This window comes from Salmonella sp. 32120201201600049SM, from assembly GCF_017572835.1.
Classification (GTDB): Bacteria; Pseudomonadota; Gammaproteobacteria; order Enterobacterales; family Enterobacteriaceae; genus Salmonella; species Salmonella enterica.
On the sequence record NZ_JAGESA010000003.1, the window covers coordinates 115,343 to 173,013 of the forward strand.

Genomic DNA, 57,671 nt, shown 5'->3' on the forward strand with positions numbered 1-57,671 from the left:
CTACCCTGGATATTACAGGCGGCAACATTACCTCTGCCGGTACGGGCGTGTATATTCTGGCGTCGGACGCCAGGATCGACGGCGCCACCATCAACGCCGACGGCGACGGTATCTTTATAACCAGCAAAAGAAAACTCGACGGGTATGAGGATCTCAACGCGCTGACGGTCAGCGACGCAAACGTCACCTCAAAAACTGTCGCACTGAACATTGATGGCAGCACGACCATTAACGACCCCATTGAGCTCACCAACAGCACCTTTACGGCGCCGACCGCGATCAAATTAGGCAGCAAAGCGACTATTCAGGCCGAAAAAACGATGCTGACCGGCAACATTGTCCAGACTGACGCGTCATCGTCATCGCTCTCTTTAAGCCAGGGGTCCACGTTAACCGGTAGTGTAGATGCGATGTTTACTACGCTGTCGCTCGACGACACCAGCCAGTGGAACATGACCGACCCGTCAACCGTCGGCAATCTGACCAACGACGGCGATATTACGCTGGGCAACGCGAGCGGTTCGACAGGTACGCTGCTGACGGTGGACAATACCCTGACCTTGCAGGACGGCAGCCAGATAAACGCGACGCTGGATACCGCCAACAGCTCGCCAATTATCAAAGCCGCCAACGTCACGCTGGACGGGACGCTGAACCTTAGCTCAACGGCCACCTTTGTCGCGCCCGAAACCGACGAACACTTTGGATCGATCACGCTGATTGATTCGCAAACTGCGATCACTACCGATTTTGACAGCGTAACGCTGGATGCCGACACCTCCGCTATGCCGGATTATCTGACGATCAACGCGGGCGTTGATGCGAATGATAATACCAACTACGAGCTGTCTACGGGCTTGAGTTGGTACGCGGGCGCAAAATCTGCGCGCGCTGCGCATGGCACTTTTACCGTTGATGCAGGCAGTACCTTTACCGTCACCAGCGAACTGGACGAAACCACGGCGACCTCCGACTGGAACGGCAGCAAGCTAACCAAACAAGGCGACGGCACGCTGATCCTCAGCAACACCGGCAACGACTACGGCGATACTGAAATTGACGGCGGCATTCTGGCCGCCAAAGACGCCGCCGCGCTCGGCACTGGCGATGTGACGATTGCAGAAAGCGCAACGCTTGCGCTGAGCCAGGGAACGCTGGATAACAACGTCACCGGCGGGGGCCAAATTGTCAAAAGCGGTAACGATGAGCTGATCGTGACCGGCGCTAACAACTACAGTGGCGGCACCACTATTTCCGGCGGTACGCTGACGGCTGACCATGCGGATTCGCTGGGCAGCGGCGATATCGACAACAGCGGCGTGCTTCAGGTCGGCGAAGGCGAGCTGGAAAATACGCTTTTCGGCAGCGGCTCGCTGGTGAAAACCGGCACAGGCGAACTGACGCTAAGCGGCGATAACACTTACTCCGGCGGCACCACTATTTCCGACGGTACGCTGACGGCTGACCATGCAGATTCGCTGGGCACTGGCGCTGTTGCTAACAGCGGCGTGCTTCAGGTCGGCGAGGGCGAGCTGGAAAATACGCTTTCCGGCAGCGGCTCGCTGGTGAAAACCGGTACGGGCAAGCTGACGTTAGGCGGCGATAACAGCTATTCCGGCGGCACCACCATTACTGGCGGCACGCTGACGGCTGACCATGCAGATTCGCTGGGGACCGGGGCTATTGCCAACAGCGGCGTGTTTAAGGTCGGCGAGGGCGAGCTGAAAAATACGCTTTCCGGCAGCGGCTCGCTGGTCAAAACCGGCACAGGCGAGCTGACGCTAAGCGGCGATAACAGTTACTCCGGCGGCACCACCATTATCGGCGGTACGCTGACGGCTGACCATGCGGATTCGCTGGGTACCGGAGCTGTTGCCAACAGCGGTGTGCTTCAGGTCGGCGAGGGCGAGCTGGAAAATACGCTTTCCGGCAGCGGTTCGCTGGTGAAAACCGGCACAGGCGAGCTGACGCTAAGCGGCGACAACACTTACTCCGGCGGCACCACCATTACTGGCGGCACGCTGATGGCTGACCATGCGGATTCGCTGGGCACTGGCGCTATCGCCAACAGCGGCGTGCTTCAGGTCGGCGAGGGCGAGCTGGAAAATATGCTTTCCGGTAGCGGTTCGCTGGTGAAAACCGGTACGGGCGAGCTGACGTTAAGCGGCGACAACAGCTATTCCGGCGCCACCACTATCACTGACGGCACGCTGATTGCCGCCAACGTCAACGCGCTGGGCAGCGGCAATATCGACAACAGCGGTACGCTGATGCTGGACGCGGAGGGCGAATTCAACCTTGCGAATGTCGCGACCCAGTCTGGAGCAACGACTGAGCTGGCCAGAGGTACGACGCTCAACGTCGACTCGCTGACTCAGCAAGCCGATAGTACGCTGAATATTGACCTCAGTAAGGCCAACGGTGAAAGCGCCATTACCGCCGACAGCGTCACGCTGGGCGGCACGCTGAATGTTACCGGCATCGGCAGCGTTACGGACAGCTGGACGCCTGAGGCATACACCTACACGCTGATTGGCAGCGACAGCGCCATTACGACCGATTTCGACAATCTGACCGTCGCGGGAATGAATAGAGAAGATGTTGACTTCCTGACTATCGACGGAAAAGTCGATGAAGCAGACAACACCCACTATGATCTGACGGCCTCCCTCTCCTGGTATGCGAACAGAGACAACGCCACTACCGACGCCCACGGCACCTTTACCCTGAGCGACCCTGACGGCAGCTTTAACGTTGCGGCTACACTGACAGACGTTGATGATACGCTGGATCCGGGTAGCAGATGGGACGGTAAATCGCTGACCAAAGAAGGCGCAGGCACGCTGATCCTCTCCGGCGACAACGACTACAGCGGCGGCACCACCATCAATGAAGGTACGCTGGTCGCCGCCAGTACGACGGCGCTGGGCACCGGTCTGGTAGACAATAACGCCACGCTGGTGCTGGACGCAGACGGTGAAGTCAGCGCGGTGGGCGGCATCACCACTCATAGCGGCGCGACGACCCAACTGGCGCTCGGCACCTCGTTGGATCTCGGCGACAGCGCGTTAATTCAGGAAGATGGCAGTACGCTGAACGTTGAGCTGAATAGTGACTCAGTGCAACCGCTGATTACCGGCAGCAGCGCCACGCTTGGCGGCGATTTGGTCGTCAGCGACGCCAGCCTGCAAGCGCGCGCCTCCGACGCGGAGTTCCAGTCCTTTAAACTGATGGATATGGACAGCGATATCAGCGGCGACTTTACCAGCCTGACGATGAACCTCACTGACCAGCCGGACTATCTGACCGTAACCGGGACAATCAATCCTGAAGATGCGTCAGAATATCTGCTTACCGAAGGGCTGAGCTGGAATGCGACCGCCACGTCAGCGACGCCAGCACACGGCACGTTTACTCTGGGCGCAGGCGACAGTTTTGAAGTCACCAGCGTACTGGGCGATAAAACCGGCAACGGCGACTGGGACGGTAAATCGCTGACCAAACTGGGCGCGGGTAAATTGACGCTGAGCGGCGCGAACACCTACACCGGCGATACTAACGTACAGGAAGGCACGCTGTGGCTGGCCGGAGACGGTACGATTGGCGAAGTGGGCAGCCAGCAGGCGGTGAACGTCGCTTCCGACGCGACCTTTGGCGGCAGCAATGGTACGACCGTTAACGGTAAGGTGACCAATGAAGGGACGCTGGTCTTTGGCGACAGCGAGGAGACAGGCGCTATCTTCACCCTCAATGGCGATCTGATCAATATGGGGACAATGACCAGCGGTAGCAGCTCCAGCACGCCTGGCAATACGCTTTATGTTGATGGCAATTACACCGGCAACGGCGGCTCGCTTTACCTGAATACCGTCCTGGGCGACGATGATTCGGCAACCGATAAGTTGGTCATTACCGGCGATGCCTCCGGCACCACCGATCTGTACATCAACGGCATCGGCGATGGAGCACAGACCACTAACGGTATCGAAGTGGTGGATGTTGGCGGCGTATCGACCAGCGATGCGTTTGTGTTAAAAAATGAAGTTAACGCCAGTCTGTATACCTACCGTCTGTACTGGAATGAAAGTGACAACGACTGGTATCTGGCGTCAAAAGCACAGTCTGATGATGACGACAGCGGCGGTGATGACACGCCTTCGGATGGCGGTGACGATGGCGGTAATGTCACGCCTCCGGACGACGGCGGCGATGGCGGTAATGTCACGCCTCCGGACGACGGCGGCGACGGCGGCGATGTCACGCCTCCGGACCACGGCGGCGATGTCGCACCGCAGTACCGTGCGGATATCGGCGCGTACATGGGCAACCAGTGGATGGCGCGCAACCTGCAAATGCAGACCCTCTATGACCGCGAGGGCAGCCAGTATCGTAATGCCGATGGCAGCGTATGGGCGCGCTTCAAAGCGGGTAAAGCGGAATCCGAGGCTGTCAGCGGCAATATCGATATGGACAGCAACTACTCCCAGTTCCAGTTAGGCGGCGACATTCTGGCCTGGGGTAACGGCCAACAGAGCGTTACCGTTGGTGTCATGGCGAGCTACATCAACGCCGATACCGACAGCACCGGTAACCGTGGCGCGGACGGTAGCCAGTTCACCAGTAGCGGCAACGTAGACGGCTATAACCTTGGCGTCTATGCCACCTGGTTTGCCGATGCCCAAACGCATAGCGGCGCGTATGTCGACAGCTGGTACCAATATGGTTTCTACAACAACAGCGTAGAGAGCGGTGATGCGGGATCTGAATCTTATGATTCAACCGCTAACGCCGTCTCGCTGGAAACCGGTTATCGCTACGATATTGCGCTTAGCAACGGCAATACTGTCAGTCTGACGCCGCAGGCGCAGGTTGTCTGGCAGAATTACTCAGCGGATAGCGTGAAAGATAACTACGGCACCCGGATCGATGGTCAGGATGGCGACAGTTGGACAACGCGTCTGGGCCTGCGTGTTGACGGCAAGCTGTACAAAGGCAGCCGTACGGTTATCCAGCCGTTTGCTGAAGCTAACTGGCTGCACACCAGCGATGATGTGTCGGTATCGTTTGATGATGCCACGGTGAAACAGGATCTTCCGGCTAACCGTGCGGAGCTGAAAGTAGGTCTGCAGGCAGATATTGATAAGCAGTGGAGCGTTCGCGCTCAGGTTGCCGGGCAGACTGGCAGCAATGACTTTGGCGATCTGAACGGTAGCCTCAATCTGCGCTATAACTGGTAAGTTAGACAAAACCGGGCGGGTGTTCCCTGCCCGGTTTTGAGGCGAATGACAAACCGGTTGATCGTCAGATTATGGCTACACCTTATCCGACGTGGCGCGTAGGTTGGCTGAGGCGAAGTCGAAACCCAACATCGCGCTGCAAAGGGTGGGGGAATGTTGGATTACGTGCCCGGCGTGACGGATTTGACTTCACTTTCAAGCCAGCCGTCCTCCAGTCGCGTGGTCATAATATCGCCTGCTTTGACCTGTTTGATCTTTTTCAGCACCTTGCCGTTCGTTGTCGTCGAAACCGTATAGCCGCGCGCCAGCGTGGCTAACGGGCTGACCGCTTCCAGATGCGTGACCGCGTTGCCAAAGCGTTCGCGCTGTTCGCTTAACCGTGAGCGGATATTCTCCGTCAGACGATATTCCAGCTGTTGGATGCGCGACTGCGCGCGGTGAATGCGCGGCTGCGGATTTTGCTGGCTCAGACGTTGACTTACGCGCTGTTGGCGCTGAATGGCCTGCTTAATCCTGGCCTCAAGCGCAAATCCCATCCGTTGGCGTAGACGTTCCAGCGCGGTTTGCTGACGGGCCAGACGCAGTTGCGGATGTTGCTGTTGCAGACGGTGAAAAATCTGCGTGAAACGACGGCTACGGTTGGCGAGGTAGTAGTCCATCGCCATGCCCAGACGCTGTTGGGCGGACTGAATCTGACGCAACAACTCCTGCTGGTTGCGGCTGACAATTTCTGCCGCTGCTGATGGCGTAGGCGCGCGCAGGTCGGCGACAAAATCAGCTATCGTGACGTCCGTTTCGTGACCGACGGCGCTGACCACCGGAATGCGGCTGGCAAAAATCGCCCGCGCCACGCGTTCGTCGTTAAAACTCCACAAATCTTCCAGCGAACCGCCGCCGCGTCCGACGATCAGTACATCACACTCGCCCCGCGCGTTCGCCAGTTCGATAGCACGAACGATCTGCCCCGGCGCGTCGTCGCCCTGGACCGCCGTCGGGTAGATAATTACGGGCAGGGATGGGTCACGACGCTTTAGCACGTGGAGAATATCGTGCAGCGCCGCGCCGGTTTTCGAGGTGATCACCCCCACGCAGTGGGCCGGGGAGGGCAACGGCTGTTTATGCTGCTGATCGAACAAGCCTTCGGCCTGGAGTGTGGCTTTTAGCTGCTCATATTTCTGCTGCAACAAGCCTTCGCCCGCGGGCTGCATACTTTCGGCGATGATTTGATAATCGCCGCGCGGCTCGTACAGCGTAATGTTGGCGCGTACCAGCACCTGCTGCCCGTGCTGCGGGCGGAACGTCACCCGGCGGTTGCTGTTACGGAACATCGCACAGCGCACCTGAGCGGTATCGTCTTTGAGCGTAAAGTACCAGTGGCCCGACGCAGGCTGCGTGAAATTAGAAATCTCGCCGCTGATCCATACCTGTCCCATCTCCTGTTCTAACAGCAGACGAACCGTCTGGTTAAGGCGGCTTACGGTAAAAATTGAGGAAGTTTGAGAGGATAACATGTGAGCGGGATCAAATTCTAAATCAGCAGGTTATTCAATCGATAGTAACCTGCTCACGGGGGATCGCAAGCACTATTTGCAAAAAAATGTAGATGCAACCGATTACGTTCTGTATAATGCCGCGGCAATATTTATTAACCTCCCAGGTGAGATATTGCCCATGCTACGTATCGCTAAAGAAGCCCTGACGTTTGACGACGTCCTCCTTGTTCCCGCTCATTCCACCGTTTTGCCGAATACTGCCGATCTCAGCACGCAGTTGACGAAAACTATTCGTCTGAATATTCCTATGCTTTCTGCGGCGATGGACACCGTGACGGAAGCGCGCCTGGCAATTGCCCTGGCCCAGGAAGGCGGCATTGGTTTTATCCACAAAAACATGTCCATTGAGCGCCAGGCGGAAGAAGTTCGCCGCGTGAAGAAACACGAGTCCGGCGTAGTGACCGACCCGCAGACCGTCCTGCCAACCACCACGTTGCATGAAGTGAAAGCCCTGACCGAGCGTAACGGTTTTGCGGGCTATCCGGTGGTGACTGAAGATAACGAGCTGGTGGGTATCATCACCGGTCGTGACGTGCGTTTTGTGACTGACCTGAACCAGCCGGTTAGCGTTTACATGACGCCGAAAGAGCGTCTGGTGACCGTTCGTGAAGGCGAAGCCCGTGAAGTCGTGCTGGCAAAAATGCACGAAAAACGCGTAGAAAAAGCGCTGGTCGTTGATGATAACTTCCATCTGCTTGGCATGATTACCGTAAAAGATTTCCAGAAAGCGGAACGTAAACCAAACTCCTGTAAAGATGAGCAGGGCCGTTTACGTGTCGGCGCGGCGGTCGGCGCAGGCGCGGGCAACGAAGAGCGCGTTGACGCGCTGGTGGCGGCAGGCGTTGACGTCCTGCTGATCGACTCCTCTCACGGTCATTCGGAAGGTGTTCTGCAACGTATCCGTGAAACCCGTGCTAAATATCCTGACCTGCAAATCATCGGCGGCAACGTCGCCACTGGCGCAGGCGCTCGCGCACTGGCGGAAGCCGGTTGCAGCGCGGTGAAAGTGGGTATCGGCCCTGGCTCTATCTGTACGACTCGTATCGTGACTGGCGTGGGCGTTCCGCAGATCACCGCTGTTTCCGACGCGGTAGAAGCGCTGGAAGGCACCGGAATTCCGGTTATCGCTGACGGCGGTATCCGTTTCTCCGGCGATATCGCCAAAGCCATCGCCGCAGGCGCGAGCGCGGTAATGGTGGGCTCGATGCTGGCCGGTACCGAAGAATCCCCGGGCGAAATCGAACTCTACCAGGGCCGTTCGTACAAATCTTACCGCGGGATGGGCTCGCTGGGCGCGATGTCCAAAGGTTCCTCCGACCGTTACTTCCAGAGCGACAACGCCGCCGACAAACTGGTGCCGGAAGGTATCGAAGGCCGCGTAGCCTATAAAGGTCGCCTGAAAGAGATCATTCACCAGCAGATGGGCGGCCTGCGCTCCTGTATGGGGCTGACCGGTTGTGCTACCATCGACGAACTGCGTACTAAAGCGGAGTTTGTGCGTATCAGCGGTGCGGGCATTCAGGAAAGCCACGTTCACGACGTGACCATCACCAAAGAGTCCCCGAACTACCGTCTGGGCTCCTGATTTTCTTCGCCCGACCTTCGCGTCGGGCGATTTATTTAATCTGTTTCACTTGCCTCGGAATAAGCGTCAATGACGGAAAACATTCATAAGCATCGCATCCTCATTCTGGACTTCGGTTCTCAGTACACTCAACTGGTTGCGCGCCGCGTGCGTGAGCTGGGTGTTTACTGCGAACTGTGGGCGTGGGATGTGACAGAAGCACAAATTCGTGACTTCAACCCAAGCGGCATTATTCTTTCCGGCGGCCCGGAAAGCACCACCGAAGAAAACAGCCCGCGCGCGCCGCAGTATGTCTTTGAAGCAGGCGTGCCGGTATTTGGCGTCTGCTACGGGATGCAGACCATGGCGATGCAGCTTGGCGGTCATGTAGAAGGTTCTAATGAGCGTGAATTTGGTTACGCGCAGGTCGAAGTATTGACCGACAGCGCGCTGGTTCGCGGTATTGAAGATTCCCTGACCGCAGACGGCAAACCGCTGCTGGACGTGTGGATGAGCCACGGCGATAAAGTGACGGCGATTCCGTCCGACTTCGTGACAGTCGCCAGCACCGAGAGCTGTCCGTTCGCCATTATGGCCAACGAAGAAAAACGCTTCTACGGCGTACAGTTCCACCCGGAAGTGACTCACACCCGCCAGGGTATGCGCATGCTGGAGCGTTTTGTACGCGATATCTGCCAGTGTGAAGCCCTGTGGACGCCGGCGAAAATTATCGACGACGCCGTGGCGCGCATTCGCGAGCAGGTTGGCGACGATAAAGTGATCCTCGGTCTCTCCGGCGGTGTGGATTCTTCCGTCACCGCAATGCTGCTGCACCGCGCGATCGGTAAAAATCTGACCTGTGTTTTCGTCGACAACGGCCTGCTGCGCCTGAACGAAGCCGAGCAGGTGATGGACATGTTTGGCGACCATTTTGGCCTGAATATCGTTCACGTACCGGCGGAAGAGCGCTTCCTGTCCGCGCTGGCTGGCGAGAACGATCCGGAAGCCAAGCGTAAGATCATCGGTCGCGTTTTTGTGGAAGTGTTCGACGAAGAAGCGCTGAAACTGGAAGACGTGAAATGGCTGGCGCAGGGCACCATCTACCCTGACGTTATCGAATCTGCGGCGTCTGCAACCGGTAAAGCGCACGTCATCAAATCTCACCACAATGTCGGCGGCCTGCCGAAAGAGATGAAGATGGGGCTGGTTGAACCGCTGAAAGAGCTGTTCAAAGACGAAGTGCGTAAGATTGGTCTGGAGCTGGGCCTGCCGTACGACATGCTGTACCGTCATCCGTTCCCGGGGCCGGGCCTCGGCGTTCGCGTATTGGGCGAAGTGAAGAAAGAGTACTGCGACCTGCTGCGTCGCGCGGACGCTATCTTCATTGAAGAGCTGCGCAAAGCGGATCTGTACGACAAAGTCAGTCAGGCGTTTACCGTCTTCCTGCCAGTACGCTCCGTAGGCGTCATGGGTGATGGTCGTAAGTACGACTGGGTTGTCTCTCTGCGTGCTGTCGAAACCATCGACTTTATGACCGCACACTGGGCACATCTGCCGTATGATTTCCTGGGTCGTGTTTCCAACCGCATCATCAATGAAGTCAACGGGATTTCCCGTGTGGTGTATGACATCAGCGGTAAACCACCAGCTACCATTGAGTGGGAATAAGCCGATAACCCTTCCTGTGTTTTCATGAACAGGTAAACGTGAATTTAACCCTCTGTTTTTACAGAGGGTTTTTATTTATGTGCATAGATGAGTTTTCTGTGTAGTGCACAGCTTCTGGCGGCAAATTTGACGTAATTACGAACCCACGAAGGTTGGCTGTATCTTGCCGTGGTCGTTGATTTGTTCTCGCGCAAAGTTATCGGCTGGTCAATGCAACCACGAATGACAAAAGATATTGTCCTGAATGCGCTTCTGATGGCCGTGTGGCGACGTCATCCCAAAAACAGGTGCTGGTTCATTCTGATCAGGATAGTCAGTACACCCGCTATGAATGGCTGAAATCGCACGGACTGGAGGGCAGTATGAGCCGTCGTGGCAACTGTCATGACAATGCGGTTGCAGAAAGCTTTTTCCAGCTACTGAAGCGTGAACGGATAAAGAAAAAGATCTACCAACGACTCAGAAGTGCCCAGGTTATCCGTGGCGATTCAGCCCAAATAAGGGGTATTTAAAATATAATAACTTTATTCTTCAACTATATAACCAACGTCCAGCTTTAGCACTTTCAACGAGCATACCAACCGTTAGTGGCTTACGCGGATCAGGCTCTTTACTTCCAAAGTACTCTGGATTCAGATAGTTGAGTATGTCAAATCCTTCTGGATCTACATTCCAACGCTTGAAGTACTCTTGTAGAAGTTCTTCACTATCTTCAAAAACGAGTTTAAGATCATCCCTAATACTGGTATCAAGCGTGATGGTTCGCTTTGGCCCACAGAGAAAGTACTTTTTAGTGTTATATTCCTGATCGATAAAATCGATAATTTCTTTCTTAATATCTCTCATTAGAAGTACGTCCACTGAATGCGATCTTTAGGAACCGCCACACGATTAAATGTATCTTTAATATCACGCTGGATATCATAAATCGTAGTGAATGTCATAACCCAACCGAGCCAGGGTACATTACGACCAACGAAACGACCTAAATTATTCGTTGAGCTTAGCTGTAATGAGTTGATGGTTTTGCCTGTCAACGTTGGTAATCTGATCCCAGGTGGCAGTTTATAGTTCAACCAATTACTGATGTACTTAGAAGCAATTGATGTTCCTGGAGTTGTCCCACGAGGTTTACCCCTCGTAGGTAGAACTGGTTGCCCTGAGATAACCAGTGCAGCATCGACCGCTGAGATCCCCAGATGATCGCTCACAACGGCGATGGTGATAGCCCACCATAGTTGTTGTGGTGTCAGGTTGGATAACCCGCCGTAGAAGTACGTACCATTCAATGTTTCAGTAGTGTCCATTTACTCACCCCTTCTAACCATGACCAAAAATTATACAACACCTAATCTCTTTGTTCTAACTAATAATTACGGGGTAGTAAGCGATTCACCTCTTTGAAAAAAAAGATCATCGGGGTTGTTTTGCAGTACATGATAGGGGCACGCTGAAGGCTATCGGGTTTTGTATTCGGTCGAGGGAATCTTAGTAACCGCGCATGTGATCTTATCACCCAGGCAGGATATCCCGCGGTTGCTCTTTAAGCGTCTGATCATGGCCTGAACCCATTGAGTGGGTTGTCTTTTTGCGTTAACGCTAAAGCTTCTTTTTCTTGCGCGGGCTTTTTAACGGATAACAGCTTAACGTTGTCCCGGCGTGGTGACAGAAAGCGATGATTGTTGCGCTTCTTTTTTATCCTGATGGTGCTGCCAGGCGCCGATAGAAGAGTAGACGAAACGTCCAAAGAAGAAGATAAAACTGATAAGCAGTACGATACGGGTCATGCGAGTGTTAAATCGATGTCGTTTTCGCATACTGTTGGCCTGACTCACGAAGGGTTCCTTAACGTTGGCCCAGCGGTATGGGCGGGATCAGGCTGGGTTCTTCAAGGGTATTATCAAGGCGAAGAACGTAACAAGCCTGCGTTCACTCTACATTAAGGCATACTGCGAACCGATGGTCAATTCCTCTTAATGTAAAATTGCGTCAGTTGATTTATCTTATATTGTTATGGAAGATAATTTTAGTATTTACATTAATAATAAATTAATGATAACAAAGAATAAAAAGGCGAATAAAGGCTGCAGGAGAAAGGTAATAATTGACTTAAATCAAATGTTACTTTTGTTTAATAATTACAATCGATGACTATCGTGTGATGTATATCGCATCATCAATTTAAAGTCAGGTGGGATGCCTGTCTGTTAACGCCCCTTTGGGATTGGGGGGTTCTGCTGAGCATCTATGAAACTAAATAAAACTTATATAAATATCAGAGATAAATGGTGGGGACTACCGCTCATCCTTCCTTCGATTTTACTACCTGTTTTAAGTAGCGCAAATACTTATGCGCTTACCAGCACTGGAAATGTGGTTCTTTTTTACCTGCCGTTAGCTTTTATGCTTAGCCTGATGCTCTTTTTCGGCTGGGCAGCACTGCCGGGCATTGTGCTTGCTATCTTCTGGCGCAGATACCCGCAGACAGGGCTGTATGAAACCCTTTCTGTGACGATGCACTTTATCATTACTATCGTGCTAAGCTGGGGCGGCTATCGTGTCTTTTCCCCACGGCGAAACAATGTTTCCCACGGCGACGCCCACCTGTTGTTTCAACGAATATTCTGGCAGGTATTTTGTTCTGCAACATTATTTCTGGTCATCTACCAGTTTGCCGCTTTTGTTGGCATGTACGAAAGCAAAGCCAGCCTGATGGGGGTAATGCCCTTTAATATCAACACGCTGATTAATTACCAGGCGTTACTGGTCGGTAACCTTGTCGGCGTGCCATTGTGCTATTTTATTATTCGTACTCTCCGCAATCCGCTGCACCTGCGGGGGTATTATCAGCAATTAAAGCTACAGATTGATAGCAAGGCCACTAAAAAAGAGATCGTTATTTGGCTGGCCGTATTGACTACACTAATGTTTATACTGTGTATGCCATTGACTGATAATAGTTCAATATTTAGTACCAACTATACGCTTTCGTTATTATTGCCGGTCATGCTGTGGGGTGCGATGCGCTATGGCTATAAGTTTATTTCAATTATCTGGGCCGTCGTGCTAATTACGTCGATTCATTATTATCAGCGTTATATGCCCTGGTATTCAGGTTATGATACGCAATTAGCGATTACCTCTTCGAGCTATCTGGTTTTTTCTTTTATTGTTAATTATATGTCTGTACTGGCCACGCGTCAGCGCGTAGTGAGTGGTCGCGCACGGCGGCTGGCCTATCTTGACCCGGTTGTACATCTTCCCAATTTACGTGCGTTAAACCGCGCGCTCCAAAATGCGCCCTGGTCTACGATCTGTTTTTTACACGTGCCGGGCCTGGAGCTATTGGGTAAAAATTATGGCGTCATGTTACGCATCCAGTATAAGCAAAAGCTCTCTCACTGGATTACGCCGATGCTGGCCTCAAATGAGTGCGTCTACCAGATGTCAGGGCACGACCTGGTGCTGCGTCTTAATACAGAGTCGCATCAGCAGCGTATTGAAGCGCTGGATAAACATATTAAGCAGTTTCGGTTTATCTGGGACGGACTGCCGCTACAGCCCCCTGTCGGCGTGAGTTACTGCTGCGTGCGTTCTCCGGTTAGCCACCTTTATCTGCTGTTGGGCGAATTAAGCACCAGTTCCGATCTTTCGTTGACGACTAACGCGCCGGAGGATTTACAGCGGCGCGGCGCAATGCACCTGCAGCGCGATTTGAAGGGCAGAATTGCGATGATGAATCGCCTGCAACAGGCGTTGGAGCACGATCATTTTTTCCTGATGGCGCAGCCTATTTTCGGTGTTCGTGGGGACGTTTACCATGAAATCTTACTGCGACTCAGGGATGACAACGGCGACGTTATCAACCCGGACAATTTTTTACCCGTGGCGCATGAGTTTGGTTTGTCTTCCGCTATCGATCTCTGGGTGATTGAAAACACGCTGCGGTTTATGGCGGCCAGCCGGGAATATATGCCCGCGCATCGTTTTGCCATTAATCTGTCGCCAACATCGGTATGCCGCGCTCGTTTCCCTGCAGAAGTTAAGCAGCTGCTTACGCAATATCAGGTTGAACCCTGGCAACTGGTTTTTGAGGTAACGGAAAGCAACTCTCTCACCAATGCTGAGCAGGCGCAGTTGACGCTGGGACAGCTACAGCAGTTTGGCTGTCAGATAGCGATTGATGATTTCGGTACTGGCTACGCCAGCTATGCGCGGCTGAAAAACGTTGACGCCGATATTCTTAAAATTGATGGCAGTTTTATTCGCAATATAGTGTCAAACAGTCTCGATTATCAGATTGTGGCTTCTATTTGTCATTTAGCGCGAATGAAAAATATGCAGGTCGTCGCGGAGTATGTCGAGAGCGAAGAAATACGAAGCGTAGTGCTCTCGTTGGGAATCGACTATCTTCAGGGATATTTAATTGGCGAGCCGCAGCTATTATCTGAGATTCAGTAAAGGCAGACGCCGCGGCGCGGCGTCTGGCTCACAATTTACGCGGCGATCTCCGGCGAGCTTTCTTCCTCAATATTGAGACGCCAGCCAGTTACCGCTTCCCAGTACTGCTGTTCTTTTTCCAGATCAAGCAGTACCAGCGCATTCTGGCTGAACCAGTCATGCGGAAAACATAACGTCCAGTGGCTGTCATCGGTCGTTAGCCGCAGCGTCGGCGGCGTGGTGGTCGCCTGCCGCTGGTTGTTCAGTAATACGCCCAGCCGAAGTAGCTGAATTAACGGCAGATACTGTTTTTTCTTAAACAGCGTAAAGCGGGGCATATCATCCAGTTTTATGGCTTTACGATGATAACGCACCAGCGTCGCCATCATCATTTGCTGCTCCTGATTAAAGCCGGGCAAATCGCTGTGTTGCAGAATATAAGCCGAATGGCGATGTAAACCGCTGTGATTAATATTCAGTCCAACCTCATGCAGCATTGCCGCCCAGCGAAGCAACGCTTCAAGCTGCGGATGCGCCAGTTTTGGCTGCTGGGCCTGCCACTGTTCGTACATCTGCATGGTGGTTTCCAGCACGCGTCTGGCCTGTTCTCTGTCAATGTTGTATTGATTGGCCAGACTTTTTGCGGTACGGCTGCGAACATCCTGATGGCGGAAGCGGCCTTCCATTTCATACAGCACGCCTTCACGCAACGCGCCGTCGGAAAGGCGAAGCTCGCGGATAGCCAGAGCATCAAAAACGCCGCACAGAATTGCCAGGCCCGGCACAAAGACCGCTTTGCGTTCTTCAGACAGACCCGGCAGGCTGAGCGCATTAAAGGAGCGGTGCTTCAACACTTCTGACTTCAGTTTATCGAGGCGCTCCGGCGTAATGAAGCCATCTTTCTCACCCAGCGCCAGGAGAACTTCATGAGCGGCCTTAATCGTACCGGAAGCGCCCATCGCCACGTTCCAACCCTGAATACGATACTGCCAGGTTAAGGTTTCCAGTTTTTGCGCTGCCGCCATTCGGGCGCGCTGGAAGTTTTCTTTATTGATAACGCCGCCGGGAAAGTAGAGCTGCGCGAAGCTCACGCAGCCCATACGACGGCTTTCAACCAGCCTGGGTTCGAAGTTTTCGCCAATGACCAGCTCTGTTGACCCGCCGCCGATATCGATCACCAGCTTGCGGCCTTTTTCCGGCTGCGTATGTTCTACGCCCATAAAAATCAGGCGCGCTTCTTCGTTACCGGAAATAATCTCTATCGGGTAGGGAATAACCTTTTCCGCGCGTTTGAGAAAATCAGCGGCATTTTGCGCCTGACGTAACGTATGGGTGCCTACGATACAGACGCTGGAAGGGGAGAAACCTTGTAAGCGTTCAGCAAACAGCGACAGACAGCTAAGCCCCCGTTCCATGGCTTCTTCGCTGAGTTTATTATCTGCGCCCAGCCCGTCCGCCAGATGGACGCGCTGTTTTAAACGCCCGATAATCTGCATTGCGCCGTCAACCACGCGGGCAATGACCATATGAAAGCTGTTTGAGCCGAGATCGACCGCAGCGAACTCCTGCGGACGAGGGGATTTATCGTAAATTGGCATAGCGTTAGTCTGGTTGCTCGAGTGATTTGATGTAGTCATAAATTGCCAGCTGCGCCTGGACTTTACGGCGATTGCCGCGCGGTACGTAGCGGTTGCTGAGTTCTTTATCGATAAAACGCGCTTTTACCGTGTCGCTAAACAGAATGTCAATGATATCCAGGACGCGCTGTTTAAGCCGCGGGTCGAGGATAGGCGTAGCGACTTCGATACGGTAGTCAATATTACGCGTCATCCAGTCAGCTGAAGAGAGCCAAACTTGCTTATCACCGCCGTTTTCGAAAATATAAACCCGATCGTGTTCCAGATAGCGATCCACAATGCTAATCGCACGAATATTATCGCTAATGCCTTCCAGTTGCGGAATAAGAGAACACATACCGCGCACCAGCAGATTGACCTGGACGCCCGAACCCGACGCGGCGTATAGCCTGTCGACCAACCCTTTATCGACCAGGTTGTTAAGCTTTAAGGTAATCCCTGACGGTAAGCCTTGTTGGGCATTGGCGATTTCACGATCGATCATCTCATACAGCAGACGCCGTGAGTTTTGTGGAGAAACCATCAAATAATCGAAAGTGACCGGGCGATAGGGGTTTTCAATAAAATTAAAGACCCGGCGCACTTCATTGGTAATGCGCGCATCGGCGGTCAGCAGCGAATAATCGGTATACAGCCGCGCCGTTTTTTCGTTGAAGTTACCGGTGCCGATATGCGCATAACGCACCACGTCATCGCCCTCTTTTCGTGAGATGAGAAAGAGTTTGGCGTGAATTTTCAGCCCAGGCGCAGAGAAAATAACGTGGACGCCCGCTTCGGTTAACCGCTTGGCCCAGTGAATATTTGCCTCTTCATCGAAGCGTGCCTGCAACTCCACCACCACGGTGACTTTTTTGCCGTTATGGGCGGCATGGATCATCGAGTCAATAATGCGCGAGTCTTTCGCTACGCGATAAATATTGATTTTGATCGCCAGCACGCTTGGGTCAAACGACGCCTGACGCAGCAGTTCCAGCACATGTTCAAAGGTGTGATAAGGATAATAGAGCAGCACATCACGTTCACGAATCGCGTCGAAACCGTTACGAAATTTCTCTTTATCAAACCAAAGATGGCGTAACCGCGGTAACGGTTTATTGACCAGGTTGGCTTTACCGACATTCGGAAAATTAATAAAGTCTTTAAAATTGTGGTAGCGCCCGCCGGGTACGATTGAGTCATACCGGGAGATCGTCAGTTTTTCCCGCAGTACGTCGACCAGCGCGGCGGGCATATCGCGTTGGTAGACAAAGCGCACAGGTTCAGCGGTCAGGCGCTGCTTCAGGCTGGAAGACATCAGCTCCATCAGACTGGATTCCATCTCATGCACCAGGTCATATTCGGCATCGCGGGTCATTTTCATCGAATAGGCATTAAGCGCGTCATAGTCGAAGAACCCTTTAAAAATGTCATCCAGGCAGTAGCGCAGAATATTATCCAAGAGGATCATCGGTTTGCGTCTGCGCGGTGTCTCCGGCGGCAGATTAACGAAGCGTGGGACTTTGTCGGACGGTATCTCCAGCAGCGCATAGTTGATGGTGTCGCCGCGGATAATCTCCACCGCCAGATAGGTGTAATCATCTTTTAAAAACTGAACAAGATCCGTCTCCCGGTTAATGAGAATCGGGGTAATATGCTGGCGCAAATAGTGCTTAAAATAGTGGCGCAACCAGCTTTGTTGGTTCACCGAGAGCTGACGCTCGTTGATCAGAAAGATTTGATTACGCGCCATTTCCAGCAGTAATTCGTTGTACAGGCCGTCGAACTCCTGGTCTGCTTTCAACACGCGGGACTGAATTTTGCCTAACAAATGGCGTGAATGAGAATTTGAACCCTGTTCTTCGCTGATAATAATACGTCGTTTCAGTTCAGCGAAACGCACTTTGTAGAACTCGTCGAGGTTATTAGAATAGATTCCCAGGAACCGCATCCGCTCAATCAACGGGTTGGATTTGTCCGCCGCTTCCTGTAACACGCGTTCGTTAAATGCTAACCAGCTTAGTTCTTTCTCGATATATAGCTTTTCCTGACCCATTACTACCTATACTCCGTTTTATTCACGGGACACTGCCTGATGATTATGGCGAGCATTACGCGTTAATGTCCAACTGCGCCAGAAAAATATGACAATAAACTGATAGCATAAAGGAAGGGAAAAGAGTAGGCCGGATAGGCATTTATGCCGCCATCCGGCAAGCAGACACAGTCCTGTTCGATGACGTATTATTCGTCAGACGCATAACCTTGCGGCGGCAGACGACGCCCGTCCAGCCAGGCGGCGTTATCGCGCATCTTTAGACGCCCCTGCGCAAACCAGCTAATCACCAGCGGATAAATCGCATGTTCCTGAGTCTGTACGCGTGCGGTGATATCATCTTCGCTGTCGTCGGCAAAAACCGGCACCTTCGCCTGGAGAATGACCGGGCCGCCGTCGAGTTCGTCTGTCACGAAATGTACCGAGGTACCGTGCTCCTCATCGCCGTTTTCCAGCGCCTGGCGATGGGTATGCAACCCCGGATATTTTGGCAGCAGGGAAGGGTGAATGTTCAGCAGACGCCCGTAGTAATGCGCGACAAACATCGGACTCAGAATACGCATAAAACCAGCCAGCACGACCACATCGGGCGCATACGCGTCTATCTTGCGAATCAACTCGCGATCGAAGGCGTCGCGGCTGTCAAACCGATCGGCAGTCAGCGCTTGCGCCGGAATGCCGGCTTCTCTGGCGCGTTCAAGGCCGAACGCGTCGGCCTTATTGCTGAATACTGCCCTGAGGGTGCCTTTAATTTTCTTCGCTTCGCAGGCATCGATAATCGCCTGTAAATTGCTTCCATTGCCGGAAATCAGCACCACAATATTCATTATTCAATAACCACACGCTGTTCGGAATCAGAGGCTTTGATGATACCGATTTTCCATGCGTTTTCACCTTTCTCGTTTAGCAGAGCAAGCGCTTTGTCCGCTTCCGGAGCGGAGAGCGCAATCACCATGCCGACGCCGCAGTTAAAGGTACGGTACATTTCATGTCGGCTGACATTACCGGCGGTTTGCAGCCAGGTAAAGATGGCGGGCCACTGCCAGGACGACTCATTAATTACCGCCTGGGTATTCTCCGGCAGAACGCGCGGAATATTTTCCCAAAAGCCGCCGCCGGTGAGGTGGGCGATAGCGTGCACATCGACGTTTTCAATCAGTTCCAGAACCGATTTTACGTAGATACGGGTCGGTTCAAGCAGATGATCGGCCAGCGGCTTCCCTTCCAACAGAGTGGTTTGTGGGTCGCAGCCGCTAACGTCAATAATTTTCCGCACCAGTGAATATCCATTCGAGTGCGGGCCGCTGGAGCCGAGCGCAATCAGCACGTCGCCTTCGGCAACCCGGGAGCCGTCGATGATTTCTGATTTTTCGACTACGCCGACGCAGAAACCCGCCACATCGTAATCTTCGCCGTGATACATGCCCGGCATTTCCGCCGTCTCGCCGCCGACCAGCGCGCAGCCGGATTGCAGGCAGCCTTCGGCAATACCGTTGATCACGCTGGCAGCGGTATCGACATCCAGTTTACCCGTGGCATAGTAATCGAGGAAAAACAGCGGTTCCGCGCCCTGAACGACCAGATCGTTTACGCACATCGCCACCAGATCAATACCGATAGCGTCGTGACGCTTTAAGTCCATCGCCAGGCGAAGTTTGGTGCCTACGCCGTCAGTGCCGGAAACCAGTACCGGTTCACGATATTTTTGCGGCAACGCGCACAGCGCACCGAAACCGCCCAGACCGCCCATAACCTCCGGGCGGCGAGTTTTCTTCACTACGCCTTTGATTCGATCAACCAGAGCGTTACCCGCATCAATATCGACGCCGGCATCTTTATAGCTAAGAGAGGTCTTATCGGTCACTGCCTGGTTCCCCACGTTTTTTCTTGCGGTAAAAGTTAAATTCGGCGCAATTCTAACAGGGAAAGCAAACGTTTGCGAGCGTGGTCTGCGCCCTGGATATCCGGACGATTTTTTTGGCATGGTTTCGGTCGCTGCTTGAAAATTTCTTTGTTGGTAAAAAAGAAAAGGATATCCAGCACTTGGTTTACGACAGGCGGTCGGGACAGGCCATTCATCCTTAAAATTGCTAAGATTCAAACGGTTGTTAGCCTTTATCGCCTGTTTCAACGTGAGTGATTTATACTCACTTCTCCACTATCAGCGCTTTTGGTTGATCCAGGTCAAGCATACATTGTGTTGCGTCAGAGAGGAAAAGCGGTATAATCCGGCGATTTTTTTTGTGGTTGCCAGTCATCTGAGGATAGGAGAAGAGTATGAAGATCGTGGAAGTCAAACACCCACTCGTCAAACACAAGCTGGGTCTGATGCGTGAAAACGACATTAGCACTAAACGCTTTCGTGAACTCGCCTCAGAAGTAGGCAGCCTGCTGACGTATGAAGCGACAGCCGACCTGGAAACGGAAAAAGTCACCATCGAAGGCTGGAATGGCCCGGTGGAAATCGACCAGATCAAAGGTAAAAAAATTACCGTTGTGCCGATTCTGCGCGCGGGTCTGGGCATGATGGAAGGCGTTCTGGAAAATGTACCGAGCGCGCGTATCAGCGTAGTCGGGATGTACCGTAACGAAGAGACGCTTGAGCCAGTACCTTATTTCCAGAAACTGGTATCGAACATTGATGAGCGCATGGCGCTGATCGTCGACCCGATGCTGGCGACCGGCGGTTCTGTCATCGCGACCATCGACCTGCTGAAAAAAGCAGGCTGTAGCAGCATTAAGGTGCTGGTGCTGGTCGCCGCGCCGGAAGGCATTGCGGCGCTGGAAAAAGCGCACCCGGACGTTGAACTGTACACCGCCTCTATCGATCAGGGGCTTAACGAGCACGGATACATTATTCCGGGGCTTGGCGATGCCGGCGATAAGATTTTTGGTACCAAATAAGTGAATAAATAATTAAAAGCCGACTTTAAGAGTCGGCTTTTTTTTGAATAAAACAACTCATAACAAACACACTTAGAGGAAAACACTATGACGCGCCGTGCTATCGGGGTGAGTGAAAGACCGCCGCTTTTACAGACAATCCCGCTTAGTTTACAGCACCTTTTCGCCATGTTTGGCGCGACCGTGCTGGTGCCAGTTCTGTTTCATATCAACCCCGCGACGGTGCTGCTGTTTAACGGTATCGGAACGTTGCTGTATCTCTTTATCTGCAAAGGTAAAATTCCGGCCTACCTCGGATCGAGCTTTGCCTTTATTTCCCCGGTACTACTGCTGTTGCCGCTGGGTTATGAAGTGGCGCTGGGCGGTTTTATTATGTGCGGCGTGCTGTTCTGTCTGGTCTCTTTCATCGTTAAAAAAGCGGGCACCGGCTGGCTGGATGTGATGTTCCCGCCTGCGGCAATGGGCGCAATCGTTGCCGTCATCGGTCTGGAGCTGGCTGGCGTCGCGGCGGGGATGGCCGGATTGCTGCCTGCGCAAGGGCAGTCGCCGGACACGAAAACAATTATCATCTCCATGGTCACGCTGGCGGTGACGGTGTTCGGCTCCGTACTGTTTCGCGGTTTCCTGGCGATCATTCCGATTTTGATCGGCGTGCTGGCAGGCTATGCGCTGTCATTCGCGCTGGGGGTGGTCGATACCACGCCGATTGCCCAGGCACACTGGTTTGCGCTACCGACTTTCTATACGCCGCGTTTTGAATGGTTCGCGATCCTGACGATTCTGCCCGCGGCGTTGGTCGTGATCGCCGAGCATGTCGGTCATCTGGTGGTGACGGCGAATATCGTCAAAAAAGATTTAGTGCGCGATCCCGGTTTGCACCGCTCGATGTTCGCTAACGGACTGTCAACGATCGTCTCCGGCTTCTTCGGCTCCACGCCGAATACCACCTATGGGGAAAATATTGGCGTCATGGCGATCACCCGCGTTTACAGTACCTGGGTTATCGGCGGCGCGGCGATTTTCGCCATTCTGCTTTCCTGCGTCGGCAAACTGGCCGCGGCGATTCAGATTATCCCGTTACCCGTGATGGGCGGCGTCTCGCTGCTGTTGTACGGCGTTATCGGCGCGTCGGGGATTCGCGTATTGATCGAATCGAAAGTCGATTACAACAAAGCGCAAAACCTGATCCTCACCTCGGTGATTTTGATCATCGGCGTGAGCGGCGCGAAAGTGCATATCGGCGCGGCAGAATTGAAAGGGATGGCGCTGGCGACCATCGTCGGGATTTGCCTGAGCCTGATTTTTAAACTGATTAGCCTGTTGCGTCCGGAAGAAGTGGTACTGGAGGCAAATGATGCGGAGTCTCCGCATCAGTAACGGGTTGCCGGGCAGCGATGCTGCCCGGTTCTATCTCAAGGGAATTATGTGGTAAACTCAGCGCGATTTTATGTCATCCTGGGTTGAGGTATCTCTGAACACACCGGCACAGCTCTCTTTGCCACTTTATCTTCCTGACGACGAAACTTTCGCAAGTTTCTGGCCGGGGGATAACGCCTCTCTACTGGCCGCGTTACAAAACGTGTTGCGCCAGGAACATAGTGGATATATCTACCTTTGGGCGCGTGAAGGCGCGGGCCGCAGCCATTTGCTGCACGCCGCCTGCGCTGAACTGTCGCAGCGTGGAGATGCGGTAGGCTACGTCCCGCTCGATAAACGTACCTGGTTCGTGCCGGAAGTGCTCGACGGTATGGAACACCTCTCGCTGGTGTGTATTGATAACATTGAGTGTGTCGCTGGCGATGAACTGTGGGAGATGGCGATCTTTGATCTCTATAACCGCATTCTGGAGTCCGGTAAGACGCGGTTATTGATCACCGGCGATCGTCCGCCAAGACAGTTAAATCTGGGCTTGCCCGATCTCGCTTCCCGTCTGGACTGGGGGCAAATCTATAAACTCCAGCCTCTTTCCGATGAAGACAAACTTCAGGCGCTACAGTTGCGCGCCCGGTTACGGGGGTTTGAACTGCCGGAAGATGTCGGGCGGTTTTTACTCAAACGTCTTGATCGCGAAATGCGTACGCTGTTTATGACGCTGGATCAGCTCGATCATGCGTCGATCACTGCCCAGCGAAAACTGACGATCCCGTTTGTCAAAGAGATTCTGAAACTGTAATACGCCGCGACGGCGGCGTTCAACGGTTAACCGAGGATGTCCAGCACCTGCTCAGGCGGTCGGCCAATGCGCGCCTGGCCATTTGCTACCACAATGGGGCGCTCCATCAGTTTAGGGTGTTCAACCAGCGCCTGGATTAACGCCTCTTCACTTAGCTGGCTATCCGCCAGGTGAAGCGTCTTATAGAGATCTTCTTTCTGGCGCATCAGTTCGCGCGCGCTGGACATGCCCAACATACGCAGCAGTTCCCGCACGGTGGCGGCGTCGGCGGGCGTATCCAGATAAAGCACCACTTCCGGTTCCACGCCGTTAGATTTCAGCAGGTTCAGCGTGTCGCGGCTCTTCGAGCAGCGCGGGTTATGGTAGATTTTAATCGTGTCGGTCATGAGTTCTCCTTGTGACGCCATCCGGCTAATAAACGGCGATTACATTTTCGTGTATGGCTTGAAGCGTTCCTGTAACTGGCGCAACTGGTCGATACGCGCATCGTAACGCGCCTGTTGCTGGCTACCCAGTTTTGCCTGGGCGCTGGCGCTACTGAGCAGTGAAATTGCCTGATCCAGTCGTCCCGCCAGCGCATAACTTTCAGCGCGTGCCGCCAGCTCCTGATCGCGGTTGTTCAGCGCGGCTTCGGCCTGAGCAAGCAGATCCCAGCCGTTACCGTCATCTTTATGGCTAAAGGTGTAGCGATTCAGAATGGTTTCCGCCGCTTTCGGCTGGCCTCCCTGGAGGTACGCATTGGCGAGGTTTAACTGCAGCACAGGATTAACGCGCAGATCGCGGGCATTTTTCAGGCGATTAATCGCGTCGTTGGCTCTTTTCTGCCCCAGGTCAATATCGGTGGCGAGGTCAAGATACCAGGCATTGTTCGGTTCCGCGCTTAACAGCGGCTGCAACGTTTTGCGCGCTTCATCGTACTTGCTCGCTTCCATCGCCTGCAACGCCCGGCCATATTGCGCCGCATGTTGCTGACGCACGTTGCCTTTAGACCACTGATCCAGCAGGTCGCTGGTGAGCTGGTTACGTCCGGAATTGTACATTCCCAGGGCGCGCGCTTTGGCGAGATAGAAGTCAGCGGAAGATTGCACCACGACCGGGCGCATCTGGTTGGCACGGTTGCGGGCATCCGCAAGGCGGCTTTCCGGTAAGGGGTGAGTGAGCAAAATTTCAGGCGGTCGCGTGGAGTAACGCGCCTGGTCGAGCAGTTTTTCGAGGAAAGAGGGCATCGCCTGTGGGTCAAATCCGGCGCGTTGCAGTACCTGAATACCAATACGGTCGGCTTCTTGCTCATTTTGCTGGGTGAAACTTATCATTCCCTGGCGCGTTCCCGCCAGAGTACCGGTTAGCGCCGCCATACCGGCCTGTGGGCTGGCCATGGCCAGCAAAATGGAACCCAGCGCGCCCACCCAGGTAAGCGGCGCGCTGCGCTTTTGATCTTCCATCGCGCGCGCCAGGTGGCGCTGCGTCACGTGGGAGATTTCATGCGCCATGACTGAAGCTAGCTGGCTTTCGTTATCCGCGTAGCGAAAAAGCGCCGAGTGCAGCACCACATTGCCGCCAAAGAACGCGAACGCGTTGATTTCGTCATTATTGATCAAGAAAAAATGGAAGGGCGTTTTGACGGAGTCGGCGTGCGAGACCAGACGCATCCCCAGCGCGTTAATGTATTGCACCAGCAGCGGATCGTTGATTAACGGCGCGCTACCGCGTAGCTGGCGCACATAAAAGTCGCCCATTTGCATCTCTTGTCCAATAGAAAGCGTGCTTCCTGCCGAGGTTCCCATATCGGGCAGCGTGTCGGCAGGGTCGGCAAATGCGGGCGCGACCTGACCGAGAGCCAATGCTGCAATGAGGGTTGCCACCAGGTTTTTTTTCAACTGCCTGAACATAACCTCTATCCTGTTGTTTTGAGATAGCCCTTTGACCAACGTCGTGAAATATCGTTCCACGCTCCGACACTTCATAAGTGTAACTGTGATGAGCACAGACTCACTATTTTAGTTTCCTGAATCAACGATAAAAAGCGAAGTCTTTTTTGTGACATTTCGATACAATTCGGCATCACAATCCCGCAGTTGAGTTCTGGGAAGGGTTTTATGCTCGAAATGTTAATGCAATGGTATCGCCGTCGCTTCAGCGACCCGGAGGCGATTGCCTTGCTGGTCATTCTGGTGGCTGGTTTTAGCATCCTCTTTTTCTTTAGCGGCCTGTTAGCGCCGCTGCTGGTCGCAATCGTACTGGCCTACCTGCTGGAGTGGCCGACGGCGCGCCTGCAGGCGATTGGCTGTTCCCGGCGCTGGGCAGCCTCCATTGTCCTTATCCTCTTTGTCGGTATTTTGTTATTAATGGCGTTTGTGGTGATGCCGATTGCCTGGCAGCAGGGTATTTACCTGATTCGTGATATGCCCGGTATGCTGAATAAACTGTCCGATTTTGCCGCGACCTTGCCGCGACGCTATCCGGCGCTGATGGATGCGGGCATTATTGATGCGATGGCGGAAAACATGCGTACCCGGATGCTTAACATGGGCGATTCGGTGGTGAAGTATTCGCTGGCGTCGTTAGTCGGGCTACTGACGCTGGCGGTATATCTGGTGCTGGTGCCGCTGATGGTCTTTTTCCTGGTAAAAGATAAAGAGCAGATGCTGAATGCCGTGCGCCGCGTACTGCCGCGTAATCGCGGGCTGGCGGGGCAGGTGTGGAATGAGATGAATCAGCAGATCACCAACTATATCCGCGGAAAAGTGCTGGAGATGGTGGTGGTGGGCGTAGCGACCTGGCTGGGCTTTTTGCTGTTTGGACTCAACTATTCGCTGCTGCTGGCGGTACTGGTGGGCTTTTCGGTCCTGATCCCCTATATCGGCGCCTTTGTGGTGACAATTCCGGTGGTGGGCGTCGCGCTGTTTCAGTTTGGCCTGGGGACGGAATTCTGGAGCTGTTTTGCCGTTTATCTGATTATTCAGGCGCTGGATGGCAATCTGCTGGTACCGGTACTTTTCTCCGAAGCGGTGAATTTGCATCCGCTGGTGATTATTCTGTCAGTGGTGATTTTCGGCGGTCTGTGGGGATTCTGGGGGGTGTTTTTCGCCATTCCATTGGCGACGCTGATTAAAGCCGTTGTCCATGCCTGGCCGGATGGTCAGGTGACGGATGCCTCATCCTGAGCGGTCAGTACAAAAGTTGTAAAGCGTGAACGACATCATAGTGCCCTGCCGCCATTTTGCGCACGCCTGATGAGGGACAAGCGCTTAGAAAGCCGCTCTTTTTTTAATGCCGCACCGTGTTGCGGCATTTTTATTGTTGGAACCTACAAAATTCTCGCTGTAAAGCCGCCAAAATTTGGTGACTTAGCCTAAGCATTCTTCTGAGAAATTCGTTAATAAGTGACATCATTGATGCGAGATTGTTTTTTTAATGTGAAGCGATAACGAAACAGGGAATGAGTGTGTTGAGAAAACATTACTTGAAAGGGTATACCGCGCGGCAAATTGTACAGCGAGCCATGAAAATTATTCCTTACTCGGTAAACGTCATGGATGAACATGGCGTCATTATCGCGTCTGGCGAACCTTCGCGGCTTCGCCAGCGTCATGAAGGGGCCATTCTGGCGCTGAAGGAAAACCGTATTGTAGAAATTGATTCCGCTACCGCCAATCAGCTTAAAGGCGTGCGATCCGGCATTAATCTTCCCATCTCTTTTCATGAACAGCTTATCGGCGTGGTCGGCATTACCGGCGAACCGGAGGAGGTTCGCGCGTATGCCGAGCTGGTTAAAATGGCGGCGGAGCTGGTGATCGAGCATATGGTGCTGATCGAACAGCGACAGTGGGATAAACGCTATCGCGAAGAGCTGATCAACCAATTGATTTTGCGAGAAAATTCAACAGAGTCGTTGCGCTCTATGGCGGCCTATCTGGGCATTGATCTGGCGGTTCCCAGAGTGGTGCTGATTATTGAACTTTCCCAGCCGGATCGCGAAGCGCTGCGCAATGTAATGGATTATTTCGAGAATCACGCGCGCAACCATTTGGTGACGTTTACCGAATTTAATGAATTAATCATTATTAAGCCTATCACGTTAAAAGAGGGAAAGTGGAATACCCGCCAGGAAATGGGTGAATTGCAGATTTTTAAATCATGGGCTGCATCATCGGGCTTTAGCCGTATTTTGGTTGGGGGCTATTTTGCCGGCGAGACGGGATTGCACCGATCTTTGCTCACTGCGAGAGCCACGCAGGCGATGGCGAAAAGACAAAAGCTGCGCAGCCAGTACATTTTTTATCATGACCACGCGCTTCCCGCGCTGCTAAGCGGGCTGTCTGAAAGTTGGCAAGTGCAGGAGTTATCGCGTCTGTGGCTGCAACTGGCGCAACATGACGCGAAAGGCGTATTGCAACAGACGCTGCGGACCTGGTTTGAACATAATTGTGACCTGACGCAAACGGCCAAAGCATTGCATATTCATGTGAATACATTGCGCTATCGCTTACAGCGCTGTGAGGATATTACGCACATAAAAATCAATGAGTTAAAAAGTACGCTTTGGCTTTATATCGGTATGGAGCTCCAGGCCGAATCTGTACCGTCCGACAAGTTACCGCTGCCAGGTCGAATCGAAATTTGTTGAAAGCTCCAGCGGATTTTTAGGCGGGTTTTTCCATACTGCGCGCTCCATGTTAAAGGAGGCGCAGTATATGACGTCGATATCCACCCTGGGAGCCATTGCCGCATTGGTTGTGGCCATCGTATTAATTTTAAGAAAAGTGTCGCCAGCCTACGGCATGATGGCGGGCGCGCTGGTCGGCGGTTTGATTGGCGGCGCCGATCTTCTGCAAACCGTGTCGCTGATGGTGTCAGGCGCGCAGGGCATCGTTAATGCCGTATTGCGTATTCTGGCCGCAGGCGTACTGGCGGGCGTATTAATTGAGTCCGGGGCGGCGAATACGATTGCTGAGACGATTGTCCGCAAAGTGGGGGAAACCCGGGCATTATTGGCATTAGCCATTGCCACACTATGTCTGACCGCCGTCGGCGTATTTATTGATGTGGCGGTGATTACCGTCGCGCCGATTGCGCTGTCGATTGCGCGTAATGCAGGCCTGTCAAAAAGCGCTATTCTGCTGGCGATGGTTGGCGGCGGCAAAGCGGGTAACGTGATGTCACCCAACCCGAACGCTATTGCCGCCTCTGATGCGTTTCATGTTCCTCTTACCTCTATTATGCTGGCGGGCGTGGTTCCGGGCATCGTTGGGCTTATTATCGCCTATCTGTTAGCGAAACGGCTGAATAATAAAGGCGCGGGCGTCGCCGATCATGAAGTGACTCACCATGATGACTCCGTCGCCAGACCCGGTTTTCTGGTGGCGATTAGCGCGCCGCTGGTCGCTATTTTCCTGCTTTCTCTCCGTCCGTTTGCCGGCATTTCCATTGACCCGTTAATTGCCCTGCCCGTAGGGGGATTGGTCGGTCTGCTGTTGATGGGACGCGCGCGCCACTGTAACCAGTACATGGTCGCCGGTCTGATGCGTATGGCGCCTGTCGCTATTATGTTGCTGGGAACCGGTACGCTGGCCGGCATTATCGCTAATTCTGAACTTAAAGATGTCCTGATTCATGGCCTCACCGCTTCGGGATTGCCGTCCTGGCTGCTGGCGCCCGTGTCTGGCGCCATGATGTCAATGGCGACGGCCTCAACTACGGCGGGAACGGCGGTGGCGTCCGGCGTTTTCTCTCCCACGTTACTTGAACTTGGCGTTTCCGCCCTGGCGGGAGCCGCTATGATCCATGCGGGCGCCACGGTGTTGGACCATCTGCCGCACGGCAGCTTTTTCCACGCGACGGGCGGCAGCGTCAATATGCAAATTCATGAACGTTTAAAGCTAATGCCGTATGAAACGCTGGTGGGGTTAGCCATTACCTTTATTTCTACTCTGATGTTCGGTTTCTTTGGTTTTGCAGGATAATCCCTATGAAAATTGTTATTGCTCCTGATTCATTTAAAGAAAGTTTGTCCGCAATGGCGGTCGCTGAGGCGATAGAAAAGGGGTTCCGCGAAATTTATCCTGACGCCGACTACGTTAAAGTGCCCATGGCGGATGGCGGGGAAGGAACCGTACAATCAATGGTGGAGGCCAGCGGCGGGCGTTATGTCGACCAGTGGGTACAAGGCCCGCTTGGGCAACCGGTGGCCGCGCGCTGGGGAATGCTGGGCGATAGCGATACCGCCGTGATTGAAATGGCGGCGGCATCCGGGCTGCATCACGTTTCGCCTGAATTGCGCAACCCGCTTAATACCACCAGCTACGGCACCGGCGAGTTAATCGTCGCGGCGCTGGAGCGTGGCGTAAAGCGTATTATTCTGGGAATTGGCGGCAGCGCGACGAATGACGGCGGCGCGGGGATGATGCAGGCGCTTGGCGTTATATTGCGCGATAAACAGGGGCGCTCGCTTTCTCCGGGCGGCGAGGCGCTGGCGGCGCTGGCCTCTATCGATCTGTCCGGTTGTCACCCATTGCTGCGTAAGGTATCGATAACCGTGGCGTGCGATGTCAACAATCCGCTGTGTGGTCCCCAGGGCGCATCGGCCATTTTTGGCCCACAAAAAGGGGCGACAGCGGAAATGGTGAACACCCTGGACGCGGCGCTGGAAAACTGGGGCCGGCATATTTATCAGGCTACGGGACGTGAGGTGATTAATGCTCCCGGCGCGGGCGCGGCAGGTGGAATGGGCGCCGCGCTTTTAGGGTTGCTCAATGCGGAATTACGCGCCGGCGTAGAGATTGTCGTGGAAACGCTACAGCTTGAGCAGGCGGTTAAAGATGCCGATCTGGTGATTACCGGAGAAGGTCGGCTGGACAGCCAAAGTATTTGCGGCAAGACGCCGATTGGCGTCGCCAGAGTGGCGAAGCGGTATCATAAACCGGTTATCGCGCTCGCCGGTGGGCTGCAACACGATCATCACGTTGTGTATCAGCAGGGTATCGATGCGGCGCTGTCGATTTTGTCGCATATCGTTACGCTGCCGGAAGCCTTACACGAGGCGGAATATAACCTGAGCCTGTCGGCGCGCAATGTGGCGGCGATATGGCGTCTGGCGCGGCAAGTCTGACGGCGCATTCCCTTTCCAGGCCGCACATCAGCGCGGCCTGAGGCTTTTACGCGTTTTCTTTCAGCCAGTTCAGCACCACATCATGGTGATTGCTGGTTTTAAAATCATTAAAGACGTGCTCAATCTTACCATCAGCGTCAATCAAAAAGCTGATGCGGTGAATGCCGTCATACGTTTTGCCCATAAACGACTTTTCGCCCCAGACGCCGAACTGTTCACACACCTGATGGTTTTCATCGGACAAAAGGGTAAAGTTCAGCAGCTCTTTTTCAGCGAAACGGGAGAGTTTTTCAGGTTTATCGGTGCTGATGCCCAGCACGTCCACGCCTGCTTTTTTAAGCTCGTCCATGTTATCGCGTAAGCCGCAGGCCTGCACGGTACAGCCGGGTGTCATGGCTTTTGGGTAGAAATAAACCAGAACGCGCTGTCCCTGGAAGTCGGTCAAATTTACTTGTTCCCCGTCTTGATCCGGCAAGCTAAATTTCGGTGCGATATCACCGGCTTTCAGTGGATTCATTACTTAACTCCATCCTGTTCATCATATTGTGAGTAATTGACGACGTTTATACTGCCTTGCGCATTGAGTTCTGTACATAGTGCTTTAAAGGCTTGCTCAATATTTGCGGAATTTTGCGACGCCGGGCTATGTGCGGTGATTTGAATAAATAATTGCGCAGCTTTATCACCTTCAGCCGGCTGTGTGCGGGAGACCAGCTCCGCAATATTCATTTCATGACTATTAAACAGCGCGGTGAATCGCTCAATTAAATGCGGGGAGTCGGCGACCTCAACCTGAACCCATACCGTCGCGGGCATTGCCGGGCGGGGGCGGTCGGACGTCCGTTTCATCACAATCAGCAGATCCAGCTCCGCGCCTTTTAACGGCAATGTCGATTCAATCAAGGTAATCGCGTTCCACGTGCCGGACAACAGCATAATAAACGTGAATTCATCGCCCAGCATCGCCAGTCGGCTGTCTTCGATATTACAGCCGCAACTGCTGACATGGCGAGTAATGGTATTCACAATACCGGGCCTGTCGGCGCCCAGCGCAGTGATAACCAAATAGTGTTGTGATGACGGTGTCAAACCAGTTATTCCTTTGAGCGGTGAGGTAATCTTAAGGAAACCATAAAAAAAACCTGCATACAACAATCAGAACGGCTTTGGTCGCTTGCTTTTATTGCCATACCAAACGTACCATTGAGAGACTTGTTTGCACAGAGGATGGCCCATGTTCACGGGAAGTATTGTCGCGCTTGTTACGCCGATGGATGAGAAAGGTAACGTCAGTAGGTCTTGCCTGAAAAAACTCATTGATTATCATGTCGCCAACGGTACCTCGGCGATTGTTTCGGTTGGCACTACCGGCGAGTCTGCCACGCTAAGCCATGATGAACATGGCGATGTCGTGATGATGACGCTGGAACTGGCTGACGGACGTATTCCGGTTATCGCCGGCACGGGCGCAAACGCGACCGCGGAAGCGATTAGCCTGACGCAGCGTTTTAACGATAGCGGCATTGTTGGCTGCCTGACGGTAACGCCGTACTACAATCGCCCCACGCAGGAAGGTTTGTTCCAGCATTTCAAAGCCATCGCGGAACACACTGACTTGCCGCAAATTCTGTATAATGTGCCGTCCCGTACCGGTTGCGACATGTTGCCGGAAACCGTGGGTCGTCTGGCGGAAATAAAAAATATTATCGCTATCAAAGAGGCGACAGGGAACTTAACCCGCGTTCACCAGATCAAAGAGCTGGTTTCAGACGATTTTATTCTGCTTAGCGGCGATGACGCGTCTGCGCTGGACTTTATGCAACTGGGTGGTCATGGCGTGATTTCCGTTACGGCTAACGTAGCGGCGCGCGATATGGCTGACATGTGCAAACTGGCGGCGGAAGGGCAATTTGCCGAGGCGCGCGCTATCAACCAGCGTCTGATGCCGTTACACAACAAACTATTTGTCGAACCCAATCCTATCCCGGTGAAATGGGCATGTAAGGCATTGGGTCTTGTGGCGACCGACACGCTGCGCCTGCCAATGACGCCTATCACGGACCATGGTCGTGACATCGTCAAAGCAGCGCTTCAGCATGCTGGCCTGCTGTAAAGTTTAGGGAGATTTGATGGCTTACTCAGTACAAAAGTCGCGCCTGGCGAAGGTTGCGGGTGTTTCGCTTGTTTTGCTGCTCGCTGCCTGTAGTTCCGATTCGCGCTACAAGCGCCAGGTAAGCGGCGATGAATCCTATCTGGATGCCGCGCCGCTTGCTGAACTTCACGCCCCGGCAGGAATGATCCTGCCGATAACGACCGGCGACTACGTTATTCCGGTCACGAAGGGGAGCGGCGCGGTTGGTAAGGCGTTGGATATCCGTCCGCCAGCGCAGCCGTTAGCGTTAGTGAGCGGCGCGCGTACCCAGTTCTCTGGCGATACCGCTACGCTATTGGTGGAAAATGGTCGTAGCAGCACGCTGTGGCCGCAAGTCGTCAGCGTGATTCAGGCGAAAAATTATCCGATTGAAAAACGTGACGATGCCAGCCAGACCCTGACGACCGATTGGGTGAGCTGGAACCGCCTGGATGAAGACGAACAGTATCGTGGACGTTATCAAATCTCGGTGAAGCCGCAGGGCTATCAGCAGGCGGTAACGGTAAAACTGGTTAATCTGGAACAGGCTGGCAAGCCGGTCGCTGACGCGGCGTCGCTGCAGCGCTATAGCACGGAAATGATGAACGTCATTTCCGCCGGTCTGGATAAGACCGCTACGGATGCGGCAAATGCCGCGCAGAACCGTTCCGCCGCAACGATGGATGTGCAGAGCGCCGCTGATGATACCGGTTTACCTATGCTGGTCGTTCGCGGTCCGTTCAACCTCGTGTGGCAGCGCCTCCCGGCCGCGCTGGAAAAAGTGGGCATGAAAGTCACCGACAGCACTCGCTCTCAGGGCAGCATGGCGGTAACGTACAAACCGTTGTCTGACAGCGACTGGCGGGATCTGGGCGCTAGCGACCCGGGCCTGGCATCCGGAGACTATAAATTGCAGGTCGGCGATTTAGATAACCGCAGCAGCTTGCAGTTTATCGATCCTAAGGGGCATACTCTGACGCAAAGCCAGAACGACGCGCTGGTTGCCGTCTTCCAGGCAGCGTTCAACAAGTAATTTAACAGGGCTGGAGTAATCCGGCCCTTTTTTCTGATAAGATACGCAAACGTGTGCGTCGGTACAAAAACGCGATTTAACCGCTATTTCGCACCACAATTACAGGCCGACGTCTCCGGCAGGCGTAGCAGGAAATGAATACTTATCGTTAATTCACACCCAGGAGTGTTAAAGATGCAAAAGCAAGCTGAGTTGTATCGTGGTAAAGCGAAAACCGTATACAGCACGGAAAACCCGGACCTGTTGGTGCTCGAATTCCGCAATGATACGTCAGCAGGGGATGGCGCGCGCATTGAACAGTTTGATCGCAAAGGCATGGTAAATAACAAATTCAACCATTTCATTATGACCAAACTGGCCGAGGCGGGCATCCCGACCCAGATGGAACGTTTGCTGTCTGATACCGAGTGTCTGGTGAAGAAGCTGGAGATGGTGCCGGTTGAATGTGTGGTGCGCAACCGTGCGGCAGGGTCGCTGGTCAAGCGTCTGGGCGTGGAAGAAGGCATGGAGCTTAACCCGCCGATCTTCGATCTGTTCCTGAAAAACGACGCGCTGCACGACCCGATGGTGAATAGTTCCTACTGTGAAACGTTCGGTTGGGTAAGTCAGGAAAATCTGGCGCGTATGAAAGAGCTAACCTACAAAGCCAACGACGTACTGAAAAAACTGTTTGATGACGCGGGTCTTATCCTGGTGGATTTCAAACTGGAGTTTGGCCTGTATAAAGGCGAAGTGGTGCTGGGCGATGAGTTTTCGCCGGACGGCAGCCGCCTGTGGGATAAAGAGACGCTGGACAAAATGGACAAAGACCGCTTCCGCCAGAGTCTGGGCGGTCTGATTGAAGCCTATGAAGCCGTCGCGCATCGCCTGGGCGTGAAATTAGATTAATTCCGCTTCTGACCGGGGGGCAACTGCTCTCCGGTATCATCCTTTCCTCATTCTGATAGCGTTTACCTGTGGTAATCCTGCGCCTGACCGCCTACGATCATCTGTATAACAAAGAGAGAATGAGGTGATTATGCGCTGGCAAGGGCGTCGTGAAAGTAACAATGTAGAGGACAGACGTAATCGGCCAGGCGGCCCCTCGCTGGGTGGCCCTGGCTTTCGTCTTCCGCGCGGAAAAGGCGGCATCATTCTGTTGGTGGTGGTGTTGGTCGCAGGGTACTATGGGGTGGATTTAACCGGTCTGTTGACCGGTCAGCCGGTTTCGCAGCAGCAGTCGACGCGTTCGATAAGCCCCAATGATGATGAAGCGGCAAAATTTACCTCGGTGATCCTGGCGACGACCGAAGATACCTGGGGGCAACTCTTTCAAAAAATGGGGCGCGGCTATCAGCAGCCAAAACTGGTGATGTACCGTGGTATGACGCGTACCGGCTGTGGTGCGGGTCAGTCCGTAATGGGGCCGTTTTACTGCCCGGCGGATGGCACCGTTTATATCGATCTCTCATTTTACGATGATATGAAAAATAAGCTGGGCGCGGACGGTGATTTTGCTCAGGGTTATGTCATCGCCCACGAAGTCGGCCACCACGTACAAAAACTGTTAGGTATTGAGCCGAAAGTACGCCAGTTGCAGCAAAACGCGTCGCAAACGGAGGTGAATCGCCTTTCGGTGCGCATGGAGCTACAGGCGGATTGCTTTGCCGGCGTGTGGGGACACAGTATGCAGCAGCAAGGCGTACTGGAGGCGGGCGATCTGGAAGAGGCGCTCAATGCCGCACAGGCTATCGGCGACGATCGCTTACAGCAACAGGGGCAGGGGCGCGTCGTGCCGGATAGTTTTACCCACGGCACCTCAGAACAGCGCTACAGCTGGTTTAAGCGTGGATTTGACAGCGGCGACCCGGCGCAATGTAATACATTTGGCAAAAACTTTTGATAAACCGGGGCAGGGATGTCTGATATCGATGCGCTACAGGCGTTAACGTCGCAAATGACACAGGAAGGTATTCGCCGTTTACTGGTCATCAGCGGCGACGCGGCGTGGTGCCGGGAGCGGGCCGAGGCGATACGCGCTGCGCTGCCCGGTGACTGGCTGTGGGTCGCGCCTGACGCGCCCGCCCAGCCGTGCTGTACGCCACAGGCGTTACAAACGCTGCTGGGCCGTGAATTCCGTCATGCGATATTTGATGCCTGGCAGGGCTTTGACGCCGCAGCGTTTGCCGCTCTGAGCGGGACCTTGCAGGCCGGAAGCTGGCTGCTTCTGCTGATGCCGCCGTACGAGACGTGGGAAAGCAGGCCTGATACCGATTCACTGCGCTGGAGCGACTGCGCGCAGCCTATCCCTACACCGCAGTTTGCACAGCATCTTAAACGGACTCTTTCCCGCGATCCGCAAACGCTGCTTTGGCGACAGCGCCAGCCGTTTTGCTGGCCATCTTATCCTTTCCGTGGACGCTGGCGACCCGCCACCGGCGAGCCGCAGCCGGAGCAGGCGGCTATCTTATCGCGTTTACGTGAAATGCCGCCCGGCGTGGCGACGGTGATTGCCCCCCGTGGGCGCGGCAAATCGGCGCTGGCCGGGCAATTCATCTCCCGGATGGCGGGCACGGCTATCGTGACCGCACCGGCGAAAACGGCAACGGATATCCTGGCAGCGTTTGCCGGTGAGCGGTTCTGCTTTATGGCGCCGGATGCGTTGCTGGCGAGCGGGGCAAGAGCCGACTGGCTGGTGGTTGACGAGGCGGCGGCAATCCCCGCGCCGCTGCTGCTGCAACTGGTTTCGCGCTTTCCCCGCATACTACTCACCACCACCGTTCAGGGCTACGAAGGCACCGGACGCGGTTTTTTACTTAAGTTTTGCGCCCGTTTTCCGCAGCTTCACCGCTTCACGCTTCGTCAGCCTGTCCGCTGGGCGCCAGAATGCCCGCTGGAAAATATCGTCAGCGAGGCGCTGATATTCGACGATGATGCGTTTGCGCAGGCGCCACATGGCGCGATAGCAATCTCGGCGTTTTACCAGCAGGCCTGGGGGGAGACGCCCGCGTTGCCGAGGGCTGTGTATCAGTTACTGTCGGGGGCGCACTATCGTACTTCGCCGCTGGATCTGCGCCGAATGATGGATGCGCCAGGACAGCATTTCTTGCAGGCTACGGCGAATAACCGTGTGGCGGGCGCCCTCTGGCTGGTCGAAGAGGGTGGGTTATCCGCAGAACTCAGTCAGGCTGTATGGTGCGGTTTCCGGCGTCCGCGTGGAAATCTGGTGGCGCAGTCGCTGGCGGCGCACGGTAGCGACCCTTTAGCCGCGACGCTGGTTGGGCGTCGCGTAAGCCGTATCGCGGTGCACCCCGCCCGCCAGCGCGAAGGCATCGGTCAGCAGTTGATTGCCTGCGCGTGCGTACAGGCGGCGCAGTGTGATTATCTTTCCGTCAGCTTTGGCTATACGCCGGAGCTGTGGCGTTTCTGGCAACGCTGCGGCTTTGTACTGGTACGGATGGGCAACCATCGGGAGGCGAGCAGCGGTTGCTATACGGCGATGGCGTTATTGCCGCTGAGCGACGCGGGAAAACGGCTGGCGCAGCAGGAACACCGACGTTTGCGCCGCGATGCGGATATCCTGACGCAGTGGAACGGCGAGGCGATACCGCTGGCGGCGTTAGATGAACAGGCGCTTAATGATGAAGACTGGCGTGAGCTGGTCGGTTTTGCGTTCGCGCACCGTCCGCTACTGACATCGTTAGGTTGCCTGCATCGTTTACTGCAATACAGCGCATTGCCATTACCGGCGCTGAGAGGGCGGCTGGAGGAAAAAGCCAGCGATGCCGAACTGTGCGCCCGGCTACGCATTTCAGGCCGTAAAGCTCTGCTGGCGTTGCAACGTGCGCAGGCGGCGCAGGCGCTGATTGCGTTGGATGCCGGACGAACGCAGCGTTTACGCGACGTAATGCCCGGCGGTGGGGAGCATGCCGGATAGCGATACCTGTCCGGCATGATATCCGGTTACTTTTTCGGCTGATCTTTCTTCGGCCAGTCGTCTTCATCGTCCCACTTATCGTTAAAATCGCGATGCGGGGGCAGCTCAGGTTTATTGGCAAGGAATTTCTTATGGTCGATGCGTTTGAGATCTTTGATCACATTCAGCAGTACGCCTACCAGAAACACCAATACCAGAATCCACCAATATTTTGCCAGCCAGTCCATGCTTATTTCCTCTTACCGGAACGCTCATCAGGCGACGAGCTGTTCCATAATGCGTTGATACATACGGGCCAGTAGCTGGAGATCGGCGGCATTCACACATTCATTAATTTTATGAATGGTGGCGTTCACCGGCCCCAGTTCTACCACCTGCGCTCCCATACGGGCGATAAAACGTCCGTCGGACGTACCGCCCGTCGTCAGTAATTGCGGTTTAATTTCATTATAGTGCTCAATGGCGTTTACTACCGCGTCCACCAGCTTGCCGCGTGCGGTCAGGAACGGCTGGCCGGAAAGCCACCAGTCTACGGTATAGCGTAGCTGATGCTTCTCAAGCAGCGCATGTACCCGCTCTTTGATCATCTCATCGGTCAGTTCCGTGCTGAAACGGAAGTTAAACTGCACGAACAGTTCGCCGGGAATGACATTATTGCTGCCGGTGCCTGCCTGGATATTGGCTACCTGCATACTGGTGGCCGGGAAAAAGTCATTGCCCCGATCCCACTCGATAGCGACCAGTTCATTAAGAAAAGGCGCGGCGCGATGAACAGGGTTATCCGCCAGATGCGGATAGGCGACGTGCCCCTGAACGCCATGAATAGTGAGGTTACAGGTGAGGGAACCGCGACGCCCGTTTTTGACGACATCGCCCACAATTTCAGTACTGGAAGGTTCGCCGACCAGACAGTAATCCAGCCGCTCGTTACGGGCCATCAGCGCTTCAACCACCTTTACGGTGCCATTTTTTGCGCTGGCTTCCTCATCAGAGGTAATCAAAAACGCGAGGCGGCCCCGGTGATGAGGATGCTGCGCAACAAAACGTTCAGCAGCCACCACCATGGCCGCCAGTGAACCTTTCATATCCGCCGCGCCGCGACCGAACAACATTCCGTCGCGAATCGTAGGCTCAAACGGCGGATTGATCCAGCGATCGACATCGCCAGCCGGTACGACGTCAGTATGCCCGGCGAACGCCAGCGTTTCGCCACGCCCACGCCATGCCCAAAAATTTTGCGTGTCGCCAAAATCCATATGCTCAATGGTAAAACCGATTTTACGAAGGCGTTCAATCATTAATGCCTGACAGCCTGCGTCATCCGGACTCAGGGAGGGGCGACGAATAAGTTGCTGTGTCAGCTCAATAACCGGGCACGACATAGACTACACCTCATCAAAAAACTGCTGATAACGGGATTCACTGAAACCAAGCAGCATAGGCTTCCCGGGCGCGCAGAGCAATGGGCGTTTGATGATTGCCGGCTGTTCAACCATGAGAGCAGCGGCGGAGTCGGCATCGGTAATCCCGCTGCGGTCGCCTTCATCCAGTTTGCGCCATGTTGTGCCGCGCGTATTCAGTAAAGGCTGCCAGCCGAGTTCGGCAATAAAGGTATTAAGAAGAGGGAGGTCTATGCCATCCACACGGTAATCGTGAAAACGATAATCAATGCCATGCTCCTCCAGCCAACGGCGCGCTTTTTTGATCGTGTCGCAATTCTTAATGCCATAGAGGGTAATCATATTGAATCCTTTAACGCGAAATTCGAATAAATAATCAATAGTATCGTCTGCGGGATAATAAGTGTGGCCGTTTATGGTTATTTATCCAGCGCTGATCGGCAATCAATATAACATTGTTGAGTGAATGTGAATAATGATTCCAAAACGTTCCAGATGTGGCTTGTTTATACTTCGCGGTATAAATCCTATTTTGTGCATATGCAATTGTTTGTTTTTTAACCCAATTTGATAAAGTAGTAGAAAAGGTATTAATGTTGCTAAATATTGCAGTAAGTCACATAAAATTTATGGCTACAGCGCCATAGTAATATCATAGACAGCATAACCAGAGGATATCGCAACAATCGGTTAAATGAACTTCTCTCTATACCGCTAACTACGTAGAATACCCATAATAATAAGAGAGGCTATTATGATTGAACGTGAACTGGGGAACTGGAAAGATTTTATCGAAGTCATGCTTCGTAAATAAATGCCTGGAAGGCACCGCGCTCCCATAGGGGATAAGAAAAGGCGACTCAACGAAAGTCGCCTTTTTTGTGCCCGGCACCTCGTATCAGGCTGGCCGGGATCTTATTCCGGGCGCGGCTTCAGCGGGAAGCGGCGACGTATCAGCACGAAAAACAGGGGTACAAAGAAGATAGCCAGAACGGTTGCTGAGATCATTCCCCCCATCACGCCGGTTCCGACAGCATGTTGGCTACCCGAGCCTGCCCCGGTGCTGGTGGCCATCGGCAATACGCCAAAGATAAACGCCAGCGAAGTCATCAGTATCGGTCGCAGGCGCTGGCGGCTGGCGTACAGCGTGGCGTCTAACAGCGCGTGTCCCTTCTGATTCATTTCGTTGGCGAATTCCACAATCAGAATCGCGTTTTTCGCCGAGAGGCCGATAACGGTCAACAGCCCCACCTGGAAGTAAACATCGTTTTCCAGCCCGCGCATCCAGGTGGCGAGTAACGCGCCGATGACCCCGAGCGGCACAACCAGCATCACCGAGAAGGGCACCGACCAGCTTTCATACAATGCCGCCAGACACAGGAAGACGACTAATAGCGAAATAGCGTACAGCGCGGGCGCCTGCGCGCCGGAGAGCCGTTCCTGGTAAGACATGGCTGTCCATTCCAGGCCAAAACCGCCCGGTAGCTGATGCACCAACGACTCCATGACATCCATCGCCGTCCCGGTACTGACCCCCGGCGCGGCCTCTCCGACAATTTCTACCGCCGAATAGCCGTTATAGCGTTCCAGACGCGGCGATCCGGTTTCCCAGCGCGAGGTGGCGAAGGCGGAGAAGGGGACCATGCCGCCATCTTTGTTACGGACATACCAAAGATTAATATCATCCGGCAACATACGATATTTCGCTGCGGCCTGAACATAGACCTTCTTCACGCGGCCCCGGTCCATAAAGTCGTTGACGTAGCTCGATCCCCAGGCTGTTTGCAGGGTGTCGTTGATATCGTCAATCGATACGCCCAGCGCCTGCGCTTTTCGTTGGTCAATATCAATTTGCAGTTGCGGGCTGTCGTCCAGGCCGTTGTGGCGCACGCGGGTCAAGGAACTGTTTTTCCCGGCCAGCTCAATGAGTTGATCTCGTGCGGCCATCAGCGCGTCATGGCCTGCTCCGGCGTGATCCTGTAATTCCATATCAAAACCGGCGGAGCTGCCCAGACCGCTAATTGCCGGCGGGCTGCTGGCGAAGACGCGAGCTTCTTTAATCTGGTTAAATGCTTTTGTCGCCCGCTCAATAATGGCGAACGAGGAGCCGGTGGTGGGATCGCGCGCGTCCCAGTCTTTCAAGCGAACAAACATGCGCGCGACGTTTTGCCCATTCCCGCCAGGGCCGGAACCTACCGTCGAGAAGACCGACATAATGTTGTCTTTCTCATGGGTGAAGTAATAGTTTTCAACCTTTTCAACGACTTTCAGGGTCTGCTGTTGCGTAGAACCGCTCGGTAGCTGGATAGACGTAGTGAACATGCCCCGATCTTCCTGCGGCAGAAAGGAGGTGGGAAGGCGCAAAAACAGGAACACCATGCCGCCAAGCAACAGAACATAAATCAGAATCCAGCGCAGGCTGCGATGCAAAATTTTCGCTACGCCTTTCTCATAACGTTCGGCATTACGATTGAAGGTACGGTTAAACCAGCCGAAAAATCCGCGTTGCCCGTGCTGCTCGCCTTTGTGCAGCGGTTTTAATAACGTTGCGCACAACGCTGGCGTCAGGATCATGGCGACCAGCACCGACAGCACCATTGCCGAGACAATGGTAATAGAAAACTGACGATAAATCGCCCCGGTGGTACCGCCAAAGAACGCCATCGGCACGAATACCGCAGACAGCACCATCGCGATACCGACCAGCGCCCCCTGGATTTGTCCCATGGATTTGCGCGTCGCTTCACGCGGCGTGAGCCCTTCTTCGCTCATGATACGTTCGACGTTTTCCACCACCACGATGGCATCGTCGACCAGGAGCCCGATCGCCAGCACCATCGCGAACATGGTTAATGTGTTAATACTGTAGCCAAACGCGTAAAGCACGGAGAAGGTGCCCATTAATACTACCGGCACGGCGATCGTCGGAATTAGCGTGGCGCGAAAGTTTTGCAGGAACAGATACATCACCAGGAAAACCAGCGCGATAGCTTCCAGCAACGTTTTGACCACATCGATAATCGAGGCTTTGACAAAGGAGGTGGTTTCATACGCGATCTTGTATTCCAGGCCGTGAGGGAAGTACTGCGCCAGCTCGTTGAGGCGATCCAGTACCAGCTTCGCGGTCGCCATTTCGTTCGCGCCGGAGGCCAGCTTAACGCCAAGACCGGAAGCCGGATTGCCGTTAAAACGGCTGAGGTAGTCATATTTTTCCGCCCCCAGCTCCACGGTGGCGACATCGCCCAGTTTGACCTCGGAACCGTCCTGATTAACGCGCAGGGTGATATCGCGAAATTGTTGCGGCGTTTGCAGCAGTGACTGCGCATTAATGGTGGCGTTCAGCGCCTGCTTGTCGACCGAAGGCGTACCGCCAAGCTGCCCGACGGCGATTTGCGCATTCTGCGACTCAATCGCATCGGTCACGTCTTTCGTGGTCATCTGAAAACTATTCAATTTGGCCGGATCGAGCCAGATACGCATAGAGTACTGTGAACCATAAGCGTCAATATCGCCCACGCCGTTGACGCGGCTGAGCGGGTCCTGAATATTACTGGCGACGTAGTCGGCGATATCCTGCTTGTCCATAGAACCGTCGGTAGAGACGAAAGCGATGGTCAAAATATTGGTATCGCCCGTTTTGCGTACCGTGACGCCTTGATCCTGTACCGCCTGCGGCAGTTTACGCATCGCGGACTGTAACTGGTTTTGCACCTGCTGAACCGCCTCATCAGGATCGGTTCCCGCAATAAAGCTCAGGGTGATGGTCGCCTGTCCGGTTCCGCTGCTTTGTGATGACATGTACATCAGATTATCGAGGCCCGTCATATTCTGCTCAATAACCTGGGTTACGGTATTTTCCAGCGTTTGCGCCGACGCTCCCGGATAATTCGCGGTAATACGTACGTTGGGCGGTGCCAGATCGGGATATTGTTCAACAGGTAAAGAAAAAATGGCTAACGCCCCTGTCAGACACAACAGGATAGCCAGCACCCAGGCAAAAATGGGGCGATCGATAAAAAAATTCGCCATTAAAGGGGAACCTCGTGTTTCTACATATCGTTATAGATTTGAACTGCTTCACTGTAGCGGCAAGCTACGAGCCAAACGTGGAGAAATAAAGGAGATAATGTAAATTATCATGCGCTTTTACAGCATACTTTTTGTGCCAACGCCGGAAAGCCTGACATCTGGCTTTCCGGCGATTTGCCGTTCTTTACGTTAACTGACTCTCTTCCTTGTTGGAGGAGCGAAAACTGATACTGACCAGCGTGCCGCCGCCGGAGGGTTGCGAAAAATTCAGCGTGCCGCCAAGGCGCTCCGCGCGCTCACGCATTATATTCAGACCATAGTGTCCGGCAGGCTCATGCGGTTCGCCGATACCAATGCCATTATCGCGAATATAAACGGTATGATCGCCGTCAGGCGCGGTGACGCAGCTCACGGCGATTTCGCTCGCGTTGGCGTGTTTAATGGCGTTCAGGACCGCTTCACGCACAATTTGCAACAAATGCACCTGCATTTGCGCATCCAGCGCCAGCGTGGGTAAACGGCAATCCAACGTGAGTTTGGCCGGGGTCTGACTCTGTAAATCTTCCAGCATTTCATGCAATGCGGAGGGTAAATCGGCCTGCTGTAACGTCAGACGGAACGTGGTGAGTAGCTCGCGAAGCTGACGGTAGGCGTCGTTCAGCGCTCTGGAAAAATCCGCCATGATGCTTTGCGCGCCGGCGTTATCTTCTGGAATGGCGCGCTTCAAAAGCGTTAACTGAATACGTAAATAAGAAAGTACCTGCGCCAGCGAATCGTGTAGCTCACGGGCAATCGTCGCGCGCTCTTCCATTAACAAAAGTTGCTGGAAGTGTTTTTGCGCCTGATTAAAGTACAAACCACGCCCCAGCATCGTGGAGACGCTGTTCAGCAGCGGCGTAGAGGCATTAACGTTGGGGCTTTGCCAGTGGAGTTCGCCATAGACCGTGTCCTGCATCGTCACTGGCAGCATTTGCATCGGCAGGTCGGGGCTTTGCGTGCCTTCGCTAATCCGCCAGTTATCGCCCACGGTTAACTCCAGATACCAGGCGGCGTCATGTTCACGGACAATTTGCAAAATATGGCGAAAACAGTGGACGTCGATTTGGCTGGTATTCAGCGCCTGAGAGCACTGGTATAACACCTCCAGGCGGCGGTGCGCTTCGTGCAGATCGTGCGTTTTTTCTTCCACCGAGGCTTCCAGCGAACGATAAAGTTTATGCAGCTCGCTCGACATCTGACTAAACGTTTTCGCCAACAATCCCAGCTCATTGGGTAAGCTGGTATCCAGCGGCAGCGGGGCGAACTGACCATGTTCAATTCGCTGACTGGCGGTGACCAGTTGATTCAGCGGGCGAACGACCTGCTGGCGAATACGCCGTAGGGTAAAAAAGACCAGCGTAAATATGCCGATACCGCCCGCCAGCGATATGGCGACGACCAGCATGACTTTACGCTCGGCGTAATGCTGTAATGCCAGAACGAAGAGATCAATTTGATCGACGTAATTGTTGATATTGGTCTGATACCAGGCAATGTCGCCGTCCTGTAGGCGGCTATTCATCTCCAGCCAGTTGGCGTGCAGGCGCGCGTAGCGAGTTTTCACCGCCTGCGGCACATACCAGGCGTTGAGATTTTGCAGTACCGGCGAGTTGAGCGCGTGCTGGAAAAGTTGACGATGCGCATTAATCTGCGGGCTACGGCTTTGCAGATCGTAACCCAGCCGATAGCTCTGCATTCGTAGCGAACCGGCGATATTGATCGCTTCGGCATCCCGTAAACTGCTGGTCAGCGTCAGTAATGCGCTGCCGGTGGACAGAATAGACAACAGCACAATATAGAAAAAAGCCTTAGCCAGACTGGCCGAGACCGGGCGTTTAACCGTCACACTGGTACTCCCCGCATTTAGCTGAACCGCAATTTCATTTGCTTTGAAATAAATTGATCTGCCACAGGTTCTGGACAGATAGTTGTGCTTCCTGGGCAGATGAACATTGCCGACCCCGCCTTCGTCAGTTAATAACAATGCTCATATAAAGAATAAGGTTTTTGCAACCAAAACAGAAGGACGCCATGAATCGTTTTATTATGGCCAATAGCCAGCAGTGTCTGGGCTGCCATGCCTGCGAGGTCGCCTGCGTAATGGCTCACAATGATGAGCGACATGTCCTGACGTCACAGCGCTATCAGCCCCGAATTACTGTCATCAAACATCAGCGCCAGCGCAGCGCGGTTACATGTCACCATTGCGAAGATGCGCCCTGCGCCCGTAGCTGTCCGAACGGCGCGATCGCGCATATTAACGACAGCGTGCAGGTCAATGCGCAGAAGTGCATCGGCTGTAAATCCTGCGTCGTCGCCTGCCCATTCGGCACCATGCAGATGGTATTGACGCCCGTCGCGCCAAACCAGTTCAAAGCCAGCGCGCATAAATGCGATCTGTGTCAGGGACGTGAACAGGGTCCGGCCTGTGTGGACAATTGCCCGGCGGATGCGCTGCAACTGGTCACCGAAGACTCGTTGACCCGTCTGGCTAAAACGCGACGGCTGCGTACCGCCCGGCAGGAGATTCGCCCCTGGCATACCGTGGATACACAACACAGTGGGACAGCAAGCAGCAAAGTCGAGCGTATGCAGGCGACGCCGCCGCGCGGCGAACCGGATAAACTGGCGATTGAAGCGCGTAAAACCACCTTTGAGGAAATTTATCTGCCGTTTCGCGCCGCGCAGGCGGAGCGTGAAGCGTCCCGCTGCCTCACATGCGGGGAACACAGTATCTGCGAATGGACCTGTCCGCTGCATAACCATATTCCCCAGTGGATCGAACTGGTGAAAGCTGGCGATATTGATGCGGCGGTAGAGCTTTCTCACCAGACCAACTGCCTGCCGGAAATTACCGGGCGCGTTTGTCCGCAGGACCGGCTATGCGAAGGCGCGTGTACACTCCGCGATGAGTATGGCGCGGTTACCATCGGCAACATTGAGCGCTATATCTCCGATCGCGCTCTGAGCAAAGGCTGGCGTCCCGACCTGTCGGACGTACAGAAGAGCGATAAGCGCGTGGCGATTATCGGCGCCGGGCCGGCAGGTCTTGCCTGCGCTGACGTGCTGGCGCGCCATGGCGTAAGCGCCACCGTCTACGATCGCCATCCGGAAATCGGCGGTTTGCTCACCTTTGGTATTCCGGCTTTCAAACTGGATAAATCTCTGCTGGCGCGCCGTCGGGAAATCTTCAGCGCGATGGGGATTCGTTTCGAGCTTAACTGCGAAGTAGGGAAAGATATTTCTCTGGAGACGCTGCTGGAAAGTTATGACGCCGTCTTTGTCGGGGTAGGGACCTACCGTTCCATGAAGGCTGATTTACCGAATGAAGACGCGCCGGGGGTATATGATGCGTTGCCATTCCTCATCGCCAATACCAAACAGGTGATGGGGCTTCCGGCGTTGCCTGACGAGCCGTTTATTGATACTGCGGGTCTTAACGTGGTTGTGCTGGGCGGCGGTGACACCGCAATGGACTGCGTACGTACGGCGCTGCGTCATGGCGCTGCCAACGTCACCTGCGCTTATCGCCGCGATGAGGCCAATATGCCGGGGTCGAAAAAAGAGGTGAAAAACGCGCGGGAAGAGGGCGCGAACTTTGAATTTAACGTTCAGCCAGTTGAGTTGGTGCTGGATACGCACGGGCGCGCCAGCGGTATTCGCTTTTTGCGTACGCGGCTTGGCGAACCGGATGGTCAGGGGCGACGCCGCCCGGTACCTGTACCGGACAGCGAGTTCGTGATGCCGGCGGATGCGGTCATTATGGCGTTTGGTTTTCATCCGCATGGTATGTCGTGGCTGGAATCGCATGGCGTGAAGGTGGATAACTGGGGACGTATTGCCGCCAGCGTCGAGAGCGAGTTTCGTTACCAGACGTCCAACCCGAAAATTTTCGCTGGCGGCGATGCGGTGCGCGGCGCCGATCTGGTGGTGACGGCGATGGCAGAAGGCCGACATGCCGCGCAGGGGATACTCGACTGGTTAGCTAAATAAGCGTATTTGTAGGCCGGTTAAGGCCTGGAACGGTTAAATGATTGAGTGATAAAAAATCTTAAACTTATTGGCTAACCTTACTCCGTTTGCAGAAATGTTGACGCTCGCAGGGCTGGACGCCCTGCGATAAACATTTTTCCGTCGGGTCGACGTTTAACAGGCCTGATGAGGCCAATCTTAGTATTGAAAATAGAGTGTAAATTGAAGGAAGGGACGCTATCAGAATCCCTTCTTAGAGCCTATCCCATTAGGGCTATTTTACTTGCCATTTTGGTCCTTGGCAGTGCTCCCCAAAACGCGTTAGCGTTTTGAACGCCGCTTGCGGCGGCCCGAAGGGCGAGCGTAGCGAGTCAAACCTCACGTACTACGTGTACGCTCCGGTTTTTGCGCGCTGTCCGTGTCCAAACTGGCTGCGCCAATAACGCCTACAGAGATAGGCTCTTAATTTTTATTTTAAGGAACCATATATCTGGTCAACAATCCAGCCATACGTCGCCGCAGGTAATAATCCACTGACAAAAACATTCGGATTCACTTTAGGATTTGCTACCGGCGAGTGCGGCCTGTTACCTAAAATCACAATCGCCATATGATTAACCGGATCGATAGACGTCAGCGTGCCGGTCCATCCGGTATGTCCATACGTTTGCGGACTGGCTAATACCCCGAACGTGGGGGTCATTGAGGCGTTGCCGTTAACGCGCCACCCCAGACCAAAGGTAGCGTCTTCTGGCGAGCGGCGAGTAAACTGCGCAACTGTTTTGTCGTCGAATAGCTTCACGTTACCGTAGCCGCCCCCATTGAGCATGACTTGCATTAACACAGCCATATCATGGGTATCAGAAAACAGTCCGGCGTGTCCTGAAACGCCGCCCATTGAGTACCAGGCTTTTTCATCATGTACCTGGCCCCATAGTGTATTGGTGCGAATATTGGGGAAATGAATCACGCCGTCACGCGTATTGCCGTGTAGTTCCGTTGCGGCGATTTGCGGCGGCGTGAAGCCTTTCATCAGCGGGTTAAAGACGGTATGTTTTAATCCGAGCGGTTTATAAATGGTGGTTTCGACGTAGCGATCTAATGGCATTGCCGTTATCGATTCAATGATAAAACCAAGAATCATATAATCCACGTCGCTGTAGATATGCTTCGACCCAGGTTGATATTCCAGCGGTGTCTTTTTAATCATCTCCAGAGTAGTGCTTTTACTCTGTGAAAATAATTTACCGGCGACGTTTTTATTGGGATATTGTGGGTCGGCAGGAAAGCCCGCGACGTGATGAAGAATATCAATAATGCGGAGTTTATCTTTGCCTTTTATTTTATCCCCAGGCATATCCTTAAAGCCGGGGATATATTTTGATACCAAATCATTGACATCTATTTTTCCTTCATACACTAGTTTTTGCAATGCGAAGTTAGTGGCATACATTTTTGTGTTTGAAGCCAGATCATACATCGTGTTAGTGGTCGCCCGAATGGGATGGGCTAACAGCGTGGAACCGTCATATTTTTTGGCATAGCCCCAGGCTTTTTGTAGAACAATATGATTATCTTTTATCACCAGAAGATTGATGCTGGGATATCCGGCATCAATTTGATTTTGAATCCAGCCATCAAGTCGGTGAAGTTTTTGGCTATCAAACCCCACCTGTTCAGGGCTCGCGGTGGTCAATACCGGATACTCAACGGCAAAAGCTGAAAGGGAAAACGTCAGTAGAACCGTCGCAACGAGAGTAAATTTCATGATGATTCCCTCAGTCTCACTCCGGCCGTCAAATCATATCGCGAGCATGGACTCTGCGGCCCGGAGAAGCAGAATATGGTCATGGCAGTGACAGAAAAATATGGCTGTACGTCCGTTCAGTCGGCATTAAGGATTAACCCTTCAGCAGACAAAACCGACCTCACGGCGTAATATTAATGCTCTTTTTACACCCTGGAGCCAGCATGTCGCAAACCATTACGCTTATTAAGGATAAAATTCTTTCTGATAATTATTTTACTCTGCGCAACATTACCTATGACCTGACCCGTCGTAATGGCGAGGTTATCCGTCACAAGCGTGAGGTTTACGATCGCGGGAATGGCGCAACCATTCTGCTTTACAACTCAACTAAAAAAACCGTGCTTCTGGTTCGCCAGTTTCGCGTGGCGACATGGGTCAACGGTAATCAAGACGGTATGTTAATTGAAACCTGCGCTGGCCTGCTTGATAACGACGAGCCGGAGGTCTGTATCCGTAAAGAGGCCATTGAAGAGACAGGGTATGACGTTGGTGAGGTACGCAAGATATTTGAGCTGTATATGTCGCCAGGCGGCGTCACGGAGCTGATTCATTTCTTCATTGCCGAATATCATGATAGCGAGCGTGCCAGCATCGGCGGCGGCGTGGAGGACGAAGAGATTGAGGTGCTTGAACTGCCGTTTTCCCGGGCGCTGGAAATGGTGCGCTCAGGTGAGATTCGGGACGGTAAGACCGTGTTATTGCTTAACTATTTACAGACGTCTCATCTAATGGACTGAAAAAAAAGAAATATATTTCTTTACACAAAAAAGACCAATCCGATAAATCTGATTGAGAACCCTGAGGCGCGCAAGGAAGATACCGCCTTAGCTGTGTTGTTCTGAATCTGGGGTTGTTCCGTTCATGCGCTACCGCGTTATTCTTTTTTGTCTGTTTGGCCTGTTGCCGGTCCAGCTACTGTGGGCTGCGCCAGCGCAACGGACTTTTTCCGACTGGCAGGTCACCTGCAATAACCAAAATTTTTGCGTAGCGCGCAATACTGGCGAACATCATGGGCTGGTGATGACATTAAGCCGCAGCGCCGGGGCGCGTACCGATGCGGTACTGCGTATCGATCGCGGCGGTTTGGCGCCGCCCGACGCTAAAGAAGCCGCAATTGCGCCTCGCTTATTGCTGGATGGCAAACCGCTTTCGTTCAACAGTCCACACTGGCGCGTGTCGCCCTGGCATCTCATGACCGGCGATCCTGCCACCATCACCGCATTTTTACAGACGATTCAGGATGCACAGGCTATCACCTTAAAAAACGGCGTTCAGACGCTTTCGCTGGCGGGATTAAAAGCGGCATTACTGTTTATCGACGCGCAACAAAAACGTGTGGGCAGCGAAACCGCCTGGATTGAAAAAGGAAACGAACCGCCGCTCAGCGTGCCCCCGGCACCGGCATTGAAGGGGATCGCCGTGATTAATCCAACGCCCGTACCGCTGAGTGAGGAAGAACGCGACGATCTGCTGGACTACGCAGCATGGCGGGTAAACGGCATTCGTTGTTCGCTTGACCCGCTGCGTCGCGAGACGCAGGTCAGCGCGTTGACGGATGATAAAGCGTTATTGATTGTTAACTGCGAAGCCGGCGCCTATAACACTATTGATCTCGCCTGGGTAGTTTCACGCAAAAAAACGCTCGCCTCGCGCGCCGTACGTTTGCGGCTGCCGTTTAATCGCGGCGTCGAAAGTAATGACATGGAGTTGATGAACGCCTTCTTTGACGAGAAAACGCGCGAGCTGGTGACGTTGGCGAAAGGGCGGGGGTTAACCGACTGTGGTATCCAGACGCGCTGGCGCTATGATGGCGATCGTTTTCGTCTGGTACGTTATGCCGAAGAACCGAGCTGCGATAGCTGGCACGGGCCGGATGCCTGGCCTACGCTGTGGATCACGCGTTGAATCCTGGTTGTTATCCCCTTTTCAGAATAGGGATACACCTATTGAGGTTTCATTTATGGTATAGAGATTGCTACGTTACGGTAGGATTGTTACTTTACCCGATAGCCTCACCACAGCAGGAAATAGTATGAAAATAAATAATGGCCCCGTATTATGCCCCCATTGTGGCTGCCTGAGCGCTTATTATGAAATAGATCGGCTGGCGGCGATAAGAGAAAAAGTGAATAAAGAAGGCGGATCAGCGGCGTGGGATTCAACATTGCAGGCGCATAAAAAAAAGGCCTTTTGCCTGATGTGCCATAAATCCATTGATGAGGTCGTCATCGGGCAGTCAGATGCGCCTGAGTCTACGAAGTAATTTTGCACAGCCTACAGAACAGGTCTGCAGACTGCGCAAAGTCTGTGTTGCTAACGCTCGCCTTAGCCTTTGATGTTTAGCACCCGGCGGGCTTTTTCTACAATATTTTCCACGGTAAAGCCAAAATACGGGAACAGTTTGTCAGCCGGGGCGGATTCACCGTATCCCGTCATGCCGATAATTGCGCCTTTTAGGCCAACATATTTATACCAGTAGTCGGCTATACCGGCTTCCACCGCGACGCGGGCGGTCACGTGCGCCGGTAGCACTGATTCGCGATATGCCTCGTCCTGCGCATCGAAAATATCCGTTGAAGGCAACGACACCACGCGAACGTTATGCCCCTCGCCAGTCAATTTTTCCGCCGCCTGTAGGGTAATTTCCATTTCCGATCCGGTAGCGATCAGAATGATATCCGGCTTGCCGCCGCTATCTTTCAGAATATAACCGCCGCGGGCAATCGCTTTCACCTGTTCCGGCGTGCGTTCCACCTGCGCCAGATTCTGCCGCGAGAGAATCAACGCCGTCGGCCCGTGGTGACGTTCAATGGCCAGCTTCCAGCCGACCGCCGCCTCAACCTGATCGCAGGGACGCCAGGTGCTGAAGTTTGGCGTTAAGCGCAGGCTCGCCAGTTGTTCCACGGCCTGGTGCGTCGGGCCATCTTCGCCCAAACCGATGGAGTCGTGGGTATAGACCATAATCTGCCGGGCTTTCATTAAGGCCGCCATACGTGCCGCGTTACGCGCATATTCGACAAACATCAGAAACGTGGCGGTATACGGTACAAAGCCGCCGTGGTGGGCGATGCCGTTGGCAATGGCGGTCATGCCGAATTCGCGCACGCCATAGTGGATGTAATTACCTGCCGGATCCTCTTTCAACGAGGTCGAACCTTTCCAGATAGTCAGGTTGCTCGGCGCCAGATCCGCCGATCCGCCCAACAGTTCCGGCAACAGGGGACCATAGGCATTGAGCGTATTTTGCGATGCTTTACGGGTGGCGATTTTGGCCGGATTAGCCTGCAAGTCGTTAATAAATTTTTGCGTGGCGGATTCCCATGCCTCCGGCAGTCCGCCGCTCATCCGGCGGGTAAACTCTGCGGCCAGCTCAGGATAAGCCTTCTCATAAGCAGCAAACTTTTCCTGCCACTGCTGCTGCGCTTTCTCGCCTTTTTCACGGCCATCCCACGCGCGGTAAATCTCTTTTGGGATCTCAAACGCCGGATGGTGCCATCCCAGCTTCTGGCGGGTCAGCGCCACCTCTTCTTCGCCCAGCGCCGCGCCGTGCGACTCCTCCTTCCCGGCTTTATTCGGCGAGCCAAAACCTATCACCGTCCGACAGATAATTAGCGAAGGTTTATCTTTTACGCTCTGGGCTTCGAGAATGGCTTTTTTCACCGCTTCCGGATCGTGCCCGTCAATGTCATGCACGACATGCCAGTGGTAGGCTTCAAAACGTTTGGCGGTATCGTCGGTAAACCAGCCTTCGGTTTCGCCATCAATGGAGATGCCGTTGTGATCGTAAAAGCCGATCAGTTTGCCCAGTCCCAGCGTACCAGCCAGCGAACACACCTCATGCGAGATCCCCTCCATCAGACAGCCGTCGCCCATAAAGACATAGGTGTAGTGGTCGACAATCTCATGGTCCGGCCGGTTGAACTGTGCGCCTAACGTACGCTCGGCAATCGCCAGCCCGACGGCATTCGCCAGCCCCTGGCCCAGCGGTCCGGTGGTGGTTTCAACGCCGGGCGTATAGCCAATCTCCGGGTGACCTGGCGTTTTAGAGTGCAGTTGACGGAAGTTTTTTAACTCCTCCAGCGGCAGGTCATAACCGGTTAAATGCAGCAGACTATAGAGCAGCATGGAGGCGTGACCGTTGGAAAGGATAAAACGATCACGGTCATACCAGGTCGGATCGGTGGGGTTATGTTTAAGAAAATCGTTCCATAGCACTTCAGCGATATCCGCCATCCCCATCGGCGCGCCGGGGTGCCCGGAATTGGCTTTTTGAACGGCATCCATGCTCAGCGCACGAATCGCATTGGCAAGGTCTTTACGGGACATAAATCACTCCATGCAAGGTTTATAGTTTGGCGGCAAGCAGGTCTTCCAGTTTGCGCTGGTCAACGGCAAAAAGACGGATACCTTCCGACAGCTTCTCTACGGCCATCGCGTCCTGATTATGTTCCCAGCGGAACTCCGCTTCCGTCATTGGCATAGGACGGTGGAACATCTGCGAGGAAGGCACCAGTTTACGGATCACCGGTTCTTCTTTTTCTTTCAGCTCTTTAAGCAGGTTAGGGGAGATAGTCAGTCGATCGCAGCCGGTTAGCGCGAGGATTTGCTCAGTACGGCGGAAACTTGCACCCATCACGATGGTTTCATAGCGATGTTGTTTAAAGTAATCGTAGATATTGCGTACCGATTTCACGCCGGGATCTTCCTCCACGACATACGGCTCCAGTGGACTACGCGCCTGATACCAGTCGTAAATTCGGCCCACGAACGGAGAGATTAAATAGACGCCCGCTTCGGCGCAGGCGCGCGCCTGGGCAAAAGAGAACAACAACGTCAGGTTGCAATTAATGCCTTCTTTTTCGAGCTGTTCGGCGGCGCGAATACCTTCCCAGGTCGCGGCGAGCTTGATCAGAATGCGTGATTTATCAACATCCTGCTGCTGGTAGAGATCCACCAGATGGCGTGCTTTCTCGATACTTTTTTCTTTATCGAACGATAACCGCGCGTCGACTTCAGTGGAGACGCGACCGGGAATACTTTTCAGTATTTCCGCGCCAAAATTAACCGCCAGTTTATCGCTGGCTGCCGCAACCTGCTGTTCCTGCGTACCGCCGTGTTTTTTCCCCCAGGCAATCGCATCCTCAATCAAATGACCATACTGCTCAAGCCCGGCGGCTTTTAACAGTAAAGAGGGATTTGTCGTGGCATCCTGCGGCTGGTAGTGGCGGATGGACTCAATGTCGCCGCTGTCGGCGACGACGGTAGTGAATTGTTTGATGCCGTCTAGCTGGTTCATAGGAAATACTCCTTGAAAAGTAAAGTGTTAGATGAGTGTGTTGATTCACACTTCTGAAAGATTGATACACTACATAACCAAAAAGCATAGCAGACAGGCATGGTATTGCTGGTATAAGCAGGTAACATGGCCGTTATAAGTTGATAACAAACTCTTGCGCCGTGTCGTGATAGTTTGCAGACCTTCAAAGTTTGTGTTGCGCAGTACGGTGATAATGTGCGGCGCACCAGGCCGCGTCACTTTTTGAACGATACGTGAAAGGAACAACAAGATGGATGAGCAGTTAAAACAAAGCGCCCTTGATTTCCACGAATTTCCGGTACCCGGTAAAATTCAGGTTTCTCCGACTAAGCCCCTTGCCACCCAACGCGATCTGGCGTTGGCTTACTCGCCAGGCGTGGCGGCGCCCTGCCTGGAAATCGAAAAAGATCCGCTGGCAGCCTACAAATACACCGCGCGTGGCAACCTTGTCGCGGTCATTTCCAACGGTACAGCGGTGCTGGGGTTAGGCAACATTGGCGCGCTGGCCGGCAAGCCGGTCATGGAAGGCAAAGGCGTTCTGTTTAAAAAATTCGCCGGCATCGATGTGTTTGACATTGAAGTCGATGAGCTTGATCCGGACAAATTTATCAATGTGGTCGCAGCGCTGGAGCCGACCTTTGGCGGCATTAACCTCGAAGACATTAAAGCGCCAGAATGTTTCTATATTGAGCAGAAACTGCGCGAGCGCATGAACATCCCGGTTTTCCATGACGATCAGCACGGAACGGCGATCATTAGTACTGCCGCCATTCTTAATGGCCTGCGAGTCGTAGAGAAAAATATTTCCGACGTGCGGATGGTCGTCTCCGGCGCAGGGGCGGCGGCAATCGCTTGTATGAACCTGCTGGTCGCGTTGGGGATGCAAAAGCACAACATCGTGGTGTGCGACTCTAAGGGCGTTATTTACAAAGGCCGTGAGCCGAATATGGCGGAGACCAAAGCGGCCTATGCGGTAGACGACAGCGGCAAGCGCACGCTGGATGAAGTCATTGACGGCGCGGATATTTTCCTCGGCTGTTCAGGCCCGAAAGTGCTGACTCAGGAGATGGTGAAGAAAATGGCCCGCGCGCCAATGATTCTGGCGCTGGCTAACCCGGAACCGGAAATTCTGCCGCCGCTGGCGAAAGAAGTGCGCCCGGACGCCATTATCTGTACCGGTCGTTCCGACTATCCGAACCAGGTGAACAACGTATTGTGCTTCCCGTTTATCTTCCGCGGCGCACTGGACGTCGGCGCGACGGCGATCAACGAAGAGATGAAACTGGCGGCGGTCCGTGCGATTGCCGAGCTGGCGCACGCCGAACAGAGCGAAGTGGTGGCCTCGGCCTATGGCGATCAGGACCTGAGCTTTGGGCCGGAATACATTATTCCGAAACCGTTTGACCCGCGTCTGATTGTCAAAATCGCTCCGGCGGTCGCGAAAGCGGCAATGGATTCCGGCGTGGCGACGCGCCCGATTGCTGACTTTGATGCCTATATCGATAAACTGACCGAGTTTGTCTACAAAACCAACTTGTTCATGAAGCCGATCTTCTCGCAGGCACGCAAAGATCCGAAGCGCGTAGTGCTGCCGGAAGGGGAAGAGGCGCGCGTGCTGCACGCAACCCAGGAGTTGATCACCCTGGGGCTGGCGAAACCCATCCTGATCGGACGTCCGAGCGTGATCGAAATGCGTATCCAGAAACTGGGGCTACAGATCAAAGCGGGCGTTGATTTCGAGATCGTGAATAATGAATCCGATCCGCGCTTCAAAGAGTACTGGAGCGAGTATTACCAGATCATGAAGCGTCGCGGGGTAACTCAGGAACAGGCGCAGCGTGCGATGATCGGCAACCATACGGCCATTGGCGCGATCATGGTGCAGCGTGGGGAAGCGGATGCGATGATCTGCGGCACCATTGGCGACTACCATGAGCATTTCAGCGTCGTGAAAGCCGTCTTTGGCTACCGTGACGGCGTGCATACGGCAGGGGCGATGAACGCCTTACTGCTGCCAAGCGGCAACACTTTTATCGCCGATACTTATGTTAACGAAGATCCCACGCCGGAACAGTTGGCGGAGATCGCCGTAATGGCGGCGGAAACCGTTCGCCGCTTTGGTATTGAGCCGAAAGTCGCGCTGTTGTCGCACTCTAACTTTGGTTCCTCAAATTCGCTGTCCGCCAGCAAAATGCGCGAAACCCTTGAGCGGGTACGCGAACGAGCGCCCGATCTGATGATTGACGGTGAGATGCACGGTGATGCGGCGTTGGTGGAAAGTATTCGTAATGACCGGATGCCGGATAGCCCGCTGAAGGGAGCCGCCAATATTCTGGTGATGCCGAATATGGAAGCCGCCCGCATTAGTTACAACTTACTCCGCGTCTCCAGTTCCGAAGGCGTCACGGTCGGTCCGGTCCTGATGGGCGTGTCTAAACCGGTACATGTATTAACGCCGATCGCCTCTGTACGCCGTATCGTGAATATGGTGGCGTTAGCGGTAGTTGAAGCGCAAACCACGCCGCTTTAATAACGCATTACTCTCTCTTCTGGCGCAGGTTCTCCTGCGCTTTTTTTATGCGCCGCTGGGCTTCGCCATGGCATGAAAGGCTCGGGTGGGGATATTCTGGAACCTATTGCGTTACCCCTACTTATTTCACTGAATCTGTACTATGCACAAATCGAGTGATACGCATTATTTTTATCAATAATAGTAATACAAAGAATAGCCGGTGGGTATTTATTGAGGAACAAGCTTAAATTCAGAATGACGCCTGAAAATGTGATGCACCACGATATTTATCGTTAACACCTTCGACAGAAGTCCCTTTTATTTTCTTTCTCTTAGTGATCTACCTCACCTTTTACATCACCTTGCCGAATTTTGTTATTTACTCCGACAAAAAATTGCCACGATGACGGCAGTTTCAGTGGAGACGGTGAGCAATGAATAAAGAACGCATTATTCAGGAATTTGTGCCGGGCAAACAGGTCACGCTGGCGCATCTCATTGCGCACCCTGGTGAAGAACTGGCGAAAAAGATCGGCGTTCCCGATGCTGGCGCGATTGGCATTATGACCTTAACGCCGGGAGAAACGGCCATGATCGCTGGCGATTTAGCGATGAAGGCTGCGGATGTACACATCGGTTTTCTCGACAGATTTAGCGGTGCGCTGGTGATTTATGGCACCGTCGGCGCAGTAGAAGAAGCGCTATTACAGACGGTCAGCGGGCTGGGGCGATTATTAAACTTTACCCTGTGTGAGTTAACAAAAAGTTAATTGGTGGCGGTAATGAAACGTATTGCTTTTGTCGGCGCGGTCGGTGCCGGAAAGACAACGCTTTTTAACGCGTTACGGGGAAATTATTCCCTCGCCAGAAAAACGCAGGCCGTGGAATTTAATGATCATGGCGATATCGATACGCCGGGTGAATATTTTAGCCATCCCCGTTGGTATCACGCCTTAATTACCACGTTGCAGGATGTGGACACGCTGATTTATGTCCACGCGGCAAACGATAAAGAAAGTCGCTTACCTGCCGGGTTATTGGATGTTGGAACCCGTAAACGACATATCGCCGTTATCAGCAAAACGGACATGCCGGATGCCGACGTCGCCGCTACGCGGCAGTTGCTTTGCGAGATTGGGTTCCGGGAGCCGATTTTCGAGCTCAACGGCCACGACCCGCAAAGCGTGCGGCAGTTG

General features: G+C 53.7%; 45 protein-coding genes and 2 pseudogenes (2 of these 47 running past the window's edge). 27 read left to right on the forward strand and 20 right to left on the reverse strand.

Translation table 11 applies throughout. The features are described from left to right. On the forward strand, positions 1 to 5,237 hold the 3' portion of the coding sequence (gene shdA, locus J4650_RS08950) for a fibronectin-binding autotransporter adhesin ShdA (RefSeq protein ID WP_071827196.1). The gene continues 916 nt to the left of window position 1, outside the view; the window shows 5,237 of its 6,153 coding nt (coding positions 917-6,153); its start codon lies beyond the left edge, outside the window; the stop codon is at positions 5,235 to 5,237. Positions 5,238 to 5,398: 161 nt separating this feature from the next. Here shdA and xseA read toward each other — a convergent pair whose 3' ends face one another. Beyond that, entirely contained in the window at positions 5,399 to 6,748 is a 1,350-nt protein-coding gene (xseA, locus tag J4650_RS08955) for an exodeoxyribonuclease VII large subunit (RefSeq protein WP_023993729.1), read from the reverse strand. 160 nt (positions 6,749 to 6,908) lie between these two features. On the opposite strand from xseA, the gene guaB reads away from it, so the two are divergent. The 3 genes and pseudogenes from guaB to J4650_RS08970 all read left to right on the forward strand — a co-directional run. Beyond that, a complete protein-coding gene (guaB, locus tag J4650_RS08960; RefSeq protein ID WP_000944174.1) occupies positions 6,909 to 8,375 on the forward strand; it encodes an IMP dehydrogenase in 1,467 nt (488 codons plus the stop codon). A 69-nt stretch (positions 8,376 to 8,444) separates the two neighbouring features. After that, complete coding sequence (gene guaA / locus J4650_RS08965; RefSeq protein WP_000138296.1) at positions 8,445 to 10,022, forward strand: glutamine-hydrolyzing GMP synthase; 1,578 nt, start codon at positions 8,445 to 8,447, stop codon at positions 10,020 to 10,022. A 123-nt stretch (positions 10,023 to 10,145) separates the two neighbouring features. After that, positions 10,146 to 10,474 (forward strand): annotated as a pseudogene (locus tag J4650_RS08970) (DDE-type integrase/transposase/recombinase); the annotation flags it as partial. Positions 10,475 to 10,553: 79 nt separating this feature from the next. Here the strand turns inward: J4650_RS08970 and J4650_RS08975 are convergent. Both J4650_RS08975 and J4650_RS22975 read right to left on the reverse strand, forming a co-directional pair. Next, positions 10,554 to 10,883, reverse strand: a complete 330-nt coding sequence (locus J4650_RS08975) for a DUF1493 family protein (protein ID WP_023994424.1) — start codon at positions 10,881 to 10,883, stop codon at positions 10,554 to 10,556. After that, complete coding sequence (locus tag J4650_RS22975; RefSeq protein WP_000381628.1) at positions 10,868 to 11,329, reverse strand: STM2901 family protein; 462 nt, start codon at positions 11,327 to 11,329, stop codon at positions 10,868 to 10,870. The genes J4650_RS08975 and J4650_RS22975 overlap by 16 nt, the downstream gene beginning before the upstream one ends. Positions 11,330 to 11,468: 139 nt before the next feature. On the opposite strand from J4650_RS22975, the pseudogene J4650_RS22810 reads away from it, so the two are divergent. Further along, positions 11,469 to 11,588, forward strand: a pseudogene (locus J4650_RS22810) (hypothetical protein); the annotation flags it as partial. A 77-nt stretch (positions 11,589 to 11,665) separates the two neighbouring features. On the opposite strand, the gene J4650_RS08985 reads toward J4650_RS22810, so the two are convergent. Further along, positions 11,666 to 11,857, reverse strand: a complete 192-nt coding sequence (locus J4650_RS08985; RefSeq protein ID WP_023993730.1) for a YfgG family protein — start codon at positions 11,855 to 11,857, stop codon at positions 11,666 to 11,668. Between the two features lie 178 nt (positions 11,858 to 12,035). Here J4650_RS08985 and J4650_RS08990 point away from each other — a divergent pair, with 178 nt between their 5' ends. Both J4650_RS08990 and J4650_RS08995 read left to right on the forward strand, forming a co-directional pair. Beyond that, positions 12,036 to 12,173 (forward strand): hypothetical protein, encoded by a 138-nt coding sequence (locus J4650_RS08990; RefSeq protein ID WP_001540598.1) that lies wholly within the window; start codon positions 12,036 to 12,038, stop codon positions 12,171 to 12,173. Positions 12,174 to 12,269: 96 nt separating this feature from the next. Then, positions 12,270 to 14,483, forward strand: coding sequence for a sensor domain-containing phosphodiesterase (locus tag J4650_RS08995; protein ID WP_000773648.1), 2,214 nt, complete (start codon positions 12,270 to 12,272; stop codon positions 14,481 to 14,483). Positions 14,484 to 14,518: 35 nt separating this feature from the next. Here the strand turns inward: J4650_RS08995 and ppx are convergent, their stop codons facing one another. The 4 genes from ppx to purM form a co-directional block, all read right to left on the reverse strand. Further along, positions 14,519 to 16,060, reverse strand: coding sequence for an exopolyphosphatase (gene ppx / locus J4650_RS09000; RefSeq protein ID WP_001123330.1), 1,542 nt, complete (start codon positions 16,058 to 16,060; stop codon positions 14,519 to 14,521). A 4-nt stretch (positions 16,061 to 16,064) separates the two neighbouring features. Further along, positions 16,065 to 18,131, reverse strand: a complete 2,067-nt coding sequence (gene ppk1, locus J4650_RS09005) for a polyphosphate kinase 1 (protein WP_000529555.1) — start codon at positions 18,129 to 18,131, stop codon at positions 16,065 to 16,067. Positions 18,132 to 18,319: 188 nt separating this feature from the next. Then, complete coding sequence (purN, locus tag J4650_RS09010) at positions 18,320 to 18,958, reverse strand: phosphoribosylglycinamide formyltransferase (protein ID WP_001028589.1); 639 nt, start codon at positions 18,956 to 18,958, stop codon at positions 18,320 to 18,322. After that, entirely contained in the window at positions 18,958 to 19,995 is a 1,038-nt protein-coding gene (gene purM, locus J4650_RS09015) for a phosphoribosylformylglycinamidine cyclo-ligase (RefSeq protein ID WP_000130477.1), read from the reverse strand. The genes purN and purM overlap by 1 nt, the downstream gene beginning before the upstream one ends. A 413-nt stretch (positions 19,996 to 20,408) precedes the next feature. On the opposite strand from purM, the gene upp reads away from it, so the two are divergent. The 3 genes from upp to J4650_RS09030 all read left to right on the forward strand — a co-directional run bounded on the left by upp (position 20,409) and on the right by J4650_RS09030 (position 23,208). Continuing rightward, a complete protein-coding gene (gene upp, locus J4650_RS09020) occupies positions 20,409 to 21,035 on the forward strand; it encodes a uracil phosphoribosyltransferase (RefSeq protein WP_000706208.1) in 627 nt (208 codons plus the stop codon). An 87-nt stretch (positions 21,036 to 21,122) separates the two neighbouring features. Further along, positions 21,123 to 22,412, forward strand: a complete 1,290-nt coding sequence (gene uraA / locus J4650_RS09025; RefSeq protein WP_000198344.1) for a uracil permease — start codon at positions 21,123 to 21,125, stop codon at positions 22,410 to 22,412. 94 nt (positions 22,413 to 22,506) lie between these two features. Next, entirely contained in the window at positions 22,507 to 23,208 is a 702-nt protein-coding gene (locus J4650_RS09030) for a DnaA inactivator Hda (protein ID WP_061835882.1), read from the forward strand. 26 nt (positions 23,209 to 23,234) lie between these two features. Here J4650_RS09030 and arsC read toward each other — a convergent pair whose 3' ends face one another. Further along, the gene (gene arsC, locus J4650_RS09035) at positions 23,235 to 23,594 is read right to left on the reverse strand and encodes an arsenate reductase (glutaredoxin) (RefSeq protein ID WP_000132650.1); all 360 of its coding nucleotides are present in this window, start codon (positions 23,592 to 23,594) and stop codon (positions 23,235 to 23,237) included. Between the two features lie 39 nt (positions 23,595 to 23,633). Beyond that, positions 23,634 to 25,097 carry a beta-barrel assembly-enhancing protease gene (gene bepA / locus J4650_RS09040; protein WP_000489631.1) on the reverse strand — a complete coding sequence of 488 codons (1,464 nt, stop codon included), beginning with the start codon at positions 25,095 to 25,097 and terminating at the stop codon, positions 23,634 to 23,636. Positions 25,098 to 25,304: 207 nt separating this feature from the next. On the opposite strand from bepA, the gene J4650_RS09045 reads away from it, so the two are divergent. The 4 genes from J4650_RS09045 (at position 25,305) to J4650_RS09060 (ending at position 30,316) form a co-directional block, all read left to right on the forward strand. Further along, entirely contained in the window at positions 25,305 to 26,372 is a 1,068-nt protein-coding gene (locus J4650_RS09045; protein ID WP_000892056.1) for an AI-2E family transporter, read from the forward strand. A gap of 275 nt (positions 26,373 to 26,647) precedes the next feature. Next, the gene (locus tag J4650_RS09050) at positions 26,648 to 27,835 is read left to right on the forward strand and encodes a sugar diacid recognition domain-containing protein (RefSeq protein WP_001533732.1); all 1,188 of its coding nucleotides are present in this window, start codon (positions 26,648 to 26,650) and stop codon (positions 27,833 to 27,835) included. Positions 27,836 to 27,902: 67 nt separating this feature from the next. After that, positions 27,903 to 29,171 carry an SLC13 family permease gene (locus tag J4650_RS09055; RefSeq protein WP_000200859.1) on the forward strand — a complete coding sequence of 423 codons (1,269 nt, stop codon included), beginning with the start codon at positions 27,903 to 27,905 and terminating at the stop codon, positions 29,169 to 29,171. 5 nt (positions 29,172 to 29,176) lie between these two features. Next, a complete protein-coding gene (locus J4650_RS09060) occupies positions 29,177 to 30,316 on the forward strand; it encodes a glycerate kinase (protein ID WP_023202076.1) in 1,140 nt (379 codons plus the stop codon). A 46-nt stretch (positions 30,317 to 30,362) separates the two neighbouring features. Here the strand turns inward: J4650_RS09060 and bcp are convergent, their stop codons facing one another. Both bcp and J4650_RS09070 read right to left on the reverse strand, forming a co-directional pair. Beyond that, positions 30,363 to 30,833, reverse strand: a complete 471-nt coding sequence (gene bcp, locus J4650_RS09065) for a thioredoxin-dependent thiol peroxidase (RefSeq protein ID WP_001068686.1) — start codon at positions 30,831 to 30,833, stop codon at positions 30,363 to 30,365. Then, positions 30,833 to 31,405 carry a glycine cleavage system transcriptional repressor gene (locus tag J4650_RS09070; RefSeq protein ID WP_023993731.1) on the reverse strand — a complete coding sequence of 191 codons (573 nt, stop codon included), beginning with the start codon at positions 31,403 to 31,405 and terminating at the stop codon, positions 30,833 to 30,835. Before J4650_RS09070 ends, bcp begins: the two co-directional genes overlap by 1 nt. A 145-nt stretch (positions 31,406 to 31,550) precedes the next feature. Here J4650_RS09070 and dapA point away from each other — a divergent pair, with 145 nt between their 5' ends. The 5 genes from dapA (at position 31,551) to tmcA (ending at position 37,396) form a co-directional block, all read left to right on the forward strand. Beyond that, positions 31,551 to 32,429: a 4-hydroxy-tetrahydrodipicolinate synthase gene (dapA, locus tag J4650_RS09075; RefSeq protein WP_000494019.1), complete on the forward strand. Its 879-nt coding sequence runs from the start codon at positions 31,551 to 31,553 to the stop codon at positions 32,427 to 32,429. 16 nt (positions 32,430 to 32,445) lie between these two features. After that, positions 32,446 to 33,480, forward strand: a complete 1,035-nt coding sequence (gene bamC / locus J4650_RS09080; RefSeq protein ID WP_000331880.1) for an outer membrane protein assembly factor BamC — start codon at positions 32,446 to 32,448, stop codon at positions 33,478 to 33,480. Positions 33,481 to 33,654: 174 nt separating this feature from the next. After that, positions 33,655 to 34,368: a phosphoribosylaminoimidazolesuccinocarboxamide synthase gene (purC, locus tag J4650_RS09085; protein WP_001171630.1), complete on the forward strand. Its 714-nt coding sequence runs from the start codon at positions 33,655 to 33,657 to the stop codon at positions 34,366 to 34,368. Between the two features lie 130 nt (positions 34,369 to 34,498). Then, on the forward strand, positions 34,499 to 35,362 hold the full coding sequence (locus J4650_RS09090; protein ID WP_001267523.1) for a neutral zinc metallopeptidase: 864 nt from the start codon (positions 34,499 to 34,501) through the stop codon (positions 35,360 to 35,362). A gap of 15 nt (positions 35,363 to 35,377) precedes the next feature. Then, positions 35,378 to 37,396, forward strand: a complete 2,019-nt coding sequence (tmcA, locus tag J4650_RS09095; protein WP_023993732.1) for a tRNA cytosine(34) acetyltransferase TmcA — start codon at positions 35,378 to 35,380, stop codon at positions 37,394 to 37,396. Positions 37,397 to 37,422: 26 nt separating this feature from the next. Here the strand turns inward: tmcA and J4650_RS09100 are convergent, their stop codons facing one another. The 3 genes from J4650_RS09100 to J4650_RS09110 are packed head-to-tail and all read right to left on the reverse strand — an operon-like array spanning position 37,423 to position 39,138. Beyond that, entirely contained in the window at positions 37,423 to 37,623 is a 201-nt protein-coding gene (locus tag J4650_RS09100) for a YpfN family protein (protein ID WP_000383839.1), read from the reverse strand. Between the two features lie 27 nt (positions 37,624 to 37,650). Beyond that, entirely contained in the window at positions 37,651 to 38,778 is a 1,128-nt protein-coding gene (dapE, locus tag J4650_RS09105) for a succinyl-diaminopimelate desuccinylase (RefSeq protein ID WP_001277825.1), read from the reverse strand. Between the two features lie 3 nt (positions 38,779 to 38,781). Continuing rightward, positions 38,782 to 39,138: an ArsC family reductase gene (locus J4650_RS09110; RefSeq protein WP_000631923.1), complete on the reverse strand. Its 357-nt coding sequence runs from the start codon at positions 39,136 to 39,138 to the stop codon at positions 38,782 to 38,784. 412 nt (positions 39,139 to 39,550) lie between these two features. On the opposite strand from J4650_RS09110, the gene ypfM reads away from it, so the two are divergent. Then, a complete protein-coding gene (ypfM, locus tag J4650_RS09115; RefSeq protein ID WP_001386977.1) occupies positions 39,551 to 39,610 on the forward strand; it encodes a protein YpfM in 60 nt (19 codons plus the stop codon). 101 nt (positions 39,611 to 39,711) lie between these two features. On the opposite strand, the gene acrD is transcribed toward ypfM, so the two are convergent. Next, positions 39,712 to 42,825, reverse strand: coding sequence for a multidrug efflux RND transporter permease AcrD (gene acrD, locus J4650_RS09120; protein ID WP_001263077.1), 3,114 nt, complete (start codon positions 42,823 to 42,825; stop codon positions 39,712 to 39,714). Positions 42,826 to 43,009: 184 nt separating this feature from the next. Continuing rightward, positions 43,010 to 44,710 (reverse strand): nitrate/nitrite two-component system sensor histidine kinase NarQ, encoded by a 1,701-nt coding sequence (gene narQ, locus J4650_RS09125; protein WP_000216814.1) that lies wholly within the window; start codon positions 44,708 to 44,710, stop codon positions 43,010 to 43,012. A gap of 185 nt (positions 44,711 to 44,895) precedes the next feature. On the opposite strand from narQ, the gene aegA reads away from it, so the two are divergent. Continuing rightward, complete coding sequence (gene aegA / locus J4650_RS09130) at positions 44,896 to 46,857, forward strand: formate-dependent uric acid utilization protein AegA (protein WP_023993733.1); 1,962 nt, start codon at positions 44,896 to 44,898, stop codon at positions 46,855 to 46,857. A gap of 448 nt (positions 46,858 to 47,305) precedes the next feature. On the opposite strand, the gene pbp4b is transcribed toward aegA, so the two are convergent. Then, entirely contained in the window at positions 47,306 to 48,604 is a 1,299-nt protein-coding gene (gene pbp4b, locus J4650_RS09135) for a penicillin binding protein PBP4B (protein WP_023993734.1), read from the reverse strand. 203 nt (positions 48,605 to 48,807) lie between these two features. On the opposite strand from pbp4b, the gene nudK reads away from it, so the two are divergent. The 3 genes from nudK to J4650_RS09150 all read left to right on the forward strand — a co-directional run bounded on the left by nudK (position 48,808) and on the right by J4650_RS09150 (position 50,909). Beyond that, positions 48,808 to 49,383: a GDP-mannose pyrophosphatase NudK gene (gene nudK, locus J4650_RS09140; RefSeq protein ID WP_000084033.1), complete on the forward strand. Its 576-nt coding sequence runs from the start codon at positions 48,808 to 48,810 to the stop codon at positions 49,381 to 49,383. Positions 49,384 to 49,507: 124 nt separating this feature from the next. Next, on the forward strand, positions 49,508 to 50,551 hold the full coding sequence (locus J4650_RS09145; protein WP_001270669.1) for a DUF1176 domain-containing protein: 1,044 nt from the start codon (positions 49,508 to 49,510) through the stop codon (positions 50,549 to 50,551). A gap of 127 nt (positions 50,552 to 50,678) precedes the next feature. Beyond that, the gene (locus J4650_RS09150) at positions 50,679 to 50,909 is read left to right on the forward strand and encodes a hypothetical protein (protein ID WP_000700635.1); all 231 of its coding nucleotides are present in this window, start codon (positions 50,679 to 50,681) and stop codon (positions 50,907 to 50,909) included. A 62-nt stretch (positions 50,910 to 50,971) separates the two neighbouring features. Here J4650_RS09150 and tkt read toward each other — a convergent pair whose 3' ends face one another. Further along, positions 50,972 to 52,972: a transketolase gene (gene tkt, locus J4650_RS09155; RefSeq protein ID WP_000087325.1), complete on the reverse strand. Its 2,001-nt coding sequence runs from the start codon at positions 52,970 to 52,972 to the stop codon at positions 50,972 to 50,974. A 19-nt stretch (positions 52,973 to 52,991) separates the two neighbouring features. Beyond that, on the reverse strand, positions 52,992 to 53,942 hold the full coding sequence (gene tal, locus J4650_RS09160; protein WP_023993735.1) for a transaldolase: 951 nt from the start codon (positions 53,940 to 53,942) through the stop codon (positions 52,992 to 52,994). Positions 53,943 to 54,213: 271 nt separating this feature from the next. Here tal and maeB point away from each other — a divergent pair, with 271 nt between their 5' ends. From maeB to eutP, 3 genes are all read left to right on the forward strand, one after another. Further along, complete coding sequence (gene maeB, locus J4650_RS09165; protein WP_000344299.1) at positions 54,214 to 56,493, forward strand: NADP-dependent oxaloacetate-decarboxylating malate dehydrogenase; 2,280 nt, start codon at positions 54,214 to 54,216, stop codon at positions 56,491 to 56,493. Between the two features lie 416 nt (positions 56,494 to 56,909). Further along, on the forward strand, positions 56,910 to 57,245 hold the full coding sequence (gene eutS, locus J4650_RS09170) for an ethanolamine utilization microcompartment protein EutS (protein WP_001031445.1): 336 nt from the start codon (positions 56,910 to 56,912) through the stop codon (positions 57,243 to 57,245). Between the two features lie 12 nt (positions 57,246 to 57,257). After that, positions 57,258 to 57,671, forward strand: the 5' portion of a protein-coding gene (eutP, locus tag J4650_RS09175; protein WP_000820751.1) for an ethanolamine utilization acetate kinase EutP. The gene runs 66 nt beyond the window's last position; only the first 414 of its 480 coding nucleotides appear in the window; it begins with the start codon at positions 57,258 to 57,260; its stop codon lies off the right edge, out of view.

Coding starts and splice junctions, on each gene's coding strand:
- xseA (WP_023993729.1), bottom strand. CDS start 6,748: ATGTTATCCTCTCAAACTTCCTCAATTTTTACCGTAAGCCGCCTTAAC.
- guaB (WP_000944174.1), top strand. CDS start 6,909: ATGCTACGTATCGCTAAAGAAGCCCTGACGTTTGACGACGTCCTCCTT.
- guaA (WP_000138296.1), top strand. CDS start 8,445: ATGACGGAAAACATTCATAAGCATCGCATCCTCATTCTGGACTTCGGT.
- J4650_RS22975 (WP_000381628.1), bottom strand. CDS start 11,329: ATGGACACTACTGAAACATTGAATGGTACGTACTTCTACGGCGGGTTA.
- J4650_RS08990 (WP_001540598.1), top strand. CDS start 12,036: ATGGAAGATAATTTTAGTATTTACATTAATAATAAATTAATGATAACA.
- J4650_RS08995 (WP_000773648.1), top strand. CDS start 12,270: ATGAAACTAAATAAAACTTATATAAATATCAGAGATAAATGGTGGGGA.
- ppx (WP_001123330.1), bottom strand. CDS start 16,060: ATGCCAATTTACGATAAATCCCCTCGTCCGCAGGAGTTCGCTGCGGTC.
- ppk1 (WP_000529555.1), bottom strand. CDS start 18,131: ATGGGTCAGGAAAAGCTATATATCGAGAAAGAACTAAGCTGGTTAGCA.
- purN (WP_001028589.1), bottom strand. CDS start 18,958: ATGAATATTGTGGTGCTGATTTCCGGCAATGGAAGCAATTTACAGGCG.
- upp (WP_000706208.1), top strand. CDS start 20,409: ATGAAGATCGTGGAAGTCAAACACCCACTCGTCAAACACAAGCTGGGT.
- uraA (WP_000198344.1), top strand. CDS start 21,123: ATGACGCGCCGTGCTATCGGGGTGAGTGAAAGACCGCCGCTTTTACAG.
- arsC (WP_000132650.1), bottom strand. CDS start 23,594: ATGACCGACACGATTAAAATCTACCATAACCCGCGCTGCTCGAAGAGC.
- bepA (WP_000489631.1), bottom strand. CDS start 25,097: ATGTTCAGGCAGTTGAAAAAAAACCTGGTGGCAACCCTCATTGCAGCA.
- J4650_RS09045 (WP_000892056.1), top strand. CDS start 25,305: ATGCTCGAAATGTTAATGCAATGGTATCGCCGTCGCTTCAGCGACCCG.
- J4650_RS09050 (WP_001533732.1), top strand. CDS start 26,648: ATGAGTGTGTTGAGAAAACATTACTTGAAAGGGTATACCGCGCGGCAA.
- J4650_RS09055 (WP_000200859.1), top strand. CDS start 27,903: ATGACGTCGATATCCACCCTGGGAGCCATTGCCGCATTGGTTGTGGCC.
- J4650_RS09060 (WP_023202076.1), top strand. CDS start 29,177: ATGAAAATTGTTATTGCTCCTGATTCATTTAAAGAAAGTTTGTCCGCA.
- bcp (WP_001068686.1), bottom strand. CDS start 30,833: ATGAATCCACTGAAAGCCGGTGATATCGCACCGAAATTTAGCTTGCCG.
- dapA (WP_000494019.1), top strand. CDS start 31,551: ATGTTCACGGGAAGTATTGTCGCGCTTGTTACGCCGATGGATGAGAAA.
- bamC (WP_000331880.1), top strand. CDS start 32,446: ATGGCTTACTCAGTACAAAAGTCGCGCCTGGCGAAGGTTGCGGGTGTT.
- purC (WP_001171630.1), top strand. CDS start 33,655: ATGCAAAAGCAAGCTGAGTTGTATCGTGGTAAAGCGAAAACCGTATAC.
- J4650_RS09090 (WP_001267523.1), top strand. CDS start 34,499: ATGCGCTGGCAAGGGCGTCGTGAAAGTAACAATGTAGAGGACAGACGT.
- tmcA (WP_023993732.1), top strand. CDS start 35,378: ATGTCTGATATCGATGCGCTACAGGCGTTAACGTCGCAAATGACACAG.
- J4650_RS09100 (WP_000383839.1), bottom strand. CDS start 37,623: ATGGACTGGCTGGCAAAATATTGGTGGATTCTGGTATTGGTGTTTCTG.
- dapE (WP_001277825.1), bottom strand. CDS start 38,778: ATGTCGTGCCCGGTTATTGAGCTGACACAGCAACTTATTCGTCGCCCC.
- J4650_RS09110 (WP_000631923.1), bottom strand. CDS start 39,138: ATGATTACCCTCTATGGCATTAAGAATTGCGACACGATCAAAAAAGCG.
- acrD (WP_001263077.1), bottom strand. CDS start 42,825: ATGGCGAATTTTTTTATCGATCGCCCCATTTTTGCCTGGGTGCTGGCT.
- aegA (WP_023993733.1), top strand. CDS start 44,896: ATGAATCGTTTTATTATGGCCAATAGCCAGCAGTGTCTGGGCTGCCAT.
- pbp4b (WP_023993734.1), bottom strand. CDS start 48,604: ATGAAATTTACTCTCGTTGCGACGGTTCTACTGACGTTTTCCCTTTCA.
- nudK (WP_000084033.1), top strand. CDS start 48,808: ATGTCGCAAACCATTACGCTTATTAAGGATAAAATTCTTTCTGATAAT.
- J4650_RS09145 (WP_001270669.1), top strand. CDS start 49,508: ATGCGCTACCGCGTTATTCTTTTTTGTCTGTTTGGCCTGTTGCCGGTC.
- J4650_RS09150 (WP_000700635.1), top strand. CDS start 50,679: ATGAAAATAAATAATGGCCCCGTATTATGCCCCCATTGTGGCTGCCTG.
- tkt (WP_000087325.1), bottom strand. CDS start 52,972: ATGTCCCGTAAAGACCTTGCCAATGCGATTCGTGCGCTGAGCATGGAT.
- tal (WP_023993735.1), bottom strand. CDS start 53,942: ATGAACCAGCTAGACGGCATCAAACAATTCACTACCGTCGTCGCCGAC.
- maeB (WP_000344299.1), top strand. CDS start 54,214: ATGGATGAGCAGTTAAAACAAAGCGCCCTTGATTTCCACGAATTTCCG.
- eutS (WP_001031445.1), top strand. CDS start 56,910: ATGAATAAAGAACGCATTATTCAGGAATTTGTGCCGGGCAAACAGGTC.